At 47.2% G+C, this 57,671-nt stretch carries 40 protein-coding genes (1 of these 40 cut by a window edge); 25 read left to right on the top strand and 15 right to left on the bottom strand.

Annotated elements, in window-relative coordinates; genetic code table 11:
* Window positions 1–511 precede the first annotated feature (511 nt).
* Entirely contained in the window at window positions 512–3,916 is a 3,405-nt protein-coding gene (locus MSMTP_RS12890) for a NosD domain-containing protein (protein ID WP_197076085.1), read from the top strand.
* Window positions 3,917–4,363: 447 nt separating this feature from the next.
* On the opposite strand, the gene MSMTP_RS12885 is transcribed toward MSMTP_RS12890, so the two are convergent.
* Window positions 4,364–5,650 carry a tRNA(Ile)(2)-agmatinylcytidine synthase gene (locus MSMTP_RS12885; protein WP_048180121.1) on the bottom strand — a complete coding sequence of 429 codons (1,287 nt, stop codon included), beginning with the start codon at window positions 5,648–5,650 and terminating at the stop codon, window positions 4,364–4,366.
* A gap of 373 nt (window positions 5,651–6,023) precedes the next feature.
* Here MSMTP_RS12885 and MSMTP_RS12875 point away from each other — a divergent pair, with 373 nt between their 5' ends.
* Window positions 6,024–7,007, top strand: coding sequence for a transcriptional regulator (locus MSMTP_RS12875; protein WP_048180118.1), 984 nt, complete (start codon window positions 6,024–6,026; stop codon window positions 7,005–7,007).
* A gap of 154 nt (window positions 7,008–7,161) precedes the next feature.
* A complete protein-coding gene (purN, locus tag MSMTP_RS12870; protein ID WP_048180116.1) occupies window positions 7,162–7,770 on the top strand; it encodes a phosphoribosylglycinamide formyltransferase in 609 nt (202 codons plus the stop codon).
* A 255-nt stretch (window positions 7,771–8,025) separates the two neighbouring features.
* Here purN and MSMTP_RS19400 read toward each other — a convergent pair whose 3' ends face one another.
* Entirely contained in the window at window positions 8,026–8,190 is a 165-nt protein-coding gene (locus tag MSMTP_RS19400; protein ID WP_156153833.1) for a hypothetical protein, read from the bottom strand.
* A gap of 127 nt (window positions 8,191–8,317) precedes the next feature.
* On the opposite strand from MSMTP_RS19400, the gene glyA reads away from it, so the two are divergent.
* Both glyA and MSMTP_RS12860 read left to right on the top strand, forming a co-directional pair.
* Window positions 8,318–9,556 carry a bifunctional serine hydroxymethyltransferase/L-allo-threonine aldolase gene (gene glyA / locus MSMTP_RS12865; protein ID WP_048180114.1) on the top strand — a complete coding sequence of 413 codons (1,239 nt, stop codon included), beginning with the start codon at window positions 8,318–8,320 and terminating at the stop codon, window positions 9,554–9,556.
* Between the two features lie 27 nt (window positions 9,557–9,583).
* Window positions 9,584–10,447 carry a bifunctional methylenetetrahydrofolate dehydrogenase/methenyltetrahydrofolate cyclohydrolase gene (locus tag MSMTP_RS12860; protein WP_048180111.1) on the top strand — a complete coding sequence of 288 codons (864 nt, stop codon included), beginning with the start codon at window positions 9,584–9,586 and terminating at the stop codon, window positions 10,445–10,447.
* Here MSMTP_RS12860 and MSMTP_RS20225 read toward each other — a convergent pair.
* Window positions 10,444–10,578 carry a hypothetical protein gene (locus MSMTP_RS20225; RefSeq protein WP_255350975.1) on the bottom strand — a complete coding sequence of 45 codons (135 nt, stop codon included), beginning with the start codon at window positions 10,576–10,578 and terminating at the stop codon, window positions 10,444–10,446. The genes MSMTP_RS12860 and MSMTP_RS20225 overlap by 4 nt on opposite strands.
* Before the next feature lie 571 nt (window positions 10,579–11,149).
* Between MSMTP_RS20225 and folP the strand changes: the two genes are divergently transcribed.
* The 4 genes from folP (at window position 11,150) to MSMTP_RS12840 (ending at window position 15,809) form a co-directional block, all read left to right on the top strand.
* Window positions 11,150–12,376, top strand: a complete 1,227-nt coding sequence (gene folP / locus MSMTP_RS12855; RefSeq protein WP_048180108.1) for a dihydropteroate synthase — start codon at window positions 11,150–11,152, stop codon at window positions 12,374–12,376.
* 2 nt (window positions 12,377–12,378) lie between these two features.
* The gene (locus tag MSMTP_RS12850) at window positions 12,379–12,993 is read left to right on the top strand and encodes a methylenetetrahydrofolate reductase C-terminal domain-containing protein (RefSeq protein WP_048180101.1); all 615 of its coding nucleotides are present in this window, start codon (window positions 12,379–12,381) and stop codon (window positions 12,991–12,993) included.
* A 24-nt stretch (window positions 12,994–13,017) separates the two neighbouring features.
* Window positions 13,018–13,896 carry a methylenetetrahydrofolate reductase gene (locus MSMTP_RS12845; protein WP_048180098.1) on the top strand — a complete coding sequence of 293 codons (879 nt, stop codon included), beginning with the start codon at window positions 13,018–13,020 and terminating at the stop codon, window positions 13,894–13,896.
* 1,100 nt (window positions 13,897–14,996) lie between these two features.
* Window positions 14,997–15,809, top strand: a complete 813-nt coding sequence (locus MSMTP_RS12840; RefSeq protein WP_048180096.1) for a DUF1638 domain-containing protein — start codon at window positions 14,997–14,999, stop codon at window positions 15,807–15,809.
* 118 nt (window positions 15,810–15,927) lie between these two features.
* Here the strand turns inward: MSMTP_RS12840 and MSMTP_RS19395 are convergent, their stop codons facing one another.
* A complete protein-coding gene (locus tag MSMTP_RS19395; protein WP_156153832.1) occupies window positions 15,928–16,086 on the bottom strand; it encodes a hypothetical protein in 159 nt (52 codons plus the stop codon).
* Window positions 16,087–16,178: 92 nt separating this feature from the next.
* Here MSMTP_RS19395 and cofE point away from each other — a divergent pair, with 92 nt between their 5' ends.
* The 11 genes from cofE (at window position 16,179) to MSMTP_RS12785 (ending at window position 30,792) form a co-directional block, all read left to right on the top strand.
* Window positions 16,179–17,006 (top strand): coenzyme F420-0:L-glutamate ligase, encoded by an 828-nt coding sequence (gene cofE / locus MSMTP_RS12835; protein WP_048183562.1) that lies wholly within the window; start codon window positions 16,179–16,181, stop codon window positions 17,004–17,006.
* 306 nt (window positions 17,007–17,312) lie between these two features.
* Window positions 17,313–17,579, top strand: a complete 267-nt coding sequence (trxA, locus tag MSMTP_RS12830; RefSeq protein WP_048180093.1) for a thioredoxin — start codon at window positions 17,313–17,315, stop codon at window positions 17,577–17,579.
* Between the two features lie 814 nt (window positions 17,580–18,393).
* Window positions 18,394–19,875: a sensor histidine kinase gene (locus MSMTP_RS12825; RefSeq protein WP_231582777.1), complete on the top strand. Its 1,482-nt coding sequence runs from the start codon at window positions 18,394–18,396 to the stop codon at window positions 19,873–19,875.
* 147 nt (window positions 19,876–20,022) lie between these two features.
* Complete coding sequence (locus tag MSMTP_RS12820; RefSeq protein WP_048180088.1) at window positions 20,023–20,991, top strand: hypothetical protein; 969 nt, start codon at window positions 20,023–20,025, stop codon at window positions 20,989–20,991.
* 276 nt (window positions 20,992–21,267) lie between these two features.
* Entirely contained in the window at window positions 21,268–22,287 is a 1,020-nt protein-coding gene (locus tag MSMTP_RS12815; protein WP_048183558.1) for an MBL fold metallo-hydrolase, read from the top strand.
* 68 nt (window positions 22,288–22,355) lie between these two features.
* Window positions 22,356–22,781, top strand: a complete 426-nt coding sequence (locus MSMTP_RS12810; protein WP_052718401.1) for a hypothetical protein — start codon at window positions 22,356–22,358, stop codon at window positions 22,779–22,781.
* Between the two features lie 546 nt (window positions 22,782–23,327).
* Window positions 23,328–25,094 carry a ribosome biogenesis/translation initiation ATPase RLI gene (locus MSMTP_RS12805; RefSeq protein ID WP_048180085.1) on the top strand — a complete coding sequence of 589 codons (1,767 nt, stop codon included), beginning with the start codon at window positions 23,328–23,330 and terminating at the stop codon, window positions 25,092–25,094.
* Between the two features lie 133 nt (window positions 25,095–25,227).
* Complete coding sequence (locus MSMTP_RS12800) at window positions 25,228–27,435, top strand: ATP-dependent DNA helicase (RefSeq protein WP_048180082.1); 2,208 nt, start codon at window positions 25,228–25,230, stop codon at window positions 27,433–27,435.
* A gap of 266 nt (window positions 27,436–27,701) precedes the next feature.
* Entirely contained in the window at window positions 27,702–29,003 is a 1,302-nt protein-coding gene (gene hisD / locus MSMTP_RS12795; RefSeq protein ID WP_048183553.1) for a histidinol dehydrogenase, read from the top strand.
* An 86-nt stretch (window positions 29,004–29,089) separates the two neighbouring features.
* On the top strand, window positions 29,090–29,497 hold the full coding sequence (locus MSMTP_RS12790) for a DUF1699 family protein (protein WP_048180079.1): 408 nt from the start codon (window positions 29,090–29,092) through the stop codon (window positions 29,495–29,497).
* A gap of 887 nt (window positions 29,498–30,384) precedes the next feature.
* Window positions 30,385–30,792, top strand: a complete 408-nt coding sequence (locus MSMTP_RS12785; RefSeq protein ID WP_048180077.1) for a DUF1699 family protein — start codon at window positions 30,385–30,387, stop codon at window positions 30,790–30,792.
* A 179-nt stretch (window positions 30,793–30,971) separates the two neighbouring features.
* Here MSMTP_RS12785 and MSMTP_RS12780 read toward each other — a convergent pair whose 3' ends face one another.
* Both MSMTP_RS12780 and thiD read right to left on the bottom strand, forming a co-directional pair.
* Entirely contained in the window at window positions 30,972–32,270 is a 1,299-nt protein-coding gene (locus MSMTP_RS12780; protein WP_048180074.1) for a TrpB-like pyridoxal phosphate-dependent enzyme, read from the bottom strand.
* Between the two features lie 375 nt (window positions 32,271–32,645).
* Window positions 32,646–33,992 carry a bifunctional hydroxymethylpyrimidine kinase/phosphomethylpyrimidine kinase gene (thiD, locus tag MSMTP_RS12775; protein WP_048180071.1) on the bottom strand — a complete coding sequence of 449 codons (1,347 nt, stop codon included), beginning with the start codon at window positions 33,990–33,992 and terminating at the stop codon, window positions 32,646–32,648.
* A gap of 396 nt (window positions 33,993–34,388) precedes the next feature.
* On the opposite strand from thiD, the gene MSMTP_RS12770 reads away from it, so the two are divergent.
* From MSMTP_RS12770 to purF, 3 genes are all read left to right on the top strand, one after another.
* Complete coding sequence (locus MSMTP_RS12770; protein ID WP_048180060.1) at window positions 34,389–34,607, top strand: LSm family protein; 219 nt, start codon at window positions 34,389–34,391, stop codon at window positions 34,605–34,607.
* Window positions 34,608–34,758: 151 nt separating this feature from the next.
* Window positions 34,759–34,929 carry a 50S ribosomal protein L37e gene (locus MSMTP_RS18590; RefSeq protein WP_082090618.1) on the top strand — a complete coding sequence of 57 codons (171 nt, stop codon included), beginning with the start codon at window positions 34,759–34,761 and terminating at the stop codon, window positions 34,927–34,929.
* 49 nt (window positions 34,930–34,978) lie between these two features.
* Window positions 34,979–36,394, top strand: coding sequence for an amidophosphoribosyltransferase (purF, locus tag MSMTP_RS12765; protein WP_048180058.1), 1,416 nt, complete (start codon window positions 34,979–34,981; stop codon window positions 36,392–36,394).
* Between the two features lie 232 nt (window positions 36,395–36,626).
* Here purF and MSMTP_RS12760 read toward each other — a convergent pair whose 3' ends face one another.
* The 8 genes from MSMTP_RS12760 to MSMTP_RS12730 form a co-directional block, all read right to left on the bottom strand.
* Window positions 36,627–37,025, bottom strand: coding sequence for a secondary thiamine-phosphate synthase enzyme YjbQ (locus tag MSMTP_RS12760; RefSeq protein ID WP_048180055.1), 399 nt, complete (start codon window positions 37,023–37,025; stop codon window positions 36,627–36,629).
* A gap of 790 nt (window positions 37,026–37,815) precedes the next feature.
* Window positions 37,816–37,956: a hypothetical protein gene (locus MSMTP_RS19390; protein WP_156153831.1), complete on the bottom strand. Its 141-nt coding sequence runs from the start codon at window positions 37,954–37,956 to the stop codon at window positions 37,816–37,818.
* A 143-nt stretch (window positions 37,957–38,099) separates the two neighbouring features.
* Window positions 38,100–39,536: an MATE family efflux transporter gene (locus tag MSMTP_RS12750; RefSeq protein WP_048180051.1), complete on the bottom strand. Its 1,437-nt coding sequence runs from the start codon at window positions 39,534–39,536 to the stop codon at window positions 38,100–38,102.
* 106 nt (window positions 39,537–39,642) lie between these two features.
* On the bottom strand, window positions 39,643–39,972 hold the full coding sequence (locus MSMTP_RS12745) for a TrmB family transcriptional regulator (RefSeq protein ID WP_048180049.1): 330 nt from the start codon (window positions 39,970–39,972) through the stop codon (window positions 39,643–39,645).
* Between the two features lie 80 nt (window positions 39,973–40,052).
* On the bottom strand, window positions 40,053–40,511 hold the full coding sequence (locus MSMTP_RS12740; protein WP_048180047.1) for a MarR family winged helix-turn-helix transcriptional regulator: 459 nt from the start codon (window positions 40,509–40,511) through the stop codon (window positions 40,053–40,055).
* Window positions 40,508–40,681, bottom strand: a complete 174-nt coding sequence (locus MSMTP_RS20400) for a PT domain-containing protein (protein ID WP_369799642.1) — start codon at window positions 40,679–40,681, stop codon at window positions 40,508–40,510. Before MSMTP_RS20400 ends, MSMTP_RS12740 begins: the two co-directional genes overlap by 4 nt.
* 516 nt (window positions 40,682–41,197) lie before the next feature.
* A complete protein-coding gene (locus MSMTP_RS12735; protein ID WP_048180044.1) occupies window positions 41,198–42,646 on the bottom strand; it encodes an MATE family efflux transporter in 1,449 nt (482 codons plus the stop codon).
* Between the two features lie 450 nt (window positions 42,647–43,096).
* Window positions 43,097–43,522, bottom strand: coding sequence for a helix-turn-helix domain containing protein (locus MSMTP_RS12730; protein ID WP_048180041.1), 426 nt, complete (start codon window positions 43,520–43,522; stop codon window positions 43,097–43,099).
* A 1,298-nt stretch (window positions 43,523–44,820) separates the two neighbouring features.
* On the opposite strand from MSMTP_RS12730, the gene MSMTP_RS12725 reads away from it, so the two are divergent.
* Window positions 44,821–54,582, top strand: a complete 9,762-nt coding sequence (locus MSMTP_RS12725) for a LamG-like jellyroll fold domain-containing protein (RefSeq protein WP_197076084.1) — start codon at window positions 44,821–44,823, stop codon at window positions 54,580–54,582.
* Between the two features lie 334 nt (window positions 54,583–54,916).
* Here the strand turns inward: MSMTP_RS12725 and MSMTP_RS12720 are convergent, their stop codons facing one another.
* Window positions 54,917–56,344, bottom strand: coding sequence for an MATE family efflux transporter (locus MSMTP_RS12720; protein WP_048180035.1), 1,428 nt, complete (start codon window positions 56,342–56,344; stop codon window positions 54,917–54,919).
* A 657-nt stretch (window positions 56,345–57,001) separates the two neighbouring features.
* Between MSMTP_RS12720 and MSMTP_RS12715 the strand changes: the two genes are divergently transcribed.
* On the top strand, window positions 57,002–57,671 hold the 5' portion of the coding sequence (locus tag MSMTP_RS12715; protein ID WP_304413659.1) for a choice-of-anchor W domain-containing protein. The gene runs 26 nt beyond the window's last position; 670 of the gene's 696 nt are visible here — the first part of the coding sequence; its start codon is at window positions 57,002–57,004; the stop codon falls past the right edge of the window.

The following is a 57,671-nucleotide window of genomic DNA, read 5'->3' as shown; positions in this document are numbered from 1 at the left end:
GGGTGAGCAAGGAAGATTTCTTCCCCGGCTGCCTCCCTTCTTTTTCAAGGTTCCCCTTTTCCAAAAATCCTTTCTCATAACCTCTTTCTCATCCTAAAATGTCCTGTGATTTTCAGGCTCTTCTTAATGAAATGTTCTATATGGCTTCCCCTTATTTTTTCAGCCCTCTGTTCTATGTGTGGAGTACTACATGTGGAGTACTATTTTTTCAAAATTACATCTCTTGATTTTTATATTTATTTTAATATACATGTCCGGGTAAAATGACATATTTTATATATTCATTCCGTAATCTATATGGTTAATATTTGTAAACCATGGCGGATGATTGTCCTGTCCCTCTCTTTATTGTTCGGAGTTGGTGAATCTGAAAAGGATTGATTCCATCTAGCCCTGAATTTCATTTGGAAGTTTTATGACTTCTCTGCTTCAGGGAAGGGTTTTGAAATTCAGGTTCTTGCCAGGTTTACTTTTGTTTATAGGGTTTTTTCCATTCCAGCAGGTGTTTCGGGTGCTACAAAACACAGAAAAAATGAACCGGATTTTCGTGAAGTTTACAATCAGTATAGCTTTGTTCGTATCCCTGGTTATCTTCGTATCTTTGCTGTTTGAGGGTACCTGTTCCGCTTCCGTGCTTAATGTTATGGGAGACGGGGAAGCCCCTGCAAACTATACTTCCATTGGGGACGCACTGGATAATTCCGGGGACGGAGACATTATCCTGGTATACGGTGGGGTGTATGTCGAAAACCTCAGGGTCTCGACTTCGAATCTAACTCTTGCGGTTCCCTCGAACGAGAGTGCCGTTATCCGGGCTCAGGATCCGGAATCTCCCGTAATTTCCGTAAATGCCGACAATGTTACGATTGTCAGATTTTCCGTAAACGGGACCGACGGCTGGGGGGTAGGCATTTTCCTTGAGGATGGAAAAGGGCTCAGGCTGGTTAACAATTCTATCGAGGCTTCTTATCAGGGCGTTTCCCTGGAAAAGGGAGAAAACTGCCGCCTGGAGAATAACAGCATTTCAGGGGCTGATTCCGGAATTTTCCTGAAAGCTTCTTCCAACAATACCCTGATCGGAAATACCATTCAGGACTGTTTCGAAGGCCTGCTCCTCAAGAATGGCTGCACCGGGAACTCGCTTCTTGAAAACAGGCTGTCGGGCAATTTCCGGGCTGTCTATCTTGAGAACTTCTGCAGAGAGAACAGGATCGAATCGAATGCCGTCCTGAATAATTCCTTTGGCATCTGCCTTGAAGACAGTTGCAGCACTAACTCTCTCGAAAGCAACGAGGTTCTGGGAAGCCAGTACGGGATTTTCCTGGATAATTCCTGCAACGGCAACAACCTTGGCAGGAATAACGCCTCCGAAAACAGGTACGCTTTTTACCTGAAGGCTTCGTGTGAGAGCAATTCCCTGTATAACAATACGGCAGACGATTCGCTTTATGGCATTTATCTTGGATATTCCTGTTCCGGGAATACCCTGTCCGGGAATACCATCGCTTCGGATTCCCTTTCTTCCGGACTAAGGGGCATTTGCCTGGAAACCGCCTGCGGCAACAATACGTTGGAGGAAAATATAATTGAGGGACAGGGCTTTGAGGGCATCTGCCTGGAAAACTGTTCTGATAACCTCCTTGCCGGAAATAACGCTTCGGAAAATTCCGCAGGTGTCAAGCTTAAGGATTCCTGCAGCAATAATACCCTGGAAAATAATATTCTATTCAACAACTCCCTTTTAGGGCTCGCCCTGGAGGACAGCGAGAACAACAGGGTATGTAATAACAGTGTGCTAAATAATTCTGGAGGTCTGTATCTCCGCTTCTCCCCACACAACCTCCTTACAGGTAACAGGGTCTCCTTTAATGGGAACGGTATTTTCTTCACCGCTTCGGATGAAAATGTCTTAAACGACAGTTACGTTCTCCGAAACTCCCTCTTCGGGCTTGCCCTGGAGGACAGTGAAAATAACACCGTCTACAACAACTTTTTCGATAACGAGCACAATGCGGTGGATGACTGCAAAAACAACATTTGGAATGTCTCCGTCTCTCAGGGCCCCAACATTTACAACGGTCATGAGATTGGAGGTAACTACTGGTCGGATTATCCAGGGGAAGATATGGACCTGGACGGTTTCGGGGACACGCCTTACGATATTTCCGACAATATAAGCGATTACCTTCCTCTTGTACAGGATATTACTCCTCCTGTCATAATCCTGAAAAGTCCCGAAAATATGACCTATCGTATGCTTCCGGTCCCGGTCTCTGCCAAAGCAAACGAGGCTATCTCGGAGTGGTGGTATACGTTAAACGGCTCCGGACCGGGGGAGTTTTCACAAAGTGACGCTACTAACGCGAAGGCCCACCTTAACGTTGCGAACGGAACCTATACGTTCCGCGTAAGCGGGACCGACCTTAGCGGCAACCTTAATTCCACGGCTGTGGATTTCAACGTTGAAATAGATCCTTCTCCCTCTGATGAGGATTTGCCGTTGATTTCCATAAATTCGCCTGAAGACAGGTTTTATTCGGATTCCAGGGTCGAACTGGATGTTTCAGCAAGCGGTACCCTTCTTTATTGGGAGTACACGCTTGATGATTCCGAATACTGCGACTTTGAAGAAAGTAACGAGTCCGGAGCCTTCTCTATCCTCAATGTTTCGGACGGGCAGCATGAAGTCCTGGTGTTTGGAGTTAACGATAAAGGCTATTCCAATTCCACATCAAGGAATTTCACGGTCGATACCATCCCCCCTGCTTTAACCGTGAAGAACCCTTTGAATTCCAGTACTGTTTATAACAGTTCGGTCCTGCTTCTGGTGGAGGCCAGTGAAAATATTTCAGTCTGGAACTATACGCTTGATGGGGCCGAACTCCTGAGTTTTAATGAAACTTATGATGTCAGGGCCGAAACACCCCTTCTTAATGTCCCTGAAGGTCTGCACACTGTTAATGTTTCAGCCAGGGACCTTGCAGGCAACTATAACTCGAATGTTGTATATTTCAGTGTGAATGACTCCGGAGACCTCTGGCCCGAAATTTCCATAATTTCGCCTGTAAATAATAAGGCATATAACAAATCCTCAATTGAATTCAGGGTTTTCGCAAATGAAGATCTTTCTGCCTGGTGGTACACTCTGGATGACTCAAGTTTCCTTAGTTTCCCGGAGTGGAACGAGTCTGCAGCCAGTTCACTTCTTGAAGTTGAACCCGGGAACCACTGTGTGAAAGCATACGGCAGGGATTCTGGAAATAACACTAATTCAACATCTGTTTCTTTCTCGGTTGACACGAAATCTCCCCTGATAACCGTAAACTCTCCGGTGAACGGGACGCAGTATACAACCGAGAGCAGTGATGTGAACCAATCCATAATCGACCTCAATGTAACAATCAACGAACCTGGGTCCATCTGGTACCGCGTGGATGATGCCGTTCCTTCCACCCCTGTGAACGGCACGGAACTGAAAGGCAGCCTTGACCTGGATGTCGGTTCCCATAATATTACCTTCTTTGCGAAAGACCCTGCAGGCAACCGGAACTTTACCGAATCTTATGTAGAGGTCTCCAGGAAAGCCAGTTCGGGCTCCGACTCCGACTCTGGCTTTGAACCCGGTCCCGATTCCGGGTCTAGGGACGGTGGACTCCCTGCTTACTATAAACTTAAAATGTTGAGGGAAAATGCGCAGAAGCTCCTGAGCGAGCAGTTTGAACCTTCGGAAATGAGTGGTGAACTTCTCCCGGTCACAAGAAACTCCTCGGCGCAGTCTACAAATGAGGCCAGCCCCGAAGAGGGCGGATTTTTTTCATGGTTGAAGTCCCATGCAGTCCCCTATTCTGCCGGAATGCTGCTGCTTATTTTCTTTATGAGGTTCCTGCTGTATGTCCTGAAGGATATTGATGACTGAACAGAATCCGGAAATTCAGGACCATGGAGGAAGATTCCGATATTGGGATTAATGAAACACTATCATGATATCGGGATCATTGGAGTCGGTTCCGATACCAGTATCAATGGGACCGATTTCACTACCAGTATCTAATGGACTCGATACCACTATGAGTATCAAATGGGATCGATCTCAAAATCAGGATCTTTGGACTCGGTCTCAAAACCAGGATCAGTGGTAGGAGATTCTGAAAAACCGGATGCCGGAGAAATATTCTGAAAAAAAGGACTAAGGAAAAAGGACTAAGGAAAAAGGACTAAGGAAAAAGGACTAAGGAAAAAGGACTAAGGAAAAAGGACTAAGGAAAAAGGACTAAGGAAAAAGGACGCTGAAAAGCCTGGATTCGGAAGAATGATATCCGAAAATGGCGGGCTGTTTTTTCGGAACTTCTATCTTTTTTCCTATTCAACGTGAAGGGAATATCCTGCAGTCTGAGCGTTTTTCCCTTACAAGCGGCTTTGCCAGGTGTCTCCTCGCACAGGGGGGAACTTCATATAGGCCGGGTTCAAGGGCCCTTTCTATTTCGCAGCTGACTTTTGAAGGGGCCTGAGTCCTGCATTTCCTGCAGCGGAACCCCTGGCCCTGCCCTGCGGACTTCATGTGTTTCCCACAGGTGGGGCATTTCGGGTTTTCTTCCGTGTAGAGGAGGGCAAGTTCTTTGATTTCTATTTTTTCTATGTTCAGGGTACGGGAGTTCACGCTCCCAAAAAGCACGACCCTGTCCCCTGGAAGTAGTTCCCTTACAAGCTCCCGGAAGTTCTTGGTCGGTTCGAAGGCCGCACAGTCAAGTTCGGCTCCCGCTTTATCCCGGAGAGAGAAAATTACGTGCCCCCCGTGAATTGTTTTCGGAGTTGCGGATACCGTGCCCTCCACCCTGTACGAGTGCATGTCCCGAATTTCCTCTACACTCTCCGCAGGCAGGATGTGCATGTCAGTGCCCTGGTTTGTCCTGTACACTGCAAAGCGCTCGGTTGGCTCAGCTCTGACCAGGGAGGCGGCTTTTGTGACGGTATCGGGGCTTTTTCCCCTGATCCCGAAGAGGACAGGGTCCGGGGAGTGCGGTACGCATACCACAAGGCTGTTTGCATGGTCCAGGGTGTCCCAGGTCTCCGGATATGTCTGCCTGTCGGCTTCTTCCAGGCTTTCCTTTTCCACGGAGCGGGGGGTCCCCCACTTTTCCCGCTGCCTGTAAGCCAGGTGTTCATAGGTGTGGTCCCAGTCTTCCCGGTTCAGCATAGCCCCGCAGGCTGCAAGGGCGCCGATGAGCCCTCTCCCGTTCTTGAAGCTTTTTGAGGGGATATCGAGTTCCAAGATCAGGTTTTTTGCCTCTTCGATTGTGATAACGTCCCTGACTGCTTTTTCCAGAAAGGCCCGGAGAACGGGTTTCAGGAGTTTTCCTTCGTTCTCCTGGATGAAAACAGCTCCAGGGTTTGTTTTTTCACATTCAAACCGGGCAAATTCTTCGATTCTGGAGATGACGTGGTCCATAACTTTCTCAGGGCAGCAGGTCTCCAGCCTGAGGGCTACGGCTGCGTTTCCCCGGGTCTTGTGGGGGATGGTGGGGTTCAGGCGGACAAGGAGTGGAGGTTTTTCTACTTCTCCGAAGGCCTGCAGTTCTTCGAGCAGCAGGGCTCCCAGGTAAGTGGTACACATCCCTTCATTTGAGTCCGTGTCGTCAATTCCGATAATCATTTTTCCCGAACTCCGATAATCATTTTTTCCTAACTCCGATAATCATTTTTCCGAATTCCGATAATCATTTTTCCGAATTCCGATAATCATTTTTCTGAATTCCGATAATCATTTTTCTGAATTCTGATAATCATTTTTCTGAATTCTGATAATCATTTTTCTGAATTCTGATAATCATTTTTCTGAATTTCCATTTTTCCGGATTTTTTCTGGGGTTCAGGCACCTTTTTCTGGCTCTCCGGGCCCTCCCTGCCCTCCCGGCTGTTTCCTGGCGGAGGGTTGTCCGGCTCTCTTCTTTTCGATTTTACGGTATAAACATTATTCTCAATATAGAAATATATATATAGATGTTCAAACAGAAACATCTATTGCAATGACAAAAGAAGTTCTCATACATCAAATTATTGATGTATTGTCTCATGCGGGTTTTGTAGTTTCCGAGCGCTGCAATATCCGGCCGCGGAGTTTTGACATTGCTGCAAGAAAGGATAAAACTCTCTTACTTTGTAAGGTTTTATTTAACATTGACGGCCTGAACGAGGCAACTGCCCGGGAAATGAAGTACCTGGCAGACTATCTTGGAGGATCGGCTATAGTCGTGGGGGCTAAGACCAGGGACCAGATGCTTGAGGACAGCGTTGTATATATGCGCTACGACGTCCTCTCCCTGAGCGTCCAGACGCTCTTCGATTATTTTATCGAAAACATTCCTCCCCTGGTTTCTGCAGCGCCAGGGGGGCTTTATGTCTCCATTGACGGGTACATCCTGAAAAAAGCCCGTACGGATATTTCAATGTCTCTCGGATCCCTTGCTTCCATGGTGGGCGTCTCAAGGCGGACCATCAGCAAGTACGAAGAGGAAGGCATGGACGCTTCAATTGACGTAGTGCTCCAGCTGGAAGATATCTTCGGGATTGAGCTAGCCCTGCCTATAGATATCCTGAAACCCCTGGAGGGCAGGAAGTCCCGAAAAGAGCCACGGCGCGAAATTGAAGTTCCCAATCAGCACTCACAGCCCCATTCCCCTCGTCCTGAGGACTCGGTCCTCAATATGATTTCCCTGCTCGGGTACGACATACTTACGACAGCACAGGCCCCTTTCAAGGCTATTTCAAAGGACGAGTCGTCCACAATCCTTACCGGGGTCAGTGAGTATAACACCACGGTAATCAAGAGAGCTCACCTCATGAGCAGCATTTCAAGTGTCACGAAGACCGAGTCGGTTTTCATCATCAACGGGCATGCCAAAATCAAGTCCGTGGAAAACACTGTGCTTATCGAGAAAAAAGAGCTCGGGAAAATCAGTGATTCGGACGAGCTTCTGACCTTCATAGAAGAGCGCAAGGAAGAGAGTTGAGCCTTTTCTTGTCTTCACGTTTTCTTGTCTTCACGTTTTCTCCAAAATTCCCCTATTTCCTCAAACTTTTCTTCTTTTTTCTTTCGGATTCTTCTTTTGATTTTCCCGGGTTTCCAAAACCCTAATATATCACTGTTTCAATTATGGGGCATCAATGACGGTAAAGATTGCAGTGCTGGTCTCCGGGCGGGGCTCGAACCTCCAGGCGATTATAGATAGCATTGAAAGGGGCTACATAAAAGATGCAGCGGTTAATCTGGTTATTTCCAATAAAGCCGATGCCTATGCGCTGGAACGTGCCAGGAAACATGGAATTAACGCTGTTTTTCTTGACCCGGGCAGGTACGACAGATCCGGATACGATCGGGATATCCTTAAACTTCTGAATAATTATGATGTGGACCTGCTCCTGCTTGCGGGCTACTTCCGGATCCTTGGCAGTGAAATCATTGACGCGTATAGAGACCGGATTTTGAACATCCACCCTTCCCTCCTCCCGGCGTTCAAGGGGCTGCATGCCCAGAGGCAGGCTTTCGAGTACGGGGTAAAAGTCGCAGGCTGCACGGTCCACTATGTTGACGAAGGGCTTGATTCGGGGCCGATTATTCTTCAGAGCTGCGTGCAGGTACTTCCCGACGACACGGAAGAAACTCTTACAGGCAGGATCCTCGAACAGGAACATATTATATATCCCGAAGCTGTCAGGCTTTTTGCGGAGGGCAAACTTAAAGTTGAGGGCAGGAAAGTAAGGTCTCTGGATTAAGCTGGCGCCCTGAAACTAATATCCGGAAATCCCATAAACAGCGCCCATAACTCGGGTCCCAAAATCCCCGGGTCTTAGTTCCAAATGTGAAACAGACAGACGTCAGATCGAAATTGTGCTCAATCAGGAAGGTGCCGGAAACAGGATATATTCCTCCCTCAATGTCTTCTTTGATACCATAATGTTATATGTGGTTCAAAATTATAAGTAGTTCAGGAACTTAATGCCTTTAATGCCTGTTCAAAATTCCAGATTTCAAAGTTTTACGAGAAAAAAAGTGCTCATAGGTTTTTCAGGGAATTCCTTATTTAGCAATTTACCGTCAAGCAATCCTATCTCGTTAACCAATCCTATCTCGTCAAGCAATCCTATATCAATATCTTCAACTTCATGTGTTGTAGCCTCAATTATTGCAAGCACTCAATTTAACACTCGATCAAAGAATTCGTAATTTCAAGTTAACCGTTTAACAGCCAGTAAAAAAATCTTGATTTAAAATCGTGCTTTTGAGAAAATATTAAATGCATGGATTAACCAGGTGACAGTCATGTCTTACATAGAAGAAATCGATCCGGAAATTGCAGCGGCTATTGAAAAGGAAGCCGAGCGTCAGGAATTCAAGCTTAACCTGATCGCATCCGAAAATTATGCGAGCAGGGCCGTTATGGAGGCCCAGGGCTCGATTATGACCAACAAGTATGCCGAAGGGTATTCAGGCAAGCGTTACTACGGAGGCTGTGACTTCGTGGACGTTGCAGAAAACCTCGCAATCTCCAGGGCAAAGGAAATTTTCGGGGCAAAATATGTCAACGTCCAGCCCCATTCAGGCTCGGGCTCCAACATGGCAGTGTACTTTTCGGTGCTGCAGCCGGGCGACACCATAATGTCCATGAACCTTTCCCACGGCGGGCATCTCTCCCACGGCAGTCCCGTAAGCTTTTCAGGGAAGCTCTACAACATCGTGCCCTATGGTGTGAATAAAGAAACCGAGATGCTGGACTATGCCGAACTCCTCAACATGGCAAAGGAACAGAAGCCGAACATGATCGTCTGCGGGGCCTCAGCGTACCCGAGGGAGATCGATTTCAAGCAGTTCAGGGAAATTGCCGACGAAGTCGGGGCTTACCTCCTTGCAGACATTGCCCACATTGCAGGGCTTGTAGTTGCCGGTGTACACCAGAGCCCGGTGCCCTATGCTGACTTCGTGACCACCACCACTCACAAGACCCTCCGGGGTCCTCGTGGCGGGATGATTATTTCCAGGGATGAGGAACTTGCAAAGGCGATAAATAAAGCAGTCTTCCCGGGTCTCCAGGGCGGGCCTCTTATGCACATTATCGCTGCCAAGGCAGTGGCTTTCAAGGAAGCCATGAGTGAGGAGTTCAAGCAGGACCAGGTCCAGACCGTAAAGAACGCGGCAGCTCTTTGTTCCTGCCTGAAGGAAAAAGGCTTTGACCTTGTCTCCGGCGGAACCGACAACCACCTTATGCTTGTCAACCTGAACAACCTGGACATTACCGGCAAGGACGCAGAGGCGGCCATGAGCAAAGCCGGGATCATTGCCAACAAGAACACCGTGCCCTTCGAAACCCGCAGTCCCTTTGTCACCAGTGGAGTCCGGCTCGGTGCCCCTTCCTGTACCACAAGGGGTATGAAGGAAAAGGAAATGGAACTAATTGCCGACTATATCGAAGTTGCAGTCAAGAATGCTGAAAACGAACAGCTCCTGTCGGAAATAAGCGGCAAGGTGAAGGAACTCTGCGCACAGTTCCCGGTCTACCGCTAATCTAAGAGGTTTTGGGTGTTTCATTCCATGTCAGTCGAAAGCTATGAATCAAGAATCATAGACGGAAAAGCTCTTGCACAGCTTGTCGAAGAAGAAGTAAGGACAGGGGTCGAGGACCTGGAAAGTGGCAGGGGGATTACCCCGGGGCTTGCCACCATCCTCGTAGGAGACGACCCCGCCTCCAAGATGTACGTCCGCCTCAAGCACAAAGCCTGTGACAGGGTCGGGATCAGGGCTGAAGACTACCTGCTGCCCGCGGATGCCAGCCAGGGAGATCTCCTGGGCCTGATCAAAAGCCTGAACGAAAACAAAGACGTGCACGCAATCCTGCTCCAGCTCCCGCTCCCTCCCCAACTCTCTCCCCAGAGCGCAATGGAAGCCATAGACCCTGCCAAGGACGCAGACGGTTTCCACCCCTATAACATGGGCAAGCTCATGATCGGGGATGAGGGACTTGTGCCCTGCACTCCCTATGGGGTCATCCGGGCTCTGGAAGAATACAACGTTCCGGTCCAGGGAAAGAATGCGGTTATTGTCGGGCACAGCAATGTGGTCGGAAAACCTATGGCTGCCATGCTCCTGAACAGGAATGCCACGGTTTCGGTCTGCCACGTCTACACCGATGATCTGAAAAAATACACCCTGGAAGCCGACATCCTTGTCGTTGCAGTAGGGGTCAAGCACCTGATTAAGGCCGATATGGTTAAAGAAGGTGCTGTGATTTTCGATGTGGGAATCACCAAGGAAGAAGATGGCGTATACGGAGATGTGGACTTTGAAAACGTCATCAAGAAGGCTTCACTTATTACCCCCGTACCCGGCGGTGTGGGTCCAATGACCATCGCAATGCTCATGAGACATGTGCTTATGTGTGCGGAAAAGAGCCTCTAAAAACCATCTTTTGATATTTTTTCCCCCAGTCCCGGGGGATTTTCCACATTTTTTTTCTTATTTTTTCCTTTGCTTCTCGTTTTTTCCCTGTTTCTTCTTTTTCTTTGCTTCTCATTTTTCTCTTTTCTCATTTTTTCCTTTTCTCATTTTTTCCTTTGCTTCTTGTTTTTCCCTTGTTTTTCGTTTACTTTCTTTCTCTATCATTCGCTTCTCCGGGATACCGGGGGAGGAAATTCCTGGGTCGACTTTCCTAATTGTGTTAAATTAATTGCACACATCAATATTTTTATGTATTATTGAAACCCACTATAACATAGTTCCGCATAACTTCAATAATAAATATTCATATGAAGTGATTAAAATCATTCTTAACATTGCGACTTATAATTCGCTTTTGATAAAAGCTCCTACCAATATATGCTGATATTTATGCCAATAATAACATGCTGATATTAACATAAATAGTAAGAATCCGTACCTGCCATTCCCGGCTTCCCCTGAAATTTCCACACCCCTTCATGTTGTATCCGAATGTTCTTTCCGGAACTTCTAATCTGTCAGGAGCCCGGACTACCGGCCTTCAAACCCTGCTGAGTTTTCTCCTCTATTCGGGCTTCGCCGGGTGCCGGAAACAAGGTGTTTTTTCCGGGAAGCATGTCTTTGAGTATTACAATTGAAATCTATTTAATCTGGTTGTCAAAAATGGTTGTTGATACTACTATCTGCGGTCTGAAAGTTGGAGACCAATACCCTGCGCATGTGATGGGTGTAATTAACCTGAGTCCCGAATCTTTCTTCAAAGGTTCGGTGGTTGCCCCCGACTCAGTGCTCGAAATTGCCCGGAAAATGGTCGAGGACGGAGCCACTTTCCTGGATGTGGGAGCCCGTTCTACCTGGAGGTTTTCAGAGCCTATCAGCAAGGCCGAAGAACTGAAACGGCTCTTGCCTGTCCTGGAAGTTCTGGATGGGAATGTGGACGCGGTGATCTCCGTGGACACGATGTTTTCGGAAATCGCAGAAGAAACTCTCAGGCGGGGGGCTGACCTCGTCAACGACGTTTCCGGCTTTACCATCGACCCGGATATGATAAGGGTTGTAGCAGACCACGGTTGTCCTGCTGTGGTGATGGCTTCGGAAAAGGTTCCGGGAGACCCTCTGGGGATGGATGCGATTATCTCAGAGCTTGATTCTATTATACGGACTGCCGAAGCCGGGGGAATTGACCCGAACGGCCTGATCCTTGATCCTGCCATAGGCAGGTGGACCGAAGAAAAACTTTCTTTCTATGACTTTGAAACCCTTGACGATTTCGATCGCCTGAAAATCTTCGAAAAACCTCTTCTAGCTGCCCTCTCAAGAAAATCCTTCATCGGAGAGGTGTTGGAAAAACCCGCGCCTGAAAGGCTCTACGGGAGCCTGGCGGCTGCAGCCATTGCGGTCTACAAGGGAGCTCACATCATCCGTACGCACGATGTACCCGAGACCGTGGACGCCGTGAAGGTCGCAGGGGCTTTGAGGAGCCGGCCCAGCCTGGTAAAGGAAGCCCGGTATGAGGTTTCAGTGGTTGAAATCAAGACTCCTCAGGATGCTTCTCTGGTAATGCGAAAGCTGGGAGCTACCGGAGTAGGCTCGCAGGTGATGCGGGACAAAAGTGTCCACCTGGTACTAAGGATCAGGAACCTCACCACAACCGAGGCCCTGATTATAAAACAGGAGTTACTTGCGCGGGGAGGCGACGCCGCCCTTACTCGTGATGCGGTTTCCCATGAAACGGAGACGACAGATGTCCTTGTGATGGGAACCCTTCTGCAACTCGAACGCCTGGCCCGGAAACTGGAGGGACAGGCCCGCTCCCTTCCCCTTATTGCAGGAATGTTACGTGAATGTATTGCAAACAGGAGTGACCTGGACTATCGATATTCGAGGTAAACATGATCATAACTTCAGCAAAACCCCTTGAAGAGATCCTTGAAATATTAAAGGATGAAGACGATGTCTTTATAATCGGATGCAATGTATGTGCTGCAAAGCTGAAGACCGGAGGAGAACCGGAAGTCCTTGCCATGTGCAGCCGGCTGGAAGAGCACGGAAAGCATGTAGTGGGCTGGGCTCTTCCCACTGCAGCCTGCAGTATCCGGTCTTATGAATCTCTTGTCGAGAAAAACGAGAAGATAAAAGAGGCCCGTTGCGTCCTTGTAATGGGCTGCGGAAGCGGTGTTTCCGCTACAGCCAATGTGGTTGACCTTCCCGTGTACGGTTCGAATAATACGCTTTCCCTCGGCGGATCAAGCGGTGGGAAACTTCTTAGCAACCAGTGCATTATGTGCGGGGACTGCACGGTCGGCGAGTTCGGTGGCCTGTGCCCGAAATCCCAGTGTCCCAAGGGGCTTTTGAACGGGCCCTGCGGAGGGTCAGTTGCAGGGAAGTGTGAAGTTAACAGTGAAAATGACTGCGTCTGGGCTCTGATTTACGAACGTCTGAAGAAAATTAACAGACTTGATCTTCTTTATGTTATACGTGCCCCAAAAGAGCATGCTTTTAAATAATTTCATTTCTAATATACTTATTTAATGCTTTTTAATTTTAGAGAAAAACTGAATTCCAGTAAATTTCTGGTTACTGCTGAAATATCTCCTCCGAAAGGTACGAATGTAGCCGCCCCCCTGGAAGACGCCAGCCAGTTAAAGGGCCTTGCAGATGCCCTGAACGTCACAGATAACCAGTGTTCCATCATGCATATGAGTTCCCTGGCTTTCAGCAAGCTCCTGCTTGATGAAGGGCATGAGGTAATCATGCAGCTCACCTGCAGGGACCGGAACAGGATCGGGCTCCAGTCCGACCTTCTGGGTGCATATGCCCTCGGATTAAGGAACGTCTGTGTTATGACAGGGGACTTTCCTTCCTGCGGAGACCACCCGGGATCTAAACCCGTGTACGACCTCGATTCAGTACAGCTTCTGGAGCTTGTTCGAAAACTTGACAAAGGGATCGATTTAGCAGGAAATAGGCTGGACGGAGGTACTTCCTTCTGTATGGGTGCGGTTTCCGGCATAAACCCTCAAGAGGTCCTGCAGCTCATAAAACTTGAAAAAAAGGTCAGTTGCGGAGCCGATTTTATCCAGACTCAGGCAGTCTACGATGTGGGAATGTTTGAGGAGTTTGTGGAATCAACAGCCCATCTGGAAGTCCCTATCCTTGCCGGCCTCATCCCCCTTAAGTCCCTGAGGATGGCTGAGTACATGAATGAACATATCTCGGGAATACATGTCCCTGAAGAGATCCTTTCCCGTCTGAAAACCGCTTCTGACCCTGCCGATGAAGGTTTCTCCATAGCCTCCGAGACCATAAAGGAGCTTACAAAATTGTGTCGTGGCGTTCACATTATGCCCATCGGGTCTCATAAGAATACTCGCCGTTTGCTTTCCATGGCAGGAATTTCCCGGAAGTAACTTCGAAGAATCCCGAAAGTAACCCCTAAGAAACCGGGAAGTATTCCGGAAGGTACGGCCTCCGTATCATTACCTCGTTAACCGTGGCTTCAAGAAGGTAACCTTTACACAGTGGAATGTGGCTTCAAGAAAGTAAAGTCAGGATTCGGGTCGGAGGGCCCTATCTATGTATTTCCACTCCATAAAGTTGGGTTCCAGGCTTATATTTTACGGCGTTAACATTAGGACAATTTGTCATGTGTATCCCTGTTAACCTTTGATCTATTCCTCAAAAGTTTTTGCATATATAAGTTTTCATATGATGTATTTAATCTCTTTTTAAGTAGTTCTGCAGCATATACCATATTGAGGTTGTTAACTCTATAATTTACACCTGCAGACTGTTACAGGTGAATTTGTAGTAGAACGGCAGGATATCGGGAAATGTGTTCGCACCCTGTCCCGGGCTTTGGAGTTACCAGAGAAGGCTAAATAGAGGCCCTGTTAGCGTACCGGAAGTTTGTTCAGGTCTGCAGGACATCAGTCTTAAATAAAGTTTCTCCGGCTAAGATGTACCCTGGTGGAAAATGGCTTTTTTGCCACTTAAAAATGGAACCCCCGAAGCCTTAAGTTTTGCAGACATCGAGAAAATGAATGTGAAAACCTGATAATTGCAAGCTGTGATTCCTGATGTTTCCAGAACACAGACTCCGATGCAAAGCGTATAATTATTATTTCTGTGTGTCCGGGGAGGAAAGCCTTTTGGAAATGTTCATTCCGGTTTTCAGGCTTCCTTGCGGTTTTTGGGCTTACATGTCTGATATTCCCGATTCCTCAGTATATCTGTTTCTTAATCTATCCGGTGTAAGGGAGATGGTTTGTTAAGCAGGGTTTTTTCCGAAGAATAATTTTTTCGGACAGACTTTATCTGACGTCTTTTAACTCTTATTTTGCCTGTCCGTATCTTTTATTGGGCATTTTTGGTCGATTAATGTTAGCCTGGCTACCAGAAGGCGTTGCGTTGATATCGGAATTTAAGGAAGATTGGGTTTAGAGGAGATTGGATGTAGAGGATCCGGAGTTTCTCCGCAGGACCTGCGGGACTCCGGGAGGAGGCTACAATGCAGGTAATGGGTATAATATCATGCAATATTTTTGAGGATGAGATCGTCCACCTTGTGGAACATGATAGGGAGGTTAGCAAGGTCATCATAATTAAAAACGAAAATTCAGGAGGTATTGTTCGAAAACTTGAAAAAATCGGCTGTCCCTTCAGGGAAGTAAATCTCGTAAATGTGGATGAGCACAGGTTTTTCAGGGAACTTCATCTGGAAAATGCTGAAGGGGTGATCCTTGTGCTGAACATTCTCGAAATCGTGGGCATGAATAAGAGGCACAAAAGGCTGAAAATGAACGTATACGATGCCATCCTCAGGATGTCCCTGTTTTCGGACGGCTTGCTCCTCCTTTACGGGCTTTGCGGAAACCTGCTTAAGGACATTGAAGCCGATTTCGAGCACCTGAACTGCCCGGTTATTACCTTGAAGGACAGCGAAGGCAACATTGTTGACGACTGCGTTTGCGCAACCCTGGGAGGAAAAACTTCTTTCATAGAGGTCGTGAAGAGTCTTGAAGGGAACCGGACCTTCATGCTCACCCCTATGTGGGCTGCCAACTGGGAGGACATGGTCGTTGCAAACGGGTTTGCCCGGAGCCTTGAGCTCCTGGAAGAATCGAGGATGGTATTCAGGGTCTCAAAGTATACCCAGGTCGCAAAAATCAATACCGGACTGAGTTACCAGCACGACTTTCACTCAAAGGTTTATGAATTTGCTGACTACTACGGCTTGGATGTCAGGGAAATCGAAGCTGACCTGGAAATTTTTGAACGTTGTTACAGTGAACTGAAAACTGCGGTTATGTACCCGGCCTGAACCTGGAAATTCCCTATGTCGGGTTTTTACCCGCTTTTTTCCTTTTCCCCTTTTTTAATTTAGTTTTTTGTTTTCACCTTTGTTTTTTCTTTTCTTTTCATTTTCTTTTCTTTTCTTTTCATTTTCTTTTCATTTTCTTTTCTTTTCTTTTCTTTTCTTTTCTTTTCTTTTCTTTTCTTTTCTTTTCTTTTTCTCCTTTGATTTTTTTAGCTGCATTTTTTCCTTTCAGACCTGCTTTTTCCTGATGGTTTTTTGAAATTTTGGATACATTTATCAACAACTTCCCTTATTTTAGGCTGGGACCTCCTTTTACTCCGTTTTTTGGTTCCGGATATTGAAGATAAATTATTGGTTTTCAAAGGCAGTAAAATGAACTCAGAACTCAATTCCATCCAGATGTTCGGAATTAAGACCCCGATTATAAGGGCCGGGGACGATGTTGTGCAGATACTGGAAGCTGCACTGAAAGAAGCCTGCGTTGAACCCCTTGAAGGGGATATTTTCGTACTGGCCGAATCTGCGGTTGCCACTTCGGAGAATCGGGTCGTGGAACTTGAGCAGATAAAGCCAGGGGAAAGAGCGGTGGCTCTGGGAGAAGAATACGAGCTTGATCCTAGGGAAATGGAACTCGTGATCCGGGAATGCGATGAAATTTTCGGAGGAGTGCCCGGAGCCGCCCTTACCATCACGAAGGGGATTCTTGCCCCTAACGCAGGGATCGATGCTTCCAATGCCCCGGAAGGGCACGTTGTCCTCCTGCCCGAAGACCCGCGAAAGAGTGCCGAAAATATCCGTAAACGGCTCGAAGAACGTTACTCTTGCCGGCTGGGGGTTATTGTCGGGGACAGCAGGACCCAGCCCCTGAGGCTCGGCTGCACAGGGCTTGCGCTGGGAGTTTCCGGTTTCGTGCCCGTGGAAGATGCAAGAGGTGCTTTTGACATCTTCGGAAAACCCCTCCATATAACGCACAAAGCAGTGGCTGATAACCTTGTTTCGGCTGCGGAACTCCTTATGGGGGAGGGCGGGGAAAGGGTGCCCTGCGTGCTTATCAGGGGAGCTGCTGTCAAGCTTATCGACGAGTCTCCCGAAATGCCGAAGATTTCCATGGAAGGCTGCATGTACTTTGGAAACGTCATCAAAGCTCGAGGAAGGAAAGAAGAGAGTCAAAAACAGGGACAAAACCCGGAAAGCAAATGAATATTTTTATATTTCGGGTCGGCTAAAAAAAGCCTGAAGGGCTTCCTTTTCCGGATATGTTGATAATAAGGGTTCTGACTTCCAAGATAAGCATTATATATGCTCGGAGATAATATATACTAATTGATCCCCGACCCTGTATTTAATATCTCATCTTACAGCTTGCGTTTACGATTCAGGATTGGGTTCCCGGGCAATCTTTCCGTACTGGCTTCACGGGTACGGAACTTTGTCCGGCTGTCAGGCGTGGATCGATAGAAGAACATCAAAAGCTAATAAGAAGCTTTAAGGTATGCAGGTGATTTTATGAAACCAGTGATATTAGACTTTTCCGCAACATGGTGTGGACCTTGCAGGATGCAAAAACCAATTCTTGAAGAACTCGAAAAGCAGTATGCGGACAAGGTCGAGTTCAAAGTTATCGATGTGGATGAAAACCAGGAACTTGCTACAAAATACGGCATCCATGCTGTTCCGACGCTTATCATTGAGAAAGACGGGGTCGAGATTAAGCGCTACATGGGAGTAACCCAGGGCAGTGTCCTGGCCGCCGAGATTGATAAAGTGCTTTGATTTCTGTTTCCCGACAAAAGGCGCCCGGGGCTCTCAGTGAACCCGGGATTGCAACTTTTTAATCAATTTCTGTTACGAAAACCTTTTTCCTCCCTGCTCCAGCCAGAGGCTTGCAAGATCTACGTTTATTACTACGGGAGCGCGGAGGGTCACGAATACCCCGATCTTTCAGGTCGGGGATGAAGTGAACCCTCGCACGTTTTTTGTATTCCTTTAAATCGATAAAACGTTACTTCATTTTAAAGTGAGGTTTCTTGGTATCATGGTTACAGGAGTTGGAAATGCTACTCTATATTAAGGAAACCTTGTTAAATGATACTTAACTGTTCCCAAGAAACCGAGCGGGCGGCCCGAAGCATACCCCACCTTTTAAGGTGGGGTGGCCGCCCGCAATTTGATTTTTTTAGATGTTCGCTTAACAACATATCAATTATTTTTTACCATTATATAATAGTGGAGAGTCTGGAATGTTTAATTGGGGGTCAGGAAAATTATGTTTTTTATATAGATTTTTTATATTAATTATTTTCAAAAATTACTTATTTTTTTATCATATAATGTAAAGTTTTTATTAAATAAGGGTCATTTAGATTATCTGTAATATGTTCTATATTATTCATGAAAAATTAGATTAAAATAAATAAAAAATAATTTATCATAAAAATAGTTTCATGATAAATAAAATTGTTTTATTTTATGTGGGCTAATATGTTTATTAATATGAAATTTTAAAAATCAAAACACCTGCATTTAGAATTTAATACTTGCCCTTATCATATTAATCATAAGCTGGAATTATTATGGAGATGAATTTGTGCAAACAAAGTTAGAAAAAATTGAACAAAAATTCTTTTCCATAGCTGAGCAAACAGGGCAATTGATCTTCGATGGCGATGCGAGGACAGGTAAAATTGAGTGGGCAGGAGCGATTGAGGAATTTACTGGCTACACTCCAGAAGAATTTAGTAAAGTCGATCTGAATGCCTGCAGAGATATTATACATCCCGAAGACAGGGAAAGAGTGTGGGGTGCCCTGGAGAAATCTCTAAAAAAAGGGGAAGCGTTTAATCAGGATTTCAGGTTCAAGAGGAAGGATGGGAGCTATATTTACGTTGAAGACAGCTCGGTTTTCCTGAAGGATGAAGATAATCGTATATACAGGGCCATAGGATTGCTCAAAGACGTAACAGAAAGGCAGAATGCCCAGGACAAACTGAGGACAAAAGAAGAATGCCTCCTCAAATATTTGCAAAATTTCAGGGGGATTGGATTTCAGCTTGACAACAATTTTTACCTGATGCTGCTTCACGGGGCCGTGAAGGAAATTACCGGCTACGAGAGCAAAGAATTTCTTTCCGGGAAAATCCGTTGGGCTCAGCTCGTGGACCCTGAAGATCTGAGCCATTTTCTTGAAAATCGAAGAAAATTGGACAGTGTGGCAAACCATCTGGTTGAGCATGAATACAGGGTCAGGGGTAAAGATGGGAATAGAGTTTGGGTTTTTGAGTCCATCCAGATTGTGCACAATACGGATGATGCACCCTGTCTTTACCAGGGTTTTATCCGGGACATCACTGAGATAAAAATTACAGAGGAAGCTCTTGAAAGACTCGAAAAACTCCGCAAAAAAGAAATCCATCACAGGATCAAGAACAACCTGCAGGTAATCTCCAGCCTCCTTGACCTGGAGTGTGAGAATCTGCTGTCAGGTGGCTTTGATCGTGAAAAAATAGTCAAAGCTTTTAGGGAAAGCCATGATCGAATCGTATCAATGTCTATCATCCATGAGGAGCTTTACAAATCCAGTGACATGGAAACCATTGACTTTGCTTCATATCTAAGGAAATTGACAGCTGATCTCTTAAGGTCATACAAAGTGGGAGCTTCTAATGTCCGATTACGGTTGGATATGGAAGATCTCTTCCTTGAAATGGAAAGAGCAATCCCTCTGGGTATCATTGTTAACGAGCTGGTTTCCAATTCCTTAAAACATGCGTTTCCAAACGGAAAAAGTGGAGAGATACGCATAGAACTCAGCCTGAGAGTTACGGGTTCAAATGATATTTTAAGCAATAAAATTACTGACACTGGTATACAAAATAATTCTTACACAGACAGATATTTTACGCTGATTGTCGAAGATAACGGAACTGGTTTTCCTGAATCCGTTGATTTTAGAAACACCAGTTCTTTGGGCTTACAGCTAGTAAACACCCTCGTGGATCAAATCGGGGCCAGTATCCAACTTGAAAAGGGGCAAGGGGCGAAATTTAAGATCCGGGTCACGGATTTTTGAACTGGGGTAAAAAATGAGAGGTGACTGAGGTAAATTCTGGCCTCGAAATACATGTATCAGGCTAATATTTGGGGATCACTTAAACTTTATTTATTTCGTTCATATGTTGTTTTACGTGTAATTAATCTGTCAAATTGAGTGATAAGTATGGTAACAGTAGAAAGTGATACTTTCTGGAAAAAATATTATCTGAACTTCAGAGACGTTGCAAGCCCTCTCAGGACGCCTGCTCTTTTCGAATGGCTATATGATAACTACACGTATCTGCACTTATCCTGTGTGAGTCCATCTATTGTCTCCAGACTTGCCGACCTCAAGACGTGCATGTGCATAGTAGACGTAGCTGTTGACGACTCGTGTGATTTTGCGTCTCTTATAGAGAAGAATGGTGGAGAGAAATTTAGCTACGAGATGCTAAGCATGCTCTACAATACGGATAAAGTTGCATCGGGGGTTTACACGTCATCATATCCTGGTTCATGTAACAACATGTACGTAAAAATTACCTTTGATATTTTTTCAGATCTGCTTGGCACTCATATAATTTCCCTCCCAAGATACTATGATTTCAGAGGTGAGTTTTTCCTTGCGATGCGAAATGTTGCCAAATCAATGGAGTTCTCATATCTTTTGAACAAGAACAGGGTTATATATCCGTTCTCCTGTGTTGTCCAAAACAGGTCGGCCTCTACAATGGTTGCGGTCCATTCCATACTTGACCTGATGTCTTCTGAAAACTTTGACACTTCAGAGCTTGGAAAAGCGATAGCCTTTTTCAAAATGGCAGACGTCGTAGCAATGCTTAGCAATACGGTCAACACCTGGAAGAGGGAGATAATCGAAAGAGACTATAGCAGTCCGGTAATTTCACTGGCTCTTGAAAAGAAGCTTATCAAATTCAGCGATTTTGAGAAGATTAACGCAGAAAATATGGAAGAAAATCTATCACCTTTATCCGAAATAATAGAAGAGGAACTCAATAAGACCATATCATCAATGAAGGAATTCGCGGAGAATTGCGAGATAAAGAGCTTTGATACTTCAAAGTTTATAGGTAACTATTTGAAAGTAAGGAAGCATTTCGAGGTGAGAGAATCCTACTGGATAAATGCTTGAATAATTGATGGCCTGATGCTTGAATAGCTAACAACCTATTCCTACAATCTATTCCTTCACAGTTTGATTATCCGGTTTTTCATCATCATGCAAAATTGTTCCTTTTAAGAATATTTATTTTTCACCATGAATGTCAGTTGCATCATTTGAAAATCATAATTTCTACAACGTCTGTCTGTTGTGATTTTTGGGACAACATTTTGGCATCTTCACAATTTGCTAAAGGTATTTGCTAAAAGTTTTAATATCTTAAAGCTAATGTCCTCCAGGATTGTTTTGATTTCAAAAAAATTGATAGACCTTGGTGTCCTGGCGCTGCGGCAGAGGAATTCCCGCGGGAATTTCAAACCCCATGTATCCCTTCGTTTCAGGGACGATGCAGGGGGGCTGCGCATGTTTTCCGTTGACACGACAAGGACTCCAAATAAGTATCCTCAGCCCGACGCTTACCTGATTACTCACGCTCATTCCGACCACCACGGCAAGTCAGCGATGCTCTCGGAGCGCGCCCTCTGTTCGGAAAAAACGGCAAAAGCTCTTGAGATAAGGCATGACAGGGAATATAAGGGACAGACTTTCAAGCTCGGAGAAGAGTTTGAGCTTGAAGGGGTCCGGATAAAGACTTTCCCCACGGAACATACTGCCGGGGCAACGGCTTTTTACTGGGAAAACGATGTCGGGACGAAGATCCTGGTAACCGGGGATGTCAAGGACGCAAGCCAGCTCCCTCCCTGCGATGTGCTTGTCACGGAGGCGAATTACGGGGACCCGGAAGACCCTACCTGCCATTTTACGGATGACCTGGATAGTTTGAAAAGTGCTCTTCTAGAAAACGGGGCTGTTGCCTTCGGGGCTTATGAGTTTGGGAAAACCCAGAGGGCCGTGGAACTCCTCAGGGGTTTTGGCTACGATGGGGCAATCCGGATGGACACGAGAGCCCGGGTGCTTACCCGGAGCATGCTCGAAGCCGCCGGGGAACTGGCAGAACTGGACTGTACGCAGGAGGAAGGTGTGTTCATAGTCCCGCCCCGGGATCTTAACAGGCTTCCCTGGCACCTGAAGAAATACGTGTTGAGTTGCAGGATGGATTACCCTTACCCCACAATCAGGATCAGTGACCACCTGGACGCCCCAGGACTTGAGGAGATGGTCCGGAAACTTGACCCTGAAGTTACTCTCGTCTACCATCCCGGAGGAAACAGGCCTGCGAAGTTTTCAAAACATTTAAATTCCATAGGAATCGATTCGATATCCATAGATATGATCGGTAATGTTTTAAGTAATGAATTTGTCTAAATCAGGGAAGTTCGCGCCGAATCCCTGAGGATTTCAAGAGATAACGGCCGTTCAGGAGAGTACGTACTTTGAGTAAGAAAACCCAAAGGTCCAAGGGTTCAAAGTCTACAGAGACAAAACCCACAGAATTAATGGAAATACCCACGGAAGGCGCTGCAGAAAGCGCTGAAATCCCTGAGAAAAAGAGCTTTATCAAGGAAATGTCCCCGGAAGAAAAGCAAAAAGCTCACAGGGATGGAATTATAAAAACAATAGTTGCGGCTTTACTTGGGATTGTCGCCGGTTTCATAGTCTTCTACCAGTACGGGGCAGGCGAAGACAGGATCTGGTATGCCCTGCTAACGATTGTCTTTGTGCTTACATACTACCTCCAGAGGTTGATCTACCCGCAGCTCCAGATTGACACGAAGGCATTCAAGTTCAAGGACTGGTTTTATGTGGAATTCATTGTCCTGGACTTCTTCCTTGTGACCTGGACTTTGCTCCTGAACTGAAAAGTTCTTTTTTCTGAACTGCAAAAGGCCTTTTCCCGGGAAAAGGTCTTTTTACCTGGTCCTTTTATAGCCTTTTTATCATTCTTCTCTCATTGTTTCCGGTTTTTGGTCAGGTTTCGGTGTTCAGGCCAGTCCGGGGTTTCAGACTTAAACTGCTTGATAAAGACTTATAAAGCAGGGAAGGCATTTCATGAGCGCTATTAGCCGCTCAGAAACAATTCATACATACTTACAAAGCGGTTTATAAACAGCTCATAAACGTTGTAGTCATACACTTTAATATCTCTCAAGAATTGTAATATCTCTCAAGAATTGTAATATCTCTCAAGAATTATAATATCTCTCAAGAATTGTAATATCTCTCAAGAATTGTAATATCTCTCAAGAATTGTAATATCTCTCAAGAATTGTAATATCTCTCAAGAATTGTAATATCTCTCAAGAATTGTAATATCTCTCAAGAATTGTAATATCTCTCAAGAATTGTAATCATCTCATATCAATTAGGAAACCGTTACATGTAAAACGTTATTTTCGGGGATAATCATGCGAATAGCAATACTCAATAAGGACAGGTGCCAGCCCAGAAGGTGCAGTAAGGAGTGCGAAAAGTATTGTCCCAGGGTCCGGACAGGGGACGAAACCATTGTTTTCGGGGACGACGGAAAACCGGTCATCTCCGAAGAACTCTGCGTGGGCTGCGGGATATGCATAAACAAGTGTCCCTTTGACGCCATCATGATCATAGGGCTGCCGGAAGCTCTGCAGGAGCCCACTCACAGGTACGGGACAAACGGCTTTGCCCTTTTCGGGCTTCCTGTGCCGCGGGCCGGGAAGGTGACCGGGATTCTCGGGCCTAACGGGATAGGGAAGAGTACTTCGGTCCAGATCCTTTCAGGAGCCCTGGTCCCGAACTTCGGGCAGGGGACAGGGGACTGGGATACCGTGCTCGAGCACTATGCGGGTACGGCTCTTTATGATTATTTCAGGGACGTGGTTTCCGGGAAGTTCAGGATCTCCCAGAAGCCCCAGTACGTGGACCTGATCCCAAAAGCCTTCAAAGGCAAGACCTCCGAGCTCCTCGGGAAGACCGATGAACGAGGAGTACTCAATGAACTGGTAGACTACCTGGAACTCCGCGGCGTAATGGACCGCAAGATCTCGGAATTGAGTGGCGGGGAACTGCAGAGGGTTGCGATTGCAGCCTGTGCGGCCAGGGACTCCCATTTCTATTTCTTTGACGAAATCAGCCCCTACCTGGACATCCACCAGAGGATCAAGGTAGCCCGCTTGATCCAGGAACTCTCAAAGGAGAAGGCCGTGCTAGTGGTCGAACACGACCTTGCGATCTTGGACCTGCTCACTGACGCAATCCACCTTGCTTACGGTGAACCCGGCGGTTTCGGTGTGATCACCCACCCAAAGAGCGTGCGTGTGGGGATAAACCAGTACCTTAAGGGCTTCCTCCCTGAAGAAAACATCCGGATCAGGACTGAGGCCATCAAGTTTGAGGTACACCCGCCTACGGATACTCGTGAGTTCGAGTCCAGGGTCTCTTTTGGTGGTTTTTCCAAACAGTACGGGGAAGGCTTTTCCCTGAAAGCAACCGGCGGAAACCTCAGGGACGGCGAAGTGCTCGGTATTGTGGGGCCGAACGGGATTGGGAAGTCCACTTTCGTGAAAATCCTTGCCGGGGAAATCAAACCCGATGAGGGGGACCCCAACATCGATGTCAAGATCTCCTACAAGCCTCAGTACATTAAAGCCGATATCCAGATGCGGGTACAGGATTTTCTGCGGGGTATTTCAAGACAGTTCGGGACCAGCTACTACGAAGTGGAAATTGCAAAGCCCCTGCAGCTTGAAAAACTCTATGATCACATGTTAATGGACCTGAGTGGAGGGGAATTGCAGAGGGTAGCGATTGCTGCCTGCCTGTCCAGGGATGCCGACCTCTACATCCTCGATGAGCCGAGTGCCCACCTGGACGTGGAACAGCGCTCCATGGTCACGAGGGTCCTGAACCGCTTTGCCGAAAACAACCAGAAGACAGCCATGGTCGTCGACCACGATATCTACATGATCGACATGCTCAGCCAGCGCCTCCTGGTCTTCGAAGGTGAACCCTCGGTCTACGGTGAAGCTCACGGTCCCTTCAGCATGGAGAACGGTATGAACCGCTTCCTGGAAAACCTCGGGATCACTTTCCGTCGGGACGAAGAAACCAGACGCCCCCGTGTGAACAACCTGGGTTCAAGGCTTGACCGGGAACAGAAGGAAAGCGGCAACTACTACTATGCTGCGACCGAGTAATCTGCCAAATTTCACTTTTTTGCTTTCTATGGGTGAAATTGTACTGTGGACTTGTAAGGGCGGACTTTTATTTCTGCCCTGGATTGCTTTTTCAAAATAATTTTTTATCGGATGCGGGAGTTTCTGGTCTTTAATGAAAATCGAGTGTCTCGACCTGCCAGATGAAGTAAAGAAATTTTACCTGGATTCCGGAATTGAGGAGCTTTACCCTCCGCAGGCGGAAGCTGTGGAAAAGGGCCTGCTTGAAGGAAGGAACTTGCTTGCGGCAATCCCTACGGCGTCAGGAAAGACTTTGCTTGCCGAGCTTGCCATGTTAAAGGCGGTACTTTCGGGGGGAAAGGCGCTTTATATCGTGCCTCTCCGGGCACTTGCCTCCGAGAAGTTCAGGCATTTCCGGGAGTTTTCAAAACTCGGGGTCAGGGTCGGGATTTCTACCGGGGACTATGACCGGCGGGACGAGGGGCTTGGAGTAAATGACATTATCGTGGCGACGTCCGAGAAGACGGACTCCCTCCTGAGGAACGATACGGCCTGGATGCGGGAGATTTCTGTTGTTGTGGCTGACGAGGTCCACTTGATCGATTCGGCGAACCGGGGGCCTACTCTTGAAGTAACCCTCGCAAAGCTCAGGAGGATGAACCCCTCCTGCCAGATCCTGGCGCTTTCGGCTACTGTCGGGAATGCTGACGAGCTTGCGGCGTGGCTGGATGCCGGGCTTGTGCTTAGTGATTGGAGGCCTACCGACCTTAGGGAGGGGGTTTTGCTTAACGGGACTTTATACTTTAAGGGTCTGGACAGGGCTATTGAACAGCCCACAAAGGACGAGGCGGTGAACCTTGTGCTGGATACCCTCCGGGAAGGAGGGCAGTGCCTGGTTTTTGAGAGCAGCCGGAAGAACTGCATGGGTTTTGCAAAAAAAGCAGCTCCGAAAGTCAAAAAGGCCCTCTCTGTGGAAGACAGGGACGTACTTGCCGGGATTGCCGACGAGGTTCTGGAAAACAGCGAGACTGATACCGCGGTCACCCTTGCAGCCTGTATCCGGGCCGGGACAGCTTTCCACCATGCAGGGTTGACTTCGGCTTCAAGGGAGCTTGTGGAAGAAGGTTTCAGGGCAGGCCGGATCAAGATGATCTCAAGCACACCCACCCTGGCTGCGGGGCTGAACCTGCCTGCCCGGAGGGTGGTTATTCGAAGCTACCGGCGCTATTCTTCTCAAGATGGAATGCAACCTATACCTGCTCTCGAGTACAAACAGATGGCGGGCAGGGCAGGAAGGCCGAGGCTTGACCCTTACGGGGAAGCTGTACTTCTCGCAAAGTCGAATGAGGAGCTTGGAAATCTTTTTGAGCGTTATATCGAGGCCGGGGCTGAGGAGATCTGGTCCAAGCTCGGGACCGAAAATGCCCTCAGGACCCACGTGCTTTCCACGATTGCAAACGGGTTTGCCCATACGAAGGAAGAGCTCATGGACTTTCTGGAGGCGACCTTCTTTGCTTTCCAGTACTCGAATTTTGGGCTCTCTACGGTTGTGGATGAGTGCCTGCACTTCCTGACGCTTGAGGGCATGCTCGAGGAAGCCGAAGAACTCGTCCCCACGATGTTCGGGAAACTGGTCTCAAAGCTTTATATCGACCCCCTCTCGGCAGCAGTCGTCGTAAAAGGCCTGAGAGGGGCAGGGGGTTCCCTGACTGACCTTACCCTGCTGCACCTTATCTGCAGCACGCCGGACATGCGCCTGCTTTACATGCGGAGTTCGGACTACGAAGGGATCAACGATTTTGCCATGACTCATTCGGAGGAGTTCGTGAAAGTCCCTAACTCCTTCGATATGGTAGAGTACGAGTGGTTTTTGCAGGAGGTAAAGACCGCGCTCCTGCTTCTGGAATGGATCCGGGAAAAGCCTGAAAACGAGCTATGTTCAAAGTTCGGGGTCGGGGAAGGGGACATACGGGCAATTGCGGATATTGCCGAGTGGATCATGCACGTGGTCACCCAGCTTGCCCGGCTCCTTGAGCTGAAGGGGGCTGAGAAAGCCGCAGAACTCGAAATGAGGGTCCACTACGGAGCAGGCCCCGAACTGATGGAACTGCTCGACATGAAGGGCATAGGGCGTGTCAGGGCAAGAAAACTCTACAAGGCGGGTTTCAGGTCTCTTGCAGACCTCTCAGGGGCAGCCCCGGAGGCTGTAGCTGCGGTTGTCGGCCCGAAGATTGCGGAAAGGATTTTCAGGCAGCTTGGAAGGGATGATGCTGCCGGCACGGAGTTCTCTGCTGAAGTGCAGCTGCCGGAGGCCGGGGAAGAAAAGGCCGGGGCGGGACAGAAAACTTTCAACGATTTTTGAATTGATAGCCTGAAGTCCGGTCAAAAATTCCGAATTTCCGTCCACTTCGCTCATCTTTTTGCCTATTTTTTCTTTCTTCTTCTTCGCTTATTTTTTCCTTTTTCCTTCCTTTCCTCCGCTCAAATACTGTCTAAATTTTAGGATTTCTACAAAGCCCCTTTTTTTCGCTTTTCATTTTCACCTGGATTTTAAGGGTTTTATCGGGTTTTGAGGTGAAAATATTAAATTAGATCAGGGATTTAATGGGATCAGATTATATTTCAGAGATGATCATCATGTTATTCAAAAAATTGTCAGACGTTTCAAAAGCTGAAATGCAGGGACTGCTCTCCCGGGAATCCGGGCTTGCAGACGTGGGGGAAACCGTTTCGGCCGTGCTTGCGGATGTGCGTGAAAAGGGAGATGCAGCAGTCCGGGAATATACAAAGAAGTTTGATAAGGTAGATTTTACGGATTTTGAGGTCAGTGAAGAGGAATTCGAAAAAGCGATTTCCGGAATCGATGCGGAGCTCCTGGAGCACCTCAAAACCGCAGCTTCAAATATCAAAGCTTTCCACGAAGCCCAGCTCCCCGAGAAGACCTGGTTCATGGAACTCAAACCCGGGGTCGTGCTGGGACAAAAAGCTACTCCCCTTGAAAGCGTGGGGGCCTATGCTCCCGGAGGCAGGGCTTCCTATCCTTCTACAGTGCTCATGACCGTGATCCCCGCCCGGGTTGCAGGTGTTGAGCAGGTGATTGTATGTACTCCTCCGAGGGCTGACGGTTCGGTACACCCTCTTACCCTGGCAGCGGCAAAGGTCGCAGGGGCGGACAGGGTCTTCAAGCTCGGCGGCGTGCAGGCCGTAGGGGCAATGGCTTACGGGACGGAGAGCGTTCCGAAGGTTGGCAAGATTGTGGGTCCGGGGAATGTCTTTGTGACGGCTGCCAAGATGCAGGTCAGGGACGTTGCCGAAATCGACTTCCCGGCAGGCCCGAGTGAGGTGTTGATTATTGCGGATGAGTCTGCGGATGCTGTAATGGTAGCTTCGGACATCATCGCCCAGGCAGAACACGACCCGAATGCTGTTTCCGTGCTGGTCACGACATCCGAAGCCCTGGCAAAAGCCGTAAGCGAAGAAGTAAGGGTTCAGGCCAAGCAGACCGCAAGGGGTGAAATCGTGAAAGTTTCCCTGGAGAATGCCGCAATCCTTACGGAGAGCTCCCTGGAAAAGTGCATCGACTTCAGCAATAAATTCGCTCCCGAACACCTTGAAATAATCGTTTCGGATGAGGATTTCGTGCTTGACAGGATCAAAAATGCCGGATCTATTTTCGTCGGAGCCTATGCCCCTGTCCCTGTGGGGGACTATGCATCCGGTACCAATCACGTGCTTCCTACTGCCGGTTATGCCCGGGTCTATTCCGGACTAAACATAAATCACTTCATGAAATATTCTACCATCCAGAAAATCAGTAAGATTGGGCTTGAAAGCTTAAAAGAAACTGTAATCGCGCTGGCCGAGGAAGAAGGCTTAAAGGCACATGCCGATGCTATAAGGACGCGGTTCGGCTGGAAACCTTCTAAATAATGTGTACGCCATTCGATACTTATATAAAATGTAAACGCATAAGAAAATTTGCTATTTTAAATAAATGAGGAGTAGTGGGGATTAGTATGAAAATTAGAGTGGTTAGTTCACGGGAGGAAATTCCTACCCTGAATCCTAATGAAAAAGTTGTACACCTTGCATTCAGACCCTCGAACAGGGATGTCTTCGTGCTTGCGGAGACATGTCCGAAAATTGAAGCAATCCAGCTTCCGAAGTCGTATCGTCGAACAGTCTCAAAATCTATTGAGATGTTCCTGGAAATGCAGAAAATTAACCTCCTCGAAGGGGACGTTTGGGGACACAGGAAGGACATAAACGAGTACTACAATGTATCCCAAAACGTACTGGAGAAGATCCAGGAATTAAAGGCGGACCGTGTATCCAACGATATGATTGCTGAAAAACTTTCGAGAGAAAGCAAGTTGAACACTGATATGATCATGTACATCTTAAACCAGAAGAATGTGGCTTGAGCTACCCTTCTGTTCAGGTATTTTTCGGTTGAGGTGATAATTTTTTTCTTTGCATCTGAAAAGGGGCTTGTAGAAAGATATGGGTCCGGGTTTTTGCATCCGGGGGGTTTAAAGAGTTTTTCAGGGCAATCCGGGATCTTTCGTTCTTAATAGTAATATCTTAGAGGTAATCCTGTAAATAGGTCGTACTTGCGGACAGATCGCATCAGTAGAGTTGCATCAGTAGAGTTGCATCAGTAGAGTTGCATCAGAGCTGCACAGGCATACGGATTGTAACTTCTGCGTGAGATTTTTTTCCGCATTCAGGATTTCCTAATTAGGACGTTTCATCCTTGTTTATGAATACCCTGGTTTGTCTAAGTGTAAGCATATGCAGTGAGTTTATGCATCGTGAGTTCATTCGTCGTGGGTTCATAGTAAAGCCTTCATTTTTAGGGCACTTCCGGCCTCAGTAAAAAATCTGATTGAGAGTGAAATCTTATTTGGGAGGTCTGATTGAGAGTGAAATCTTATTTGGGAGGTCTGATTGAGAGTGAAATCTGATTGAGAATGGGCTCTATTTTATCAGGATCTTCTAAGAAGAGCAGGCGCTGTATTTCCGGTTCTTTCTGTGGGCTGGAGTTTCCTGATTCTCCGCCGGGGACATTTTTAGAACTGTCTTTTTATATTTATCTCTACTTTCTAAATAATGTTTTAACTTTGGAACACTCAATTTCAATTGGGATTTTGAAGTATTTCACTTCTTCCTTCTTTTAATGCTTTTTTTCTCAAATAACATGGGGTAAGTTGAATGAATTTCACGATAAATTATGGAAAATTATTTAAGCTTGGTTATCCAATTAATTTTATTAGTCTTTGATTTAATCGAAGATATGTGGGGGATTAGAATGAAAATCAGAGTTGTCAGCTCAAGAGATGAGATCATCTCATTGAACCCTAACGAGAGGGTAGTCCATCTAGCGTTCAGGCCTTCAAACAAGGACATTTTCCTGCTTGTAGAGACCTGCCCGAAACTCGAGGTCGTCCAGCTTCCCAGGTCCTACAAACGGACTATTTCGAAATCAATCGAAATGTTTCTGGAAATGCAGAAAGTCGAGTTAATGGAAGGTGATGTCTGGGGGCACAGGAAGGACATAAATGAATATTACACCGTACCCTCTTCCGTAATCGAGAAAATAAAGGACATGAAGGGCGAAGGGGTTCCTGCCGAAGAGGTAGCAGAAAAGGTAGCAAAAGAAAGCAAGCTGAACTCGAAGATGGTGATGTATATACTGAACCTGAAGCAGATAGAGTAAGCGGCTTTTTCTGACTTTTTACTTGATTTTAAAAATGGAAATTCATGGGGCAGAAGCCTGTTTAGCTTTGCCCCGATTTCAAAAATCCCTTTTATCGGCCTGCCTTCTTTTTTCAGGTCGTTTTTACAGATTGCTTTTACAGGCCGCTTTTATGTTTCGCCTCTCTTCTTACGAGCCGTTTATTCCATTTCGCCGTTGAAGTATTTGTCATAGGAGGCCATGTCAAAGTGCCCGTGTCCGCTCAGGTTGAAGAGGATTGTTTTCTCTTCCCCGGTCTGCTTGCACTTGAGAGCTTCGTCGATTGCACAGCGTATGGCATGAGAAGATTCCGGAGCCGGCACAATTCCTTCCGTGCGGGCAAACTGGACCGCAGCTTCGAACACGGTCTTCTGCCCGTAGGAAACGGCGTCAATTAAACCTTCGGCGTGGAGTTTGCTTACGATCGGGGAGTCCCCGTGGTAGCGAAGTCCCCCTGCATGGATGGCGGGCGGGACATGGGTGTGCCCGAGGGTGTACATCTTGAGAAGCGGGGTCATTTCAGCCGTGTCCCCGAAGTCATACCTGTATTCTCCTTTCGTAAGGGTGGGACAGGACGTGGGTTCCACTGCAATCACTTTTGCATCATGTTTGCCTTCAAGCTTGTCTTTTACGTACTCAAGAGCGATGCCCCCCAGGTTACTTCCCCCGCCGCAACACCCGATTACAATGTCAGGGTACGTTTCCACCTGGGCAAGCTGCTTTTTACTCTCTTCCCCGATAATGGTCTGGTGCAGTACCACATGGTTCAGGACGCTTCCGAGGGAATATTTAGTGTTCTCATTAAGTGCGGCATCTTCCACGGCTTCACTTATGGCAATTCCCAGGGTTCCCGGAGTATCGGGCTGTTCTTTCAGGACCCATCTCCCGAATTCCGTGTCCGGGCTCGGGGAAGGGACTACGTTTCCGCCCCAGAGGGTTATGAGGGATTTCCGGTAGGGTTTCTGGTAGAAACTGGAACGGACCATGTAGACTTTGCACTCGATATCGAAATAGTTGCAGGCAAGGGACAGCGCACTTCCCCACTGCCCTGCTCCTGTTTCGGTGGTTATCCTTTCCGTGCCCTCTTTCATGTTGTAATAAGTCTGGGCAATGGATGTGTTAGTCTTGTGGCTGCCTGCCGGGCTTACCCCTTCATATTTGTAATAGATCTTCGCAGGGGTCTTGAGGAGCTTTTCAAGCTGGTGGGCCCTGTAAAGAGGGCTTGGCCTCCAGAGCCTGTATATTTCAAGGACCTCTTTGGGGATGTTGATGTACCTGTCACTGCTCATCTCCTGCCTGATAAGCTCCTTTGGAAAAATAGGTTCCAGGGCCTCGGGACTCATCACTTCCCGTGTTTTTGGATCAAGAGGGGGTTCCAGAGGGGTGGGGAGGTCGGGAAGAACGTTATACCACCTTTTTGGCATTTCGTTCTCGTCAAGGATTATTTTTGTCTGTTCCATGTTATCCCTTTTCTGTATATGCGTGAATGGCTATTTTTTTGTACAGGTTTGTACCTTGCCGTATTTAATTGTTACCTCCTCGGCAGACGTGGTGTATGTCCTATACATCTATACTTTGTTAAGAGCGGCGTTTTTTTCGTCCGGAAAAAGCGGCAACTCCTGGATTTTGGGTCCATAATTTGTAGAATTGAATGAAGGACTGCAGGATCGAAAATCTGTAGGATATTGAAAATGCCAAATAGAATCTAATATTGGAAATAAAACCGAATGCAGAAATAAAAAATGGATTCCGAAAATAAAGAATTCTGATACTAAACTGTTGAAAACGGGTGTTGAAAATGGGGTATGGAAATAAGAAAGCCTGCATGAGGCTTTTTATTCCAAGCTGCCGGCAAGTTTCACCGCAAGTTTTGCAACTTCCGTGGCGCTAGTGCCGAGCAGGCGGACCATGGGTTCTTTTCCTGCGCCGCCTTCATCATAAATCATGTCAGGTACGCTCTCGTAAACCCTTATTGCCTCGGCCGTGCCCCAGTCCATGGAGCTTACGTTTTCAGGTTCTTTTTCCCTATCAAAGGAAGAAACCGTAAGTCCTATTTCCCTGCAGGCGGCAAGGACTTTTTCGGAGTACCTGACGTTTACGGCTGCCCTAATCCGGGGGTCGTAGCGGAGGGCGGCGAGAATGATCCTTGCAACGTGCTGGCTTGCCCCGAAGTCCACGCAGCCCACGGGCATTGCCCTGTTCCTGTACCTTACTATCCTGCCCTCCACGGCAGCGACGTCCTCGCAGGCTTCAGCGCCGGGAATACCCATCCCTATGTTGCAGCCTACCTCGGCGACCAGTTTTGCAAAATCGGGGCTCTCAGTAAGGATGGAGACTGCAGCTTTCACGTCCCTGAGGACCCGGTAGCGCTCCATTTCTTCCAGGGTCTTGCCTATGGGGTTTATGGGGTTCACCCCCCTGCCTGCGGGAATGCTCTTCAGGATTGCCTGTACCACAAACTTTTTTGCTTCCCATGTGGCTGTTTCCAGGCTTTCTCCCCTGGCAAGGTATGCGGTCATTGCTGAAGAGTAGGTGCAGCCAGAGCCGTGAGTCCCTCCTTTGACAAAGTCCCCTGGAACCCGGGTGAAGGTGCCGCTGTCTGCTTCATAGAGCAGGTCTGTTGCGTCCAGGTGCCCGCCGGTAACGACCACTGCTCCGGCTCCCAGATCCGCGATTTTTCTTGCCGCCGCCTTTGCGTCTTCCGGGGTTTTGACGGGGATCCCGGCAATTGCGCCTGCTTCGGCGGCGTTCGGGGTCGTGACTTTGCAAAGGGGGAGTAGTTCTTCGATAAGGGTGGATAGGGCTTCTTTTCGGAGGAGGTCACCTCCGGCTTCGGCAGCCATCACAGGGTCGATTACAAGGGAAAGCCCGTGCTTTTTTACCCCTGCCGCAACCTCCCTGATGATCCCGGAAGAGGCGAGCATACCCGTCTTTACCCACCGGACATCCATATCCGTACAGACCGCTTCGATCTGGGCGGAAACGGCGGCGGGGGCCAGGTCAAAGGCATTGAGGACTCCTGTGGTGTTCTGGGCCGTGACCGAGGTAATGGCGCAGGTCCCGTGCACCCCGAGGGCTGCAAAGGTCTTGAGGTCAGCAGCGATCCCGGCTCCTCCTCCGGAGTCCGAACCTGCGATTGTCATTACAATGGGCTTTTCTGGTGTGGCGGGCTTTCCTGTCATTCTAATCCTCTTGTTTTTTGGTTTGGTGGCTTTTGGATCTGTTTCTCCGGGGAGAGCTTTTGGGCATATTTATTTTCGAGTTTGTTTATTTCATGAACGTTCTTATTTGTGAGCATGTTTCTTTGTGCACGCTTATTCGTGAACGCTTTTATCCGTAAACGCTTTTATTTATGAATGGGTATTTGTGAGAGTATTTACTTTATGCGAATGTTTCTGCTTCCTTTAAATAGATGCTTTTAATAAGAGTATTCCGCTTCGATAGTTTTATATATTGTATTTACAACTTTGATGCAGGCAATCTTGCATTTAGAATAGCGATTGGTTTAAGTCTGGATTAACTATTTATATTGATATAGATAATGAGTCGATTTATAATATTTGTAGGGGATTTTAAGGATGGCAAACCGACCTCTGGATATTTTAAACAATGCATTGGATACACCTGTAATCGTTCGATTGAAAGGCGCACGTGAGTTTAGAGGTGAACTTAAAGGATATGATATTCACATGAACCTCGTGCTTGATAACGCTGAAGAATTACGTGACGGAGAAATCGTCAGCAAGTTTAGCAGTGTTGTCATTCGAGGAGACAACGTGGTATACGTATCTCCGTAATCTATATCAAGCACTTAATCTATTAACGTTCAACTTTGCGAGCATTGGAATTTTAAAAACGAGCCGCAAAAAACAATCCGGAATAACGAAATCGCTTCGAACAATCAGATGTTACTTTAAAATATGTTGATTTTTATCAGGAGATTTAGGAATGAGTAAAGGTACTGCATCAATGGGAAAAAAGCAGAAACACACGCATGTCAAATGCAGGAGATGCGGCAGTGTATCTTATAATGTGCATACAAAACAGTGTACCTCATGTGGTTTTGGAAAAACGCCTCGCATGAGAAGCTATAAGTGGAAGGCAAAGTGCAAGTATTGAACCTGACTACCCCACTTTTACTATTTTTTACCTGAACCGGAGGTTCATATTGAAAGAAGAATGCGGGGTTGCAGGTATTATTCTCCCCGAGAGCAAGCCTCAATCCAGTACCGTCGCATTCAAGCTTTACTATGCTCTCTATGCTCTCCAACACAGGGGGCAGGAATCCACGGGTATAGTGGTGTACGACGGTGCGGTTCCCCATTCCATCAAGGGCATGGGACTTGTGCCGGATGTTTATACTAAGGAATCCCTAAAGCACCTGTCAGGGCACGTGGGTATCGGGCACGTCCGATATTCCACTACCGGCGGGTCAAAGATTGAAAACTGCCAGCCCTTCATTCTTAATTTCAAAGGCGGGACAATCGCCATTGCCCATAACGGGAACCTGGTCAACGCCAGGAACCTCAAGGATGAGCTGGAATGTGAGGGCAGGATTTTCGTCAGTGATTCCGATACCGAACTCATCGGGCATCTCCTTGTGAAGGAACTGATAAGGCACGGACCCGTTGAATCGATTCGGAATGTAATGCGCAGGCTTGTGGGCTCTTATTCCCTGGCGATCCAGCTTGACGGCGTCCTGTACGCAGTCAGGGACCCCTTCGGCTTCAAACCCCTTTGTTTCGGGGAAGTTGACGGCGGGTATGCGATTGCCTCGGAAAGCGTAGCTCTGGACACCCTTAATGGCACCCTTACCCGGGATGTCAGGCCAGGGGAAATCGTCGTCTTTACGGAAGATGGCTTTGAAAGCCACCAGGTTTCAAATGAACCTCATCCTGCACACTGCGTTTTCGAGTTTATCTACTTTGCAAGGCCTGACTCCATCATCGACGGAAAGCTTGTTTACAAGATCCGGGAAAACATAGGCAGGGAACTCGCAAGAGAGCACCCGGTTGACGCGGATATCATTTCTCCCGTCCCTGACTCGGGGATTACGTCCGCAATCGGCTATTCCCGGGAATCCGGTATTGAATACCTGGAAGGCCTGATGAAGAACCGCTACATAGGCCGTACCTTCATCCTGCCGGGCCAGGAAATGCGTGAAACCGCAGTCAGGCTCAAGATGAATGCTATCCAGGAAAACGTCAAAGGCAAGAAAGTGGTCCTGGTGGACGACAGCATTGTCCGGGGCACGACCTCGCGGCGCATCATCGATATGGTCCGGAAAGTCGGGGCATCCGAAGTGCACGCGCGGATCGGAAGCCCTGCGATTATAGCCCCCTGCTACCTTGGAATTGACATGGCGACCCGGCAGGAGCTGATCGCTTCGTACAAGACCGTAAAAGAGGTTGAGGGCCTGATCAACTCTGACTCCTTGGGATACCTGAGTATCGATGGGCTTATGCGGGCTCTGGGCTGCAATAGAAATGACATGTGTGTTGGCTGTCTCACCGGCGAATATCCTGTGGAAATCCCCGGGGAAAAGTGCAGGAAGAAACAGCTGCATCTGGACGATTTTGAATAAAGAGGAAAGTTCCTTCCAGACGTGATCGTAACAATCCGTCCGGAACTTTCTTTTCTTAAATTCTTTTGGTTTTTTTCAGTTCTTTTGTTCTCGGTTTTTGTTTTCGGTTTTTGATTCCAGTTTTTGATTCCAGTTTTTGATTCCAGCTTTTGTTTTCAGTTTTTGATTTCTCTTTCAATCTTTTTTTTTAGTTTCTATTTTTCTAACTCGTTTGCTGTCTGATGGTTTTCGCTTATTTGCTGCTTAACAGCGTCACGTTCACGGTCCTGTTCCTCGGCCCGTCCATTTCGGCAAAAAAGATGCTCTGCCAGGTCCCGAGTTCCAGTTTCCCTTCCGTTATGGGCAGGGCTTCGCTTGCTCCTAGCAGCACGGCTTTCAGGTGTGCATCCCCGTTGTTGTCGATCCTGTCATGCCGGTACCCTGCTCCTGCAGGCACGAGCCTGTTCAAAAGCTCAAGGATGTCTTCCCTGAGTCCGCTTTCGTTTTCATTGACTATTATCCCGGCTGTTGTGTGCCGGGTGCTCAGGATACACGCGCCCTGTTCGATGCCGCTTTTCCTGACTTCTTCCCTTACTTCGGCAGTGATGTCTATTAATTCGATGCGGTTCTCGGTCTTTACATTGAGTTTCAAAATCCTGTCCCCTGATCTGTCTGTCCGTTATATTCCGAATCCAAATATTCGGACTCCAGGCTTGTGTAGTTGATATACTTGTGTACCTGGTGAACTTTTATAGCTGATGGATTCGATCATCAAGGAAAAGAAGGCAAGTTTGGATTTATGGCTTTTTGATTGGGGAAATTGTCTGGTTCAAAGGATTTTTTTCAGGAGGATCTCAGGAGAGGGACTCTTCAGAAAAAGGTAGGTGCAGATAATAGAATACCGGGGAAAGAACCGGCCCCAAAATTATCCGATTCTTTCCTGCTTTCTGTTCCGTTTTTGGGTGCAGTTTTTGAAACAGATCGCTTTTGTTTTTACGGTGTCGTTTTTTAAACATTGGTTTTATGTTCTTTTTTGGTTGAACGGTGGTGTAGTTTTTAGAGTTGTTCTGATTGAACGATGGTTTTTTAGTGATCGTTTTTTAGTGATCGTTTTTTAGTGATCGTTTTTTAGTGATCGTTTTTTAGTGATCGTTTTTTAGTGATCGTTTTTAATAGTGGGGGTCTGATTGCTTTTTTGTTTTTTATTCCTTTTTAAGGTGTCGTTTTTTAAGCAGATTGGTTTCTTTTTCGGAGTGTTTTTTGGGTTAGGTAAGTGAATGTTTATCGTGAATTTTTGGAGTGGACGGGGGTTTTGATTGTTTTTGAGTTAGACAGAGTTATGGCAGCTTTGATTTTATGGAGGAAATCCCGTTTTTCTTGCAGAAGATGCTTTAGGAGCTGCGGAGAAGTTTGCTCCCCGCGTTCCCTGAATTTCCGTCTGTTCATGCTGTGCATTTTGAGACGGAAATGATCCCAAAGCGTTCCAGAATTTTGATTTTTGCAGGAGAGAGGAACTTGCGGTCTCTTAGCAGGACCCCATGTAAGACGGGTTTCAGGGTGTTTTCCTTAACTTCTTCTTTCATTTTTGGCTCACCTTTGTATGTTGAATTTTTATGCTGGACTTTATGCTAGGCTTTATGCTGGATTTGACTTTCTTTTCAGCAGATAAACGGCAACTTATTACCTACTTTTAAATATTTAAAGATTTCGCCAATTCTAGCTATTTTCAGACTCCGTGTTCAAGCGCAATCCTGGCAGGTCCTGAATTTATTGTTGAATTCAGGAACATTTTTGCCCATACATAGGTGATCATTGCCCCGATCCCGTTGCCCACAATAAGCCCCCACCAGATCCCGGGCTCGCCCATGTTAAGGGTGAAGGCGAAGAGGGCGGCAAAGAGGGGAGTCATGATAATTGTCCTCAAAATTGTGGCGATGAGGGCGTTGATGCCTTTTCCGGCTCCCTGGAAAAAGGAAGAGGAAAGCATCCCGAAGGCGACTGTGGGATAGAAAATGCAGAGGATCCGCAGAAACATTTCCAGGTCTTCTGCAATATGGGCTGCTGCCTCAGCCTGGGTAAAGACGGCAGCTATCCGGGGGGCAAAGGCAAAGGTGAGAATGCCAACCCCCGTCTCGATGAGCAGCCCTAGCTTTATAGAGTATGAAAGGGCGATTTTGGCTTTTTCAAAGGCCCGGGCTCCGAAAGAAGCCCCTGTTACCGAGACCACGGCTGTTGCAATCCCCATCAGGGGCGCAGTCGCGATGGTGGCAACCCTCCAGCCCGTGGAATATACCGCTACTCCGTCGGTATCGCTGACCACAACGATGAGGAGGTTCATTATGATCATTGTAAGGGACATCGTAATCTGCTGTACCGAAGCCGGCACTCCTACTCTGAAAATGTCTTTTACGATACCCCTCTTGAAACTGAAGTCCCGGAAATCAAAGGAAACGTAGGTATCCTTTCTGAAAAAGAGCCAGTTGAACATCAGGAGCGAGGATATAGCAAGGGAAGGCAGAGTAGCCCAGGCTGCTCCTGCAATCCCCAGCCCCAGTGTATAGATAAAGATGGGGTCCAGGACTATGTTCAGGCCTGCCCCGAGCACCATGGCCTGCATGGCCCGCTTCGAGTCCCCTTCAGCCCTGAGGACGGAGTTGGCTACGTTCGTGAAAAAGACCACAAGGCTTCCGAGGAAGATGACCCTTGCGTAGGCAACGGCAAGGGCCGTAGTCTTCCCGGCTCCTGCCAGGGTAAAGATCTGCGGGGCGAAAATGTAGGAAGGTATTGAAAAAATTAGCACGAGGATAAGCATCATTATCATCGTGTGCACAGCGACGTTGTCTGCCCCTTCTTTGTCCCGGGCTCCGATCCTCCGGGAAATTGCAGCTCCGCCTCCGATTCCGAGCCCGTTCGAGAGGGCCATGCTGATGAAAAAGAAGGGGAATACAAAGCCCATTGCCGCCAGGGCATCGGCTCCGAGCCCGGCGACCCAGTAAGTGTCGACCAGCTGGTAAATTGTCTGCACGGACATGGCGACCATCATGGGGATTGCAAGTTTGATGATGGCTTTTTTGGGGTCGCCGAGGAGGATGTCAACCCCTTTTGTTTTCGGTTCTGCAGGACGACTGACGGAATCTGTTTTTTCGTCTGGTTCACTGTGCATTTTCAAATCTTCCTGTGATCGTCAAGTTTTTTTGTCCGCTTCCATTTGACAAAACCAATTGTTTTTTCCCATGTGGGCCGGGCTGCCCTAAATGGATTTTTCAAGGTCAGGAGCAGCGGCTTTCTATCCCGTAGCTGACGGAATTTAGTTCTTTCAGGGTTTCATTGAGGGAAAAGAGGAATTCTTTTCTCAGCCTTTCGGTAAGTTGTTCCGGGTTAAGTCCCCTGAAGTAAGTCGGGTTTCCTTTCTTGACCTCAACATACCCTTTTTTAGACATCCTTTCCAGTACGCCGTAGATTTTGGGCCTGGGGACGTTTGTAATCTCATGAATTTCCCGGGCTGTAGCCTCGGTTAAGCTGAGAAGCCCCACATAGGTCTTGGCTTCGTTTTCCGTGAACCCCAGTTTCTGAAGGTTATCTATGAGTTTCAAGCTCATTGGAAGCCTCCGGAATAATTCTGCTTACTATTTTCTGGCTGGTAGTTTTTTGCTTCTTTGCGTCTTTGTTTTCTTCCCGCTCAGGCCTTTTCTTCCAGCTTCTTTAAAACCTTCATCATCGTTTTCAGGCTTTCCCGGTAACTGATAATGTCCTCCTCATCCAGCTTTTCAAGGACTTCAGAGGCTGCAGACTCGATCTCTGAGGTGAGCTCGTTTCTGCATTCTTTTCCTTTTTCGGTAAGGGATACCAGGGTTTTCCTGCGGTCTCCAGGGTCCCCTCTCCTGTAGACCAGTTCTTCTTTTTCCAGGGCATCGATCATGCTTGTCAGGCTTCCCTTCTGGAGGTCCAGGCATTTTCCAAGGGCAGAGGGGATGATTTCTTCTTTTCCTCCGATGATCATAATCGCTCTTTTCTGGTTCTTGTTCAAATTATAGGGACCGCCAGTGGCTTCGTGAAAAACGTTTGCAAAATTCTTATGGAATATGTGAAGCAGCTCAAACTGGAGTGTTACTGCCTCTTTTATTCTTTCCTGTTTCATGGGTCCTCATATCTGTTTTTTATTGTTATCTGTTGTTTTAATATTGTGCAATGGATCCGGATGTTAAGTTTTATGGGGTGTTTTGTAAGCTGTTTTGTAAGCTGTTTTGCAGGCTGTTTTGCAGGCTGTTTTGCAGGCTGTTTTGCAGGTTGTTTTGTAGGTTGTTTTATGATCTCTTTGCTATGCGTTGTTTGAATCCAACTTCTTAACTTATGTAGTTTGTATTCTTACCATCCGAATCCAAATTGTCACAAATCGTATTGTTCGTTTTGCCGATTGTTCAAATTCAAACCAAAAATGTACATATTCTATTTATAAGTTATGATTTTAAACAGAATTTAGAATGTTTTTTTTTTAAAAATTGTTTTTCCTTTTTCCCTTTTTCCGCTTAGTTCATTCCCCTGGCTTTATCTTATCCGGGATTAATATGATCACTTCCGCCAGAAAAAATGTTTGGTAAACCGGGTTATCGGATAAAACTGAATTTAAAAAATACTTGGAAGAAGAATGACTGTAAGAAACTAAATTGAAAAATAAGAATTAAAATGAGAGGGAAATGTTTTTTACCTGGCCATGGTTTTTTTCTCAGGCCACGTTTTTATCTCGGGCTCTGGATTTTTCAGACTCTAGCTTTTTCAGTCTCTAGTTTTTTCAGTCTCTAGCTTTTTCAGTCTCTAGCTTTTTTCTCAGGCTGTACTCTCCGCTGCCACCTTTGTAGGATGTTCGGTTTTCAAAAGCCCGCTCAGGTAATATCTTGCCCAGACATAGGCAACCATTGCACCAAGCCCGTTGCCTGTTACCAGTCCCCACCAGACCCCGGTCTGTCCCATGTTGAGTGCGAAGGCAAAGAGCAGTGCAAAGATGGGAGTCAGTATGAGAGTCCTGAGAATGGTTGCCGCAAGGGAGTTCATGCCTTTGCCAGCACCCTGGAAAAGGGAGGACGAGAGCATTCCCAGGGATACGGTGGGGTAGAAGATGCAGATTATCTTCAGGAAAGCGGTCAGGTCCGGAGCGATATGGGCTGCGGCTTCAGCCCGGGTAAAGACAGCTGCGATCCAGGGGGCAAGCGCAAAAGTCCCGACTGCGATTCCAGCTTCAATCATCAGCCCGAGTTTTATTGCATAGGAATGGGTGGTCCTGGCTTTTTCGAAGTCTCCCGCCCCGAAGGCAGCCCCGGATACTGAGACCACAGCCATTGAAATGCCTATCAGGGGTGCGATTGCAATGGTTACGACCCTCCAGCCCGTGGAATAGACCGCAACTCCGTCGGTGCTGCTGACCGCAACGATGATGAGGTTCATGATAAGCGCCATCATAGCCATCGTGACCTGCTGCACGGAGGCAGGGCCCCCTACCCTGAAGATGTCCCGGGCAATTCCCCGGTCAGGTTTGAAGCCCCGGAAGTCAAAGGAGACGTAACTGTCCTTCCTGACAAAGAGCCAGTACAGCATCAGGACACAGGAAAGCCCGAAAGAAATAAGGGTTGCCCAGGCGGCTCCCGCAATTCCCATTTCCAGGGTATATATGAAGATCGGGTCGAGTATGATATTCAGGACTGATCCGATCACCATGGCCTGCATGGCTCTTTTTGAGTCCCCTTCGCTCCGAATGATCGCGTTTCCAACGTTGGCGAAAAAGACAATGATACTGCCTCCGAAGATCACCTTTGAATATGCAACTGCCAGGGGCACTGTCCTGCCTGCTCCGCTGAGTATGAAAATCTCTTCCAGGAAGGAAAGGGAAAGTACGGTAAATACGACTACAATCAGCAGCATTATGGCGATTGTGTGCACGGCAACGTTGTCAGCCCCGGCTTTGTCCCTGGCTCCTATCCTGCGGGATATCGCGGCTCCCCCGCCAATTCCAAGCCCGTTGCTCAGTGCCATCTGGATAAAAAAGAACGGAAAGATGAAACCCATGGCTGCCAGAGCATCCGCCCCGAGGCCCGAGACCCAGAAGGTGTCTACAAGGGTGTAGAGTGTCTGCACGGACATAGCCACTATCATGGGGATTGCCAGTTTCATAATGGCTTTTTTAGGGTCCCCGTGAAGGGTTTTTACACCCTCTGTCTTCTTGTCCGTCAAACCTGGGGTTTCCTCGGTTTCGGATATTTTTCCGGCTGTTTTTTCTTGCATTTTTAGCGCCCTGGATTCCTGTTTGTTTTTCGATCAAGATTGATTTTATAGGGATTGGTTTTCAGTTTGATTTCTAACCAAACATTGGACGCTGTATTTATATATTTTGATTTTTTTGGGAGCGTTGGCAGGTGGGATATTGTGGAAAGGCTCTTTCAACATTTTCCTCCAGCATCCTCTGCCTTAATCATAACCTCGAATACATCTTCAAACCCTAAAAAATGATCACTCTTCCTATACTTACTTTTAAGAAGTCCCTGTCAGGAAACGAGAAGTCAACTTCTAAATCAAAAAAATAAAAAAGAAGGGGATTTATGGAAAAATGCTATTCCTATGGGAATTAGATCTCACAAAATCTGTTCCTGAACTATCTGGCAGAAATCTTTTTTGAGATTATACATTTTTGTCATTGTGATTCAGTACTTTTGTATAGGGACAAAGTTTTGTAACTCATAACTTTGGGGATTTTGGGGATTTCCCTCGCTTCATCTCTAAAAGTTTCCAGAGCTTATCGCATTCTTTAGCTGTCAACCCTATCTTATTTATCAGATAATCTTCTGTTTTTTCATTTTTTTCCGTCTCTTTTAGCAGATTACTTATTGTATCCCTGTGATGCCCTGTTATCCTCTCGATACTCCTTATCCCGTTTTTCTCAAGAAAGAGCCGATATATCATTCTTATTTTATCGTTAGATAGATGTTTGCGATAAATGGCTGTACCGATTGTTTCCATGAAGTATTTGCCGCAGTGTTTGCAATAGTATCTCTGGTGACCGGTCTTATATTTCCCGCTTTTTACAATGGCTTTTCCTTCCGCCTTGTGATAATATTCACATTCCGGGTTTGGGCACAGGATTTCATCTGTTTCTGATTGCAAAATTTACCTCCATCTCCCATAAACTATTATGGGGTTTTTCTTTAAAAATTTAAGCTCTTCTCAAAAAATATCAACTGCGTTTTTTTGTTTTTGAAAATTTCTTCTGGTCGCCTTACACATGATCTTTTTTAACTCTTGAAAATCAAAATAGCATCAGCTAAGTTTTTCTTTTATAAGGCTCTGACTAATTATGTTCTTTTTTTGGAAATAGCTGCGGGAAGCCTTTCATCTATAATCCTAAAAAAGTAATTATCAATTTATATATTTTATCATGTGTTATTTTTTATACAGTTTTCTTAATTTCAGCCGAATGTCTTGCAGAATTCTGCAGAGATGTAACAATTTCCAATGTTGTTAGAAACTGTGTTGAAATTCGGGGAAGTCGGGAAGAAAAGACTCAGATCCGCAAATGAAAATACTTGTTTTTTAATTATTGCATTATGTGCAGAAAGCTGGCACGAACATACTCCCGTTAGTTGTAGAGAGAGCAACGGGCAATTTGGGGTTATATCTATTTTATATAGGGACGCCTTTTTGATCTTTATTCTTGCTTAATTACACTTATGAAAATGGGAATGTCTGAGTAATAAGAAAATTTTCGAGTTGAGCTTATGCCATTTTTCACAGAATTCCTTAGTTTCCAATAATATTGGCTAATAAAAATTATTTGCCGAAAAAATTTGTTTTAAACATTTTTAAAGTAATTATATGCCTAAATAAAGGTATAATAGCAATTAGATGTTGTATTAATCGTTTAATAAGTAAAATAGGGGTAAATAGGAGTTTCAAACATAGTAAAAAATTATATATTCATACATTCTATGATAAAAAATCATATTAAATATCAATTTAAAATTTATATATAACATAAATTAAGTATTTATGATTAAAATTTTTAATCGGCATTTTGAGGAGTACTAATTTAAAAGCATTATATGTAATTTTTTGGATAAATAAGTATTCTTAAGCTTTTTTTACCGTTTTAAAGCATTTTAGTAAATTTTGGCATAAGCTCAGTTATTTCGATTTATATTTTTCTTAATATATCAGTGATGGATATAATAATCAACAAAACAATTAAACATTTTTTACATTGAAAGCTATCTTATAGTGGGACACTATTTTTTTTATCTAACTCAATTACTCGAAATCTGTCGCTCAAAATCACCTGCCTATATTAATTTTCAGAAATGGATTTAGAGAGGATTTTGATTCCCCTCTCTAAATCAAGAGGATTCGGCACCATCATTGAGGAAGGATTGGAGAAGAGTGCCTAAAATTTATTGAGGATGAAAACAATGTCGACGAGCAATTTATCAGACATTCCCGACGCTTCTGCGCGTCGTCTGTCCAGCCTGATGCCGGAGGGTGCCACTGATGCACAGAAGGGCGTTATAGTAGAGAATCTGAGGAGACAAGGAATCGACTCAGCGCATGCCATCAACCGTGTGGGTAGCTCAGCGTTCGTGAGTAACTATGCCAAGGCATGTGGTGGCGTTGATAAAGCAAAGAAGATTTACGAGAAGGCAAGCCACATCTCCGCCACGACAATGGCCCTCCTTTCCCGTATCGCACCACAGTTCAACAACGATCTTCGCGTGTCGAGAGATTTGCCTGATTGGGAGGAGCTCTTCGGCTCCCTGGACCTCTGCCGATGCAAACACTGCGAGTCGGTTTACGGCCCTGCAGCCTACCTTGTGGACATCCTTCATTTCCTCAAAGACCATCCTGAAAAAGGCAAACCTGCGCTTGATGTGCTCTTCCGCAGGAGGCCCGATATCGGCGAGATTGAGCTGACCTGCACAAATACGCTCACCACCTTGCCATACGTCGATCTGGTCAATGAGATTTTGGAAAATTCAGTTTCTCCTCCTTTAACTGGCGACGAACCAGATCTGGCTGGTTACTGGCAATTTGAGCAGAACGGAGCTACAGATCAGACGCCGAATAAAAATAGTGGAAAATATTTAGGCAAATCCGAGATCGTAGATTCGCCCATTCCTGGTATGAAGGCGCTGAAATTTGACGGAACGAATCACGTTAAGGTAGATAACTTTGATTGGCCAAATAGCGGACCGGTAACTGTCGAGTTTTATGCACGTGTCGAAGCAAAGGAAGAGAAAGAGAGATTCACACTTCTATGTGTGGGCGAAGAAAAAGGAGAAGGAGAAGGTCAAGGCCAATTTATTGTTCATTGTACCGGCGAAGATAATCACATTTCATTTTCTTATAATGATGCCTATGGATCAAAAGACGGTGCGGTTAGATCTAAAAACACATTTTCTTCGAACGAATGGTGTCATTTTGCCGTAGTATCGGCGGGGAAATACGGCTCTCCTCTGCCCGGAATCGATGGCAAAGCCCGCATGGCGCTTTACATCAATGGAGAACTCGAAGCTACATCAGAAAAATCAAATGGACCTCAATTAAAAAAAGGCCTTAAAATCGGTTTACGTCATTCGTTTCCGTTCAAAGGTCAACTTGCTTACCTTAGAATCTGGGAACGGGCCCTCTCCAAAAGAGAGATCTGGTGCGTTAAGGAAAATAAAAAGCCATTGTTTTGGACGCCTCCTTTAACTGGCGACGAACCAGGTCTGGCTGGTTACTGGCAATTTAAGCAGAATGGAGCTACAGATCAGACGCCGAATAAAAATAGTGGAAAATATTTAGGCAAATCCGAGATCGTAGATTCGCCCATTCCTGGTATGAAGGCGCTGAAATTTGACGGAACGAATCACGTTAAGGTAGATAACTTTGATTGGTCAAATAGCGGGCCGGTAACTGTCGAGTTTTATGCACGTGTCGAAGCAAAGGAAGAGAAAGAGAGATTCACACTTCTATGTGTGGGCGAAGAAAAAGGAGAAGGAGAAGGTCAAGGCCAATTTATTGTTCATTGTACCGGCGAAGATAATCACATTTCATTTTCTTATAATGATGCCTATGGATCAAAAGACGGTGCGGTTAGATCTAAAAACACATTTTCTTCGAACGAATGGTGCCATTTTGCCGTAGTATCGGCGGGGAAATACGGCTCTCCTCTGCCCGGAATCGATGGCAAAGCCCGCATGGCGCTTTACATCAATGGAGAACTCGAAGCTACATCAGAAAAATCAAATGGACCTCAATTAAAAAAAGGCCTTAAAATCGGTTTACGTCATTCGTTTCCGTTCAAAGGTCAACTTGCTTACCTTCGAATTTGGGAACGGGCCCTCTCCAAAAGAGAGATCGGGTGCGTTAAGGAAAATAGGGCACCGATGTTGGATTGGCAGACAAGCTGGACCGCTGATGAGCTCAAGACCAACCCTGAGCACCTGAACCCCGCAGCTTATGATGTATTAAAAGAGGCCGTATATCCCTTCGATCTGCCCTTTGATCTGTGGCACGAGCAATCGGAAGAGGTTCTGGAGCACCTTGGCGTTCCCCGTCATCAGATCATGCGCACGTTCCAATCTTCGTCTACTGGAACAACCGTAAATATCGCCGCAGATCACCTCGGCCTCACAGCGCTGGATCTCAAGATAATCACAGGGAAAACTAACCACAAGCTCTGGGAGTTCTGGGGTGTGTTCGAGAGGGAAAAGGACCCCTTAAAGGAAGAGGTGAAACTTTACCACCTGCTCGAAAAGACGGATCTCGACCCCTCTGAGGAAGATAAAGTGAAGCTTTCCCTCCTACTCAAAAAGGCGGGGCTCGATTACGAGGCATTTTCTAAGGTTCTTGATACCGATTTCGTCAATCCTGGTAAAACCGTCAGGGTAACCTTTGGAGAGGAAACGGACAACTGCGACATCTGCTCGGCGACGGTGAGGCCCGTCGACGACAAGCTGCTCGACCGGTTTCATCGCTTCTGTCGTCTGCAGCGCAAGCTCGGCTGGACGGCACGTGAACTTGACAAAGCGATAAAGGTGTTCGCGGCAACAGATCTGGACGACCGCTTGTTGATCTCCCTCTCCCAGCTCGAAGGGCTGAGGTCTGAGCTGGAATGGCCCGTTCCTGTGTGCCTAAGCTGGTGGTCCGAAAAGATGGACACGGCAGGCGACGACTCCCTCTACGAGAAGGTCTTCCTGGACAAGGCCGTGGATATCAGTATCTTCCGGCTGAACCAAACCCGTGACGAGCTGGAAGATGCAAACAAAAAAATTACAAATAACAAGGCCGCCGTGCTCGGAGCCCTGGGCATCAGAGCCGACGACTTCTCGCGGCTTGTCGGCACCAAAGCCGAGCTAAACCTCGAAGCCAAGCTAAACCTCGAAAACCTGACCCGGATGTACAAGATAGCGTCGCTCTCCAGGGCGCTGAGGTTGACGGTTAGAGAGTTCCTTGCATTGAAGGCCCTTACCGGGGTGGACCCCTTCGAGAAGCCTGAAAGCACCCTGCGCTTCATGGAGATCGTTTCCAAGATCAACGATTCCAAGTTCGATATTACCGACCTGGACTACCTGCTGTGCAACATCAGCGAGCTGCCCGGTGGGCCTGCCCCATCGGACGATATGATCGCACAAGACCTCTCCAAACTGCGCGAGAACCTTCAGAGGATCGAAGCCGAAAGGGGTCAGATTGACGATCCTAACGGACAGCTGACCCTTGAACGTCTGGAGGCCTTCTGGCAGAATGATCTGGAGAGGGCAAAAAATCTGGATACGGCAAAGAAGATCCTCGAAGATGCCGAGGAGGAGCGGAAGAGGTGGATAGAGGAAAAATTCAAAATCCTCGAAGTCGATGTGGACAAGTTGGTGGGAGAGAGTGCTCTCACACCGGGCGAGGCCAGGTACGAGTACCTGCTCGGGTTGCTGCTTCATAGTACCGAAGCCGAAAGGGGTCAACTGCACGATCCTAACGGACAGCTGACCCTTGAACGTCTGGAGGCCTTCTGGCAGGATGAAAGCGATCAGGAGAGGACAGAATATCTGGATACGGCAAAGAAGATCCTCGAAAGTGCCAGGGATGCACCTTCAGAGGATGCGCAGAAGAAATTCATCGAGAAAAAATTCAAAATTCTCAAAGTCGATGTGGACCAGTTGGTAGGAGAGAGTTCCCTAACATCGGGCGAGGCTAGGTACGAGTACCTGCTCGGACTGCTGCTAGATTACGGGTACGATCAGTACGAGAGCGACCAGATAATGGAAGATATCAGCGAGATCTTCAAGCTGGACGCGACCACCTGCGAATGTCTTCTTGAGAAGCTGTCTGCGCTCGAAGTCCTCCTCAACCTGAGAGATAAGGATAAAGAACTAACCAGCGCTCAGTTCGAGATCTATAAGCGCCTTTACAAGTCCAAGATGATCGTCGAAGGATTTGGCATCAGCTCCGATGAGCTGAGCTGGATCTTCGAACACGGCGATAAGGTGTGGTTCGATCTCAACAGGCTTCCCCCCTTGGGAGAGCCGCTGGAAAAAACGCAGTTTGAGGTGTGGGAGAGGCTTTTGGACCTCTTAAGTCTGCGAGACTCGCTGCCGGAAGAAAACGCTAATGTGTTCGCCCTTATCGACCTGATTTCAGACCCTGCCCGTGATATTTCTGACAAATTCGAGGACCTGAAAGGTCTGACTGGTTGGAATTCCGACGATCTGGAGATTCTCTTAGGTGGCAGTTCACCTGTCTTCAAGTTCAAGGATACCGGGACGATGCTGGTCCACCTGAAGAAATGTTTCGATATCCTGAATCGTCTGGGAACTTCCGCCGAGGTGCTCTTGCTCTGGGTGGACCCCGACAAAACCCCGTCCGAGGCGAAGGCGATCGTGCACACCCTCAGGTCGGCCTACAAGCCGGAGGAGTGGCAAACCGTCGCTGCAAAGCTTCGAAACCGGCTGCGTGAAAGGCAGCGCTCTGCGTTGACGGCTTATCTTATCGGGAACCAGAAGGAGTACAGCGACACTTCCGAGATGTTCGAGAGCCTGCTGATCGACGTGGAGATGAACCCCTGCATGATAACGTCCCGGCTCAAGCAGGCCATCAGCTCGGCGCAGCTCTTCGTCCAGCGGTGCTTGATGAACCTGGAGCCAGAGGTGGTTCTCAGCGAGGCCGACGCTTCGGAATGGGCATGGATGAAGAACTACAGGGTGTGGGAGGCGAACCGCAAGGTATTCCTCTACCCGGAAAACTGGATCGAGCCCGAGCTGCGGGACGACAAGTCCCCCATCTTCAAGGAGCTGGAGAACGCCCTCATGCAGGGTGAGATGAACGATGCCAATGCGGAACGAGCACTGCAGAGCTATCTCTACTCCCTCGACGAGGTGGCCAACCTGGAGATCGTCGGCATTCATATGGAAGGGGAAGACATTTTACCTCCTTTAAATGGCGACGAAGCAGGGGAAGACATTTTGCCTCCTTTAAATGGTGACGAACCAGGTCTGGCCGGTTGGTGGAAATTTGATGAGAACGAAGCCATAGATCTGTCGATGAATACAAATGATGGAACATATGTTGGCAGTCCCAAGATCGTCGATTCTCCCATTCCTGGCATGAATGCGCTGGATTTTGACGGAGAGAACGATTATGTTGAAGTGAAAGACTTTGAGTGGCCAACTGAGGGACCGGTGACAGTCGAGTTCTGGGTGAAAGTCAACTCGGAGGGCAACAGAGGGTCGAGCTTTTCCGTCGGAGCACAGGATACTCCTAATCGCTTCCAATGTCATTTGCCCTGGACTGATGGTTGTCTGTATTGGGATTACGGAAATATTGGGGCAAATGGCCGGGTCGACGTGGACTATAGCCCCCATCTATACAAATGGACTCATGTGGCCCTAGTATCAAAGGGGGTGGGTGGCGATTTTATGGGCGTCTATCTGGATGGGAAATTGATCGCCTTACACAAAGGATCAGACGGCCCTCGCATTTCTCTAAAGGGACTTTGTATCGGAGAATGGACTGGGGATAAGTTCAAAGGCCAGATCGCCAACTTCCGCATCTGGAACCGAATACTTACCAAAAGGGAGATCGAGTGCGTTAAGGAAAATAAAAGGCCGTTGTTTTGGGTTGGGCCTCCTTTAAATGGTGACGAACCAGGTCTGGTCGGTTACTGGAAATTCGATGAGAAAAACCGTAGAGCTATAGATCAGACACCGAATAAAAATAATGGGTGTATTAAAGGCAGTCCCACGTCCGTCGATTCTCCCATTCCTGGTATGAAGGCGCTGGAGTTCGATGGGGATAAGGATTACGTCGAAGTGGAAGATTTCGTTTGGCAAGGGGGCTCGGTGACGATCGAGTTTTGGGCCAAATGCAGCAAAGCTGACTCTAATAGAGTTTCTTCTTTTTTTGGATTAGACACAGTTTGCCGGAATAATCCTCGCGTTCAAGCTCACATGTACTACGATAAACTGATGTGGGACTACGGCAACGGTGATCCCGAAACAGGTCGTATCGAAGTGGATTATACCCCCTATCTGGACAAATGGACCCACATCGCTTTGGTCTCAAGCGGAGAGGTTGAGGATGATAAACAATTTAAGGCAATTTATTTAAATGGTAATCTAGTCAGTTCGGATTCTACGTCAGCTGATCTTGTAAGAGAATTAAGAACGCTTCGGATTGGCACATGGGCGGATTATGGTAAGTTCAAAGGCCAGATCGCCAACTTCCGCGTCTGGAACCGGGCCCTCTCCAAAAGGGAGATCGAGTGGTGCGTTAGGGAAAATCTGAAGCCGTTGAATGATCATCAGAAACTGCTTGATAATTTGCACACAATCGGCCGTACCCGCGGCAATCCCCATGTCTATTACCACCGGCAGTGGATGACTGAAGAAAGCTACTGGACGCCGTGGAAGCAGATAGACGTCCAAATCGAGGGAGATCATCTGATCCCGGTAGTCCACAACAGACGCCTCTATCTCATATGGCCGGTCTTTATGGAGAAGCCCAAGAAGGAGCAGACACAAGGATCCAACCCAGAGAAGTACTACGAGATCAGACTGGCCTGGACAGAGTACAGAAACGGTCAGTGGTCGGGTCAGAAGCTGTCGACTCAAACCATTCCTTCCGAGCAGCCGGAGAGCGTTGATGAAGAATTTTACGAAATCAAAGATGCTGTGAAAACTGAAGTAACTGTGCCAGTTAAGGGTCAGCAGCATGAGTTCTGCTTTGAGGCTCAAATTTTCGGTCCCGACAAACTTGCCATTCTTGTTTTCCGCGACGGTAGGGTTCGTCATCGATTTCGGCTAACCGATCGGGGCGACGATTTCGTTGCCGAAATCGGATCTTCATTGCAGATGATCCCAACACCGGAAGGAACAGAACCGTGGTATGATGGGTTCGAGAGCAAAAAATCTGCCAGTGCATTCTGGCTAGGGGATCAAGTCAAGCTCCTGGGCAGAACGGACCGAAGTTATAAAGTGCTCTTCTCAAGGCAGAGGGATCAGCTGTATGTTCCTACCTATAACGCCCCCTTCTACTTCAATCAGGAGCAACGGACCTTTATCATCACACCCTCGTCCCTTCGGGCTTTATCTGAGGGGTTGGCGACTCAACAGCAGGGCTTTTGGTTCGACATCCACTACCACCCGTTTGTGGGCGATCTCATCAAAGCCCTGCAGAGGTATGGGATCGATGGCATGCTGAAGCCGAAAGAGGAAAACGATGCTATAGGTCTGCGCCGCCAGCTGATCTGCCGCGACTTTTTCAATGGGTATCAGCCAACAAATAATGTGCTGAACCATCCAGTCGAGAAGATCGATTTTTCGCACAGCGGGACTTACTCCTTATACAACTGGGAGCTCTTCTTCCACGGGCCGCTTCACATCGCGACCAAGCTCACCCAGGAGCAACGCTTCGAAGAGGCTCAGAGGTGGTTCCACTTCATCTTCGATCCTACGGACGTCTCTGATCTCAAGGACATGTCCTCTGATCCTGATACCGACCGTTTCTGGCAGATCAAGCCCTTCTTCAGAATTGAAGAAGACCCCATCGCAGCCCTGATGCTGCTGATCGCCCGCTCCGCCTCCAACGAAGAACTCACCGATGAAGAGAAGAACGCTGTATCTGACATTAATAATCATATCAGCGCCTGGCGGCACGACCCCTTCAATCCCCATCAAATAGCTAGGCTGCGGACCCCTGCCTACCAGAAGACGGTGGTCATGAAGTACCTGGAAAACCTCCTCTCCTGGGGAGATAACCTGTTCCGGCAGGACACCATCGAGACCGTCAATGAGGCCACCAACATCTACCTGATGGCCTCCAGCATATTGGGAAGGCGGCCTGAAGAGGTTGATTTGGGCGAGGGCTCTCACAAACTGACCTTCAACGAGCTGCTCCCCCGGCTCGACGAGTTTTCCAACTCTCTCGTGAAAATGGAGGATAACCTGAGTCAAAGCGGTGCGGGCTTCTCAGGGGGGACGAGCCCTGCGGCCGAGCCGCTTTACCTCGGACCTAGCTTGTTCTTCTGCATACCCCGCAACGAGAAGCTTCTGAGCTACTGGGATACCGTGGACGATCGACTCTTCAAGATCCGACACTGTATGAACATCGAGGGCCAGGTGCGCACGCTAGCTCTATTCGAGCCAGCCATCGACCCGGGCCTTTTGGTGAGGGCTGCTGCCGAGGGCGGCCTGGCCGGGGTGAAAAAAGCTATCGTATCCGTCCCCCTGCCTCAATATCGATATCGTATCATGGTCCAGAAGGCCCTGGAGCTTTGCTCCGACGTCATCGGCCTTGGCTCTGCCCTCTTATCGGCCCTGGAAAAGAAGGACTCCGAGACCATAGCTCTCCTCCACTCCCAACAGGAGACGGATATGCTCAATTTGGTGCTTGGCGTACGGGAGACGCAGGTGGAGGAAGCAGAGCAGATGATAACGGCTCTAGAGAAGAGTAAAATGATCGCTGAGAAGAAGAAGGAAGACTGTGAAAATCAGAAAATCAGCGACCATGAAAAAATATCGTTCGAACTACAAACTTCGGCTGTTTCCGCTAAATTTCTCGCTTCAATTTCACAAAGTATCGCCGCCTCTCTCGAACCAATACCTGAAATTACTATTGGAGCAGCAGGAATTTCCTCCCCTCTGACCATAACCAAAGCTACTGGCGGAAGCAAATGGGCAGGTGCGATGGGTCATATTGCAACAGGTTTTGATCTTACCGCTCAAACTCTCGATATTGCAGCATCCACCGTATCCACCTTGGGTTCGTGGAAGGACCAAGAAGACGAATGGAAGTCTCAGGCGGAACTTTTGGGTAAGGAGATCGACCAGATTGACGCCCAGATCGAGGCTGCCAATACCCGGCTGGAGATCGCCAAAAAGGAGCGCGATAACCACAAGAGCCAGATCAAAATGGCGGAGGATATCGACCGCGTGATGCGCAGCAAGTACACCAACCAGCAGCTATACGACTGGATGGTGTCCCAGATCTCGTCCGTCTACTTCCAGGCCTACCAGCTGGCCTACGACCTGGCCAAGCGGGCTGAGCGGGCGTACCAGTTCGAGCTCTGCGCGAAAGACTCCAGCTTCGTCCAGTTCGGCAGCTGGGACAGCCTCAAGAAGGGGCTCTTGAGCGGTGAGAGGCTCAGGTTCCAGCTCCGGAGGATGGACGCCGCCTACCTGGAGAACAACAGGCGAGAGTACGAGATTACAAAGCACATCTCGCTGACAGCGTTTAAGGTCAACGACGATCCGGAGAAGACACTGGTCGATGTCTTGAAAGATGAAGGATTGTGCACAGTGGATCTGGAAGAGGTGCTCTTCGACGGAGATCATCCTGGCCATTACATGCGCCGGATCAAGTCCGTGAGCTTGACCATGCAGCCAGAGCCAGAGCCTTATGATTCGGTCAACTTGAAGCTCACCATGAATGAAAATTCTTTGCGGGTTACACCACCTGGTAGTAAGGGAGAGGGTGATGATCCTTGCTTCCTAGCTGACTTTGCCGCAATTCAGTCCATCGTCACCAGTAACGGGAAGGATGACAGCGGTTTGTTCCAGTTGGATCTGAACGACGACCGTTACCTGCCTTTTGAAGGTGCGGGCGTCATAAGTAAATGGAGTATCAAAAATGAGGGCTCCGACCTCAGTAATCTTGCAGACGTGATTCTACATATTCGCTACACGGCCAGAGATGGGGGGAACTGAAAGGAGCTGCACGTTGAAATACAAAATAAATAAAATGTGGCGGCAGAAGGATTGGATGTCCGTCCAATCCTTGCCACATACCGTTTCTACATAACGGATACTGGAACAAAAAAACGGTCGTGGAAGGATGTCTCAAAACTCGACCTTGTTCTGCAATTAGGACAAAATAGTTTACTTTTACCCAATTATGGAACTTAAGTTCGTTTTGAGACAGCCTGACAGACTCGTTTCTCTACTAGAGAGAGCCGGATTCAAAATTCCGGATATTCATGTTTTTGACCAAAAACATATATTCTTGATTAAGTGCAGTGGCAAAAGCCACTGGTCTTTGTTTTCAACACTTCCCCCCTATCTCCCCCGCCTTTATCATACACCTCAAATAAACCTGCGCCCACACAAAAGTGATCATCGACCCGATCACCGTACCCGCAACCAGCCCCCACCAGACCCCGAGCAGCCCCCATCCGAATCCATAGGCAAAGAGCAGGGCAAAGAGGGGAGTCATTACAAGGCTCCGAAGAAGGGTTGCTATAAGGGCGCTTGTACCTTTTCCTGCGCCCTGGAAGAGGGAGGCTGAGATCATCCCGAAGGCGACCGAGGGGTAGAAAAAGGTCATGATTTTCAGGAGCCTTGTCAGTTCAGGGGCGATCCGGGCTGCTGTTTCGGCCTGGGTGAAGACGGCTGCAATATCGGCGGCAAGGAAAAAGATCACGACCCCCATGGCGGCTTCCACCAGGACCCCGATTTCCGTGGCATAGATGTGGGCTTCTTTTGCTTTTTTATAGTCATTTTCCCCGATGGCAGCCCCGCCGATGGCGACCATGGCGCTGGCAATCCCGACCAGGGGCGCAATTGCAATGGTCGCAACCCTCCAGCCCGTGGAGTAAACGGCAACCCCGTCCGTGCTGCTCACCTCGACAATAATGAGGTTCATTAGAAGGGCGGTCATGGCAAGGGCCACCTGCTGGACCGAGGAGGGGATGCCCACCCTGAAAATGTCCATGATAATCTCCCGGTCGAACTTGAAGTCCCGGAAGGAAAACGAGACGTAGGTGTCCTTTTTCACGAAGAACCAGTAAAACATCAGCACCCCGGATATGGCGTAGGAAACGATCGTTGCCCAGGCAGCCCCTGCCACCCCGAGGTCAAGGGTGTAAATGAAAATGGGATCGAAAATGATGTTCAGGACCGAACCGATGACCAGCGCCTGCATGGAACGCTTCGAGTCTCCTTCGCTCCTCAGGATGGAATTTGCCGAGTTGCTGAAAAAGAATACAAAACTCCCCATAAAGAGGACCCTTGCATAAGCCACCCCGAGCCCCGTAACCTCTCCCGCGCCGCTGTACATGAAGAGGTCTTCTACGAGATAAAGGGCAAGTGCCGTAAAAAATACCGTGAGTATAGCCATCATCACAAAAGTGTGCACGGCAACGTTGTCCACGCCTGCCTTATCCCTTGCCCCGATCCTGCGGGAAATTGCGGCTCCGCCTCCTATCCCGAGCCCGTTGGTCAGCGCCATCTGGATAAAAAAGAAAGGAAACGCAAAACCCACTGCAGCCAGGGCATCCGCCCCCAGCCCCGCCACCCAGAAAGTATCGGTCAGGCTGTAAATGGTCTGCACCGACATGGCAACAATGATCGGGATTGAGAGTTTAATAACAGCTTTTTTCGGGTCTCCCAGGAGGATATCGACTCCTACCGTGGCTTTTCCCGTGGGAGGATGAGCTCCGAACTTCTTGCTTTCCGCTTCTCCGTTTACCATTTTTCCCCGCCGTTTTAGGACCCTCTGTTTTCAGGGCTCCTTTGTTTTAAAATTCTTTTTTAAATTTTATTCTTTTTATGTTTCCTTTCCCTTTAACATTTTCTTAATTTATGGACCTGGTAAATGTTGTTATTTTTATTCCTATTTTATTTCTCGGTGTGATGTGTCATGCTATGAATACAGAAAGGGCGTTTAAAAAGCTTCTAAAAGGCTTTTAGGGTTTTTAAAAGGCTCTTATCCAACTTTTAATAATTATGTCCATATATAAATGCAAAAATTGTATGATGTTAATATAAAAAATTTACAAATTTTAAATTATGTCAACCATCTATTCCAGTAAAATTATTTTAATTAAGTGTTGCTCATGCTACTTATTTATACTATAAATTGACAATTTATATTGTCCGGTTTATACGAATTTTTTACATCTGGAATATTAATTTTCTCACAGGTTTTGTGTGTTTACATGTGCTAATTTTTGCACAATGTTTTCTGTGATTTGTACACTAATTTGAACTTGATTGCATTTTAATTTCTTATGATGTTTGTATATAAATTAGTTTTAAGTTCTCTGAATAAAGGGGGTTGATTATGAAATCCGGAGATATCTCTCAAAATAAAACAGGCGTTTAGAAAAAATTTTTATTTTTATTTTCAATCTTTTGTTTCGTTTTAATGACGGTACCGACAGCCTCTGCAATAAATACCCGGCACCTATCTACGGATACTGAAATGGAAAATCTCCTGGATAACCTTGCTTTTGTTTCTGAAGTGCGCTATGGTGATCTGGGTGGAGCGCCAACTTTTGAACGCCATATACACAAAAAATTTACCTTCAACGCAGTGCACGGACATGCAATCTGGGTCAGTGGGAAGCAAGAATCTTTCCTGCTGGATTATGACCCCGGTAAGAAAAAAGGAACATTCATCGTTGATGGCATGTATCCGATGGAATTCACTTTTAAATCTCATGGTGGAACTTTTACGGACCTATTCATCTGTGCCAGAGCCAAAGGGTCAGATGTGACAGGTTCAAGATTGCAGGTTTACAATTTGAAGCTCAACGGAAACCCGATATCCGGTTATGTGGATGCTGACTGCATGGGTGGCTCTACTGCTTATGATATCCTGTGGATTAAAGATATTAGCCCGTCCATTGAAAATGGTTTTACTCTTGAAGGCAATTTCAAGCTGGAATGGTCGGGTGAATACCCCAAAAACTCCAGGCTTACGTTCCAGGCAAAAAGAACCACTGTGGGGGAAACAACTCAGATCCCGGAATTTCCCTCGATGGCCTTGCCAATGGTTGCAATACTTGGGCTTGCAT

This window comes from Methanosarcina sp. MTP4 (assembly GCF_000970045.1).
In the GTDB taxonomy this organism is placed as follows: domain Archaea; phylum Halobacteriota; class Methanosarcinia; order Methanosarcinales; family Methanosarcinaceae; genus MTP4.
Note: the sequence above shows the minus strand (reverse complement) of the source record. Positions and strands in the feature narration are given on the sequence as shown.

Excerpts from the sequence above, each read along its gene's own strand:
- MSMTP_RS12840 (WP_048180096.1), top strand. The coding sequence starts at position 14,997 with ATGCAGGTAATGGGTATAATATCATGCAATATTTTTGAGGATGAGATC.
- MSMTP_RS12780 (WP_048180074.1), bottom strand. The coding sequence starts at position 32,270 with ATGGAACAGACAAAAATAATCCTTGACGAGAACGAAATGCCAAAAAGG.
- MSMTP_RS12800 (WP_048180082.1), top strand. The coding sequence starts at position 25,228 with ATGAAAATCGAGTGTCTCGACCTGCCAGATGAAGTAAAGAAATTTTAC.
- MSMTP_RS12745 (WP_048180049.1), bottom strand. The coding sequence starts at position 39,972 with ATGAGCTTGAAACTCATAGATAACCTTCAGAAACTGGGGTTCACGGAA.
- cofE (WP_048183562.1), top strand. The coding sequence starts at position 16,179 with ATGAACTCAGAACTCAATTCCATCCAGATGTTCGGAATTAAGACCCCG.
- hisD (WP_048183553.1), top strand. The coding sequence starts at position 27,702 with ATGATCATCATGTTATTCAAAAAATTGTCAGACGTTTCAAAAGCTGAA.
- MSMTP_RS12850 (WP_048180101.1), top strand. The coding sequence starts at position 12,379 with ATGATCATAACTTCAGCAAAACCCCTTGAAGAGATCCTTGAAATATTA.
- MSMTP_RS12720 (WP_048180035.1), bottom strand. The coding sequence starts at position 56,344 with ATGGTAAACGGAGAAGCGGAAAGCAAGAAGTTCGGAGCTCATCCTCCC.
- glyA (WP_048180114.1), top strand. The coding sequence starts at position 8,318 with ATGTCTTACATAGAAGAAATCGATCCGGAAATTGCAGCGGCTATTGAA.
- MSMTP_RS19390 (WP_156153831.1), bottom strand. The coding sequence starts at position 37,956 with ATGAAAGAAGAAGTTAAGGAAAACACCCTGAAACCCGTCTTACATGGG.
- MSMTP_RS12845 (WP_048180098.1), top strand. The coding sequence starts at position 13,018 with ATGCTTTTTAATTTTAGAGAAAAACTGAATTCCAGTAAATTTCTGGTT.
- MSMTP_RS12725 (WP_197076084.1), top strand. The coding sequence starts at position 44,821 with ATGTCGACGAGCAATTTATCAGACATTCCCGACGCTTCTGCGCGTCGT.
- trxA (WP_048180093.1), top strand. The coding sequence starts at position 17,313 with ATGAAACCAGTGATATTAGACTTTTCCGCAACATGGTGTGGACCTTGC.
- MSMTP_RS12770 (WP_048180060.1), top strand. The coding sequence starts at position 34,389 with ATGGCAAACCGACCTCTGGATATTTTAAACAATGCATTGGATACACCT.
- thiD (WP_048180071.1), bottom strand. The coding sequence starts at position 33,992 with ATGACAGGAAAGCCCGCCACACCAGAAAAGCCCATTGTAATGACAATC.
- folP (WP_048180108.1), top strand. The coding sequence starts at position 11,150 with ATGGTTGTTGATACTACTATCTGCGGTCTGAAAGTTGGAGACCAATAC.
- MSMTP_RS20225 (WP_255350975.1), bottom strand. The coding sequence starts at position 10,578 with ATGAGAAAAGAGAAAAATGAGAAGCAAAGAAAAAGAAGAAACAGGGAA.
- MSMTP_RS12735 (WP_048180044.1), bottom strand. The coding sequence starts at position 42,646 with ATGCAAGAAAAAACAGCCGGAAAAATATCCGAAACCGAGGAAACCCCA.
- MSMTP_RS18590 (WP_082090618.1), top strand. The coding sequence starts at position 34,759 with ATGAGTAAAGGTACTGCATCAATGGGAAAAAAGCAGAAACACACGCAT.
- MSMTP_RS12785 (WP_048180077.1), top strand. The coding sequence starts at position 30,385 with ATGAAAATCAGAGTTGTCAGCTCAAGAGATGAGATCATCTCATTGAAC.
- MSMTP_RS12875 (WP_048180118.1), top strand. The coding sequence starts at position 6,024 with ATGACAAAAGAAGTTCTCATACATCAAATTATTGATGTATTGTCTCAT.
- MSMTP_RS12820 (WP_048180088.1), top strand. The coding sequence starts at position 20,023 with ATGGTAACAGTAGAAAGTGATACTTTCTGGAAAAAATATTATCTGAAC.
- purN (WP_048180116.1), top strand. The coding sequence starts at position 7,162 with ATGACGGTAAAGATTGCAGTGCTGGTCTCCGGGCGGGGCTCGAACCTC.
- MSMTP_RS12790 (WP_048180079.1), top strand. The coding sequence starts at position 29,090 with ATGAAAATTAGAGTGGTTAGTTCACGGGAGGAAATTCCTACCCTGAAT.
- MSMTP_RS12805 (WP_048180085.1), top strand. The coding sequence starts at position 23,328 with ATGCGAATAGCAATACTCAATAAGGACAGGTGCCAGCCCAGAAGGTGC.
- MSMTP_RS12750 (WP_048180051.1), bottom strand. The coding sequence starts at position 39,536 with ATGCACAGTGAACCAGACGAAAAAACAGATTCCGTCAGTCGTCCTGCA.
- MSMTP_RS12860 (WP_048180111.1), top strand. The coding sequence starts at position 9,584 with ATGTCAGTCGAAAGCTATGAATCAAGAATCATAGACGGAAAAGCTCTT.
- MSMTP_RS12885 (WP_048180121.1), bottom strand. The coding sequence starts at position 5,650 with ATGATTATCGGAATTGACGACACGGACTCAAATGAAGGGATGTGTACC.
- MSMTP_RS12740 (WP_048180047.1), bottom strand. The coding sequence starts at position 40,511 with ATGAAACAGGAAAGAATAAAAGAGGCAGTAACACTCCAGTTTGAGCTG.